Below are 52,797 nucleotides of genomic sequence, written 5' to 3'. Positions count from 1 at the left end.
CCATCGATCAGCTCTTTCGGGATGGACGGCAGCGCCGCCGCAGTGCTCTTCTTGCTGGTCTTTCTTGGCATACATGCTCCTTGCTCACATGGTATGCCTCAAACACAAAATTTCTGACAGGCTCATCGTCGCCGACTCTGCCGAGCAGTTCTACAGCAGAAATTCGGCAGAATTTGGAGCGCTCCCTTCCTCTAGCGCTCCGAGCCACCATAGACGCGAGGGCCAAAAAACAGACATACGACGAGTTCGTGTATATGCGGTAAGGCAGACAGCGACGACGAAGCCGACAGCGCCGAACCGGAAGCCGATACAGCAACCCACCGCCCGAACGTCCCCGCCGGCCAACCCGGCCCCGAAGCCGACTGGTGGTTCACTCCGGCCCTGACCGGTAGCCGCCGCTGGTTCAAGGCGGGTGAGGTCATGCCCGCGCTCGGCGGTGACTATGGCAATACGTTCTGGCAGCGCTCGCCTGATCAATCGGAACCCTGACCCGGCCCTCCCCTCCCCTCCCGACAGCACATTCCTGCCCGGATCGACTATGCAGCCTCTGAGCACCTACACGCCGAGCGGCCGAGTCAATGCGTTTCGGCTTTGGCGGATCGCCGTTTTTGGCGTACCGCTGATCGCCTTTTTTTCCTGGGCATACGCCAATGTCCTGATTCTTGATCCGCCGGCCTTTTTCGCACCGCTGGCGACGCTGATCTTCACTGCTGCGTGTGCAGTGACCATCACCACACTTCTTGAGAAAACACACTCCCGCTCGCCGCGATTCAATATCGTCGTTGCCGTCGTATTGGTGCTCTTCGCCTACTGGGTCCGCTGGTTGGTCTTTTTTCGTGCGATGAGCGTTTCTACCGCCACCGAATTTGCGCTGTCCGATCCGCTGTCTGCGCTCAAATTCCTCTGGGACTACGGTGTTGCTCGGGCTGCGGCCGACCCAAGCGAGTTCTCGGCATTCGCCAGCAGCCTGATCTGGGCGCTTGAGCTTCTCGTTCTCGGCGGGCTGTCGATCCTCCTGGCTCGGGATCGGGCGCTGAAGCCCTTCAGCGAGACACGCAAGGCATGGGCCATCGACGAGGCCGGTGGTGAGGTTTTTCTAGGTGCCACGCCGCCCGAAGACATCCGGCGATTGATCGAAAACGACGGCGTCTCTTCGCTCATGACGATGCCGCGCGCAGATCGCTTGCAAGCCACACCGTTGGCCTCGACATGGTCTACGTTGAAAATCAAGGGACACAAGCTCGAAGGCGACGCTTCGGCGTTCTGGCTCACGCTGCAGCACGTCTCGTCCTTGCGCTCCAGCGAAGGAAAGGTCAAGTCGCATGATGAGGACATCTTCAAGTACTGGCAAATCTCACCGGAAGACTATGCCCGGTTGATGGCTTATCTGCACGACGCCGAGCGCACGGCGCCAGAAGAAGTAACCGACGATTCGGCGAAGTCGTCAATGGATCGACCAACCCCCGAGGCGCTGCAACCGGCGCTTGCCGCACTACAGGCCGGAAATTCCGCAACCGCACTTGCCTTGGCGGAAGGCTATCGAACACACCCGGACACCCATGTCAGCACGGATGCAGTGAATCTGTGCGCTCTTGCTCTGAGTGAGCTGAAACGCTGGTCTGAAGCCTACGACGCATTTCTTCAGCTCTATGAACGCCTGCCTACGGCCCAGAACGCCTTGCAACTGGCCACGACCTCTGTCATGGCCGGCCAGTTGGTGCGAGGCCAGGCCTGGTTCGATCGCGCCGAGACCATCAATGCGCAGGCACGCGAAATGCCGGCGCCGCGCTTGCGCACGGCATTTCTGTCAGCGCTGGAGCAAGCCGGAGAATTCGAGGCCTGCGAACCGCACCTTGCGTGGCTGCGTAGCTGCTACTCGACGGTCTCGTCCACAGATTCCCAGATCTTGTGGAATTACGGATTACCGTTCTTTCCCGAATTTCTGCGTAAATCGCTACCGCTACTGCGATCCCATCTGGACGATGCGCAACTGCACGCTTGGTACGGCGTCATCAGACCGCAGCTGGACGCGGACGGACAGCGCGCGATCGACGAACATCTGTCTTCGATTTGAAGCATCGTCGTATGTGCCTTTCCGTCAGGCCGTAAAGCCCAGCCGCCGGTCAGACATACCAATAGCGTCACAGCCCCGGCACATCCTCCACCGGAATCGCAAACCCGATCCCCTGCGTTCCCATCAGGATGGCGGTATTGACCCCCACCACATCGCCGGACTCGGTGATCAGCGGTCCGCCGCTGTTGCCCGGGTTGATGGGGGCGTCGGTTTGCAGATAGCGGCGATCGCCTTCCTGGCGGTAGCCGGAGAAGATGCCTGCGGTGACGGTATAGGTCAGCCCGGAGGGGCTGCCGACGGTGTATAGCCGCTCGCCTTGGCGCAGCTGTTCGCTTCGGCCGCGCTTGATGTAGGGGCAGTGGCTGGCCGGGAGGCGGAAGGTGGCCAGGTCGCGCTCTTCGACATAGCGGATCTGATTGACATCGAAGGTCGTGCCGTCGACCAGCGACACCTTGTAGGTGGCGGTACGGGCGTAGAGTTCGGTCTTGCTGATCTCGGCATTGATGTGCTCACGAACAGATTCGGGAAGCGTTCGGAGGTCTTCCTGCACCGCGTCGATCTTGAGTTTGAGCGTGAGTGCGGCGCCACTGCCCTTCCCGCTGCGGCGGGTTTCTTCTCGGTACTTTTCCAACAGATCCTTGAGATCCTGCTGCAGCTCGGCCTGCCGGCGCCGGAACTCCATGGCGATCGCAGGGGACTGCTGAGCGGCCCGCAAGGCCCCTGCGCTGTCGAAATGGAGGACGTGGCGATTGGTCACGACCAGGCAATCGGCGCTCATGATGAATCCTGACCCCAGGTTGCCCCACGGCGTCTGGATGAAGACCGTGGCGTTGCGGGCGGCTTCGATCGGGTTGCCGGGCGGATGGGATTTGCCGAGTTTGCCGGCGAGCCCTTCCTTCGGTTCGCTGGATGTGGCCGACGGCGTGGCGACCTGCGCCGCCTGCACAGGCGCCTCGGTGGCATCGGGCCGCAGAACGAGCACGGCACCGATGATCACGACCAGCGCCACCCCCGCGGCCTTGATCAGCGGAAAGCCGGCTTCGCTGGACGACGGGCGCACTGGACGGCTCCTGTACTCCGACGATGCCATGACCTCTTTCTCGGCCAGATACTGAGCGTATTTCTCGAAGAAAACGCCGCACGACTCACACTGTGCGGCAGCTGCCTGAGCATGGCCGCACTTGGGGCACTTGATCGTCACTGACTTGCTCCTTGGACGCCGGTTGCCATGGATTTCCGGCAAGGCTGAAGGCTAGACACCTCGTGGATCGAAGGCATCGCGCACCACGTCGGCCAGCAGGTTGGCGGCGAGCACCAGCACGAACATGAACACGAAGGCAGACACCAGCGACCACCACACCATCGGATCGCGCGCCAGCTCCATCCGCGCCGCGTTGATCAGCGTCCCGAAGCTGGCCATGGTCGGGTCGACCCCGATGCCGACATACGACAGCACGGCCTCGGCCAGCACCAGCCCCGAAAAATCCATGACCAGCGCGATGATCACGATGTGCATGAGGTTGGGCAGAACATGGCGCAGCAATATCCGCACGGTGGGCACACCGAAGGCTCGCGCCGCCTGCACGTACTCGAGTTCGCGCAGTTTGAGGGTTTCGCCGCGAAGCAGCCGGCACAGGCCGGTCCAGCTGGTCACGCCGAGGATGATGCACAAGGCGAGCAGCCGGGCATCCGAGCGCTCGGCGGCGGTCGCGAACCATTCGGGGTGGTTCTCGATGAACACCTGCATCATGAGCACGGCGGCAGCGATCAGCAGAACCCCCGGGATCGAGTTGAGCACGGTGTATAGATACTGGATGGCGTCGTCCACCCAGCCGCCGAAGTAGCCAGCGAGAATCCCCAGGGCAATGGCCAGCGGCAAGGTCACCAGGGTCGTGAGCGTGCCGATCATCAACGCGGTCCGCACGCTTTTCAGCGTGAGGTAGAACACGTCCTGGCCCACCTTGTCGGTGCCGAAGATGTGATAGCCCTGTGCCAGCGACACCAGCATGCCCGCGCAGAGGGCAATGATCGATGCCGTGACCCAGGCGGCGCGCCAGGCCAGTGGCGTCTGCCCGCGAATCAACTGCTTGAGCCCCCCGGTCAAGACACCGAGCAGCAGCCCCATCGCAACCGACACCACGACACCTGCCGCTGCGCCGCGAACGAGCCGCGCGACGATATCGGAAGCATGGTCGTCGACGGGATCGTCGAGATGTGCACCGCCATGCTTGAGTCGGGGGAAGTCCCGGCGTTGCTCCCCGCCGGGGAGTTCGACCGTCTCCTTGACATAGGCGTGCGTGGCCAGCGGGGCGGAGTAGGTGCGCTCGACATTGCTGCGCTGACGCTGCATGAGCATGTCCAGCACACTGTTCACCTCGGTGGCGTAGATCGCCTCCGTCTGCCCCACCGCAGGCGGCAAAGCCGCGCGAAAGTGCAGGCTGTCGAGTACGCCGATGACCAGGAAGGCGACGAGAATCACCAGCGCCGCCATGCCGACCGGGCGCTCGCCGACCCGTCGCCATGATCGCCGCAAGTGGGGGCTCCGATAGGCATGGACCCCGCCGATGATGCCGGCCACGAAGAGCGCAAAAAAGCACGCGTCGGTCCACAAGACGACCGGTTGGAAGCCGTGCTCGATCATTCGAACCTCACCCGCGGATCGACCAGGGTGTAGGACAGGTCCGTCAGCATCAGGCCGATGATGTAGAGCACCGAGCCGATGAACACCATGGCCCGCACGACCGAGAAATCCTGCGACTGAATCGCATCGATGGTGTAGCTACCCAGCCCCGGAATACCAAAAAACGACTCGATGATCAGGCTCCCCATGAACAGCAGCGGGATGACCACCACCACGCCGGTGAGGATGGGAATCATGGCGTTCTTGAGCACATGCCGGAACAGCACCACCAGCTCGGAAACACCTTTGGCGCGCGCGGTGCGCACATAGTCGCGCGAGATTTCTTCCAGAAAAATGGTGCGATACCAGCGCGTGCTGCTTCCAACGCCGGCCAGCACCCCCAGGATGACCGGCAAGGCCAGAAAGCGCGGAGCATCCAGACCACCGTCGTAACCCGATATCGGCACCAGGTGCCACACTTTCGAAATCAGCCACTGCCCGCCGATGATGTAAAACAGGCTGGAGATCGACATCATCGCCACACACGCCACCACGCCCCAGAAATCCAGCGCGGTGGCGCGGAAGAACACCAGCATCAGCGCGAAGCTGACCGTGACGAAGAGGCCGAGTACGAAGGTAGGCACGGCAATCGCCAGCGACGGCCCCATGCGCTGGCGGATCTCCCGTGAGATGTTCCGCCCGTCGTCGGCCGCACCGAAGTCCAGCGCGAACATGCGTACCGACTTGTCGAAAAAGATGGTGTCGGTCAGCTTTTCACCGCCCTCGGCTTGCGCATTGAAGAACAGCGGCTTGTCGTAGCCGCGCTCGGCCTTCCAGCGTTCGATGGCGTCCGGCGTGACCCGTTTGACCCCCAGCTGCATGCGGGCGACGTCGTCCGGCGTGTTGACCACGAAAAAGAGGGCAAAGGTGATCAGGTTCACGCCGATCAGGATCGGCAGTGCATAGAGCAGGCGTCGTACCAGGTAGGCCCACATGCTTATCCCTCCCCCGCTTCGCTCACACGCACAGTCTGGCGCTCATGCAGGCGATAGCGCCGCACCATCGGCCACACCAGCATCACCAGCAGTCCCGCGATCAAGGCCAGCGGCCAGAGCACCGGCCGGTTCCACGCGGCGCGCTGGGCACTGCGCAGCGTGACATCGATGCGCTGATACTTGAGCGTGTTGCGCACGATGGCACCGGGCTTGCGGTTCTTCAACCAGCCATGCTGCAGGACGAAGGCCTTTTGGTGGAAGCCCCAGATCCACGGGGCATCATGCTGCAAAATCCGGTTCATCTTGCGGATCACCGCCAGTCGTTCGGGGCCGTTCGGCATCACCTTCATGGTCTCGAACAAGCGGTCGAACTCGGCGTTCGTATAGTTCGCGGCGTTCTCCCCCTGCGTGGCCACCCGCCCCTGCGGACCGTAGAGCAGGAAATAGAAATTCTCCGGGTCCGGATAGTCGGCGTTCCAGCCCATGAAGAACATCTGGGCGTTGCCCTTGCGCAGCTTGTCCTGCAAGCGGTTCCAGTCGGTGCCGCGCACCACCAGTTGCAAGTCGATCTTTTTCAGCTGCTTGGTCAGCCAGTCCACATAGGATTTCTGGCCTAGGCCCGACGAGGTGGTATCCAGATGGATCACCAGCGGCTCGCCCGTCTTGGCGTCGCGCCCGTCGGGATAGCCGGCTTCGGTCAGCAGGCGGCGCGCCTCCGACACCGGCTTGCGCACCGGTTCGCCATCGACCCAGTCGTAAACCATCGGGTTGATCCCGGCCTTGCCGGCTTCATGCCCGAAAATGCCGGGCGGTACCGGATGCATGGCCGGCGACCCCCGGCCATTGAGGAACACCGAGATGAACTCCTCCTGATCGATGGCGATCGACAAGGCCAGGCGCAGCTTGCGTGCACGCTCGCTGGCGCCACCGACCACCGGGTCGAGCATGTTGAAACCGAGGTACATCACCGTTGGCGACACCGAGGTCGACAAGCTGATGCCGCGCTCGCGCATGTCCTCGCTCAGGCTCACCTCGCCCTCGCCGCCCATCTGGACCGCTTGATCGAAGTTGTCGGACGACAGGCCGGAGGCGTCGTAGTAGCCCTGGAGGAACTTGTTCCAGTAGGGGATGCTCTCTTTCTCGCGCGAGAACACCGCGCGATCGATGAACGGAATTGTTTTTCCGCAATCGGCCGTCAGCCCCGCCGCCGCATCGTCGTCGGTCGCTTCGCACGGGTAGAGCTCACCGCGGAAATTGGGATTGCGCTCCAGCACCATGCGCGCGTTCGGATCGTTCTCGACCAGCATGTAGGGCCCGGTGCCGACAGGCCACCAATCCAGGCTCAGGTTCTTTTCCGCCATGCCGGGCTGCGCGTAAAAGCGATCCACCTCGCGCGGCACTGGTGCGAAGAACGGCATCGTCATCCAGTAAGAGAGCTGGGGATAGGCACCTTCGATACGGATCCGGTAGGTATAGCGATCGACGACCTCGACGCCCTCGAGGGGGAACGCGTCGAGATCGATCCAGGCATCGGGCCCCACCGCCTTCGCAGCGGCATCAAGCGCCTGATGCAAGGGCTTGAGCCCCCGGATGTAGCCACTCATCAACTCGAAAATCGGCGAATGCAGGCGAGGATGCGCCAGTCGCTTGAGCTGATAGACGAAATCGGCGGCGACCAGCTCGCGGGTGCCGGTCTTCGGAAAATCCGGGATCGTGGCAACGCGGTCGATCAAGCCGTCCGGCAAGGGTGCGTAGGCCGGCCGACCCTGCGCATCCGTCGCAAACGCGGGATGCGGCTGATAGAGGATGCCCGGCCGAATGTGGACCTCATACACCGAATACGCAACATCGGTGGCTGGCGCATCGTCCGCCAGCCGGTTGCCGTCACGGCCGTAGCGCAACAGCGTCGGCATCTTCGCCGCAGCCCCCGGAATCACCTCGTAGGGCCGCTTCAGATAGTGATACTGCAGAGGCGGCTCGTAGATCTGATACAGAAACGTCGCCTCGTCCTCGGAATACGACTGCACCGGATCAAGGTGTTTGGGGCGGTTGGTGAAGGCCGAATAGAGGATGTTCTTGCCAGACTCGGCGGCCGGATACGGGTCGTTCCAGGCGCTGCCACAGCCGGACAACAGCACACCCGCCAAACCGGTCAGGAGCGCTCGCCGCACGACCGTCGTGCGTGCCGCCAAGCACCTGGCCGGAAAGGCATGGCCTGCGGCAAAACCGGCACGGCGCAGCGTATTCAGGAAGGCAAGGCGCAACTTGCGCAAACGAGCGAGCATGGGCGGCAGTTTAGCCGAAGCGGCGTCCGACAGGCATCCACCTGCGGCGGCATGCCTCCGGCGTTGTCGCTTCGGCTATAATTCGGCGATTGGCTCAATGGAGATTTGGAAAAAATGGGGCTTCTCGCAGGTAAACGGATTCTGGTCACGGGCTTGCTCAGCAATCGGTCGATTGCCTATGGCGTCGCCCGTGCGATGCACCGCGAAGGCGCAGAATTGGCATTCGCCTATCAGAACGACCGTTTCCAGGAACGCGTCAGCAAACTCGCCGCCGACTTCGGTAGCCAACTCATTCTGCCTTGCGATGTTCAGGAAGACTCGCAGGTTGACGACTTGTTCTCGCAGATCGGCGATGCCTGGGGCGGCATCGACAGCGTCGTGCATTCGATCGCCTACGCGCCCAGCGATGCATTGGAAGGCGACTTCCTCGAAGGTCTCTCGCGCGAAGCCTTCCGCATCTCCCAGGAGATCAGCGCCTACAGCTTCCCGGCCATGGCCAAGGCGGCACGCCCCTTGATGGCCGGACGCAACGGCTCCCTGCTCACCTTGTCCTACCTCGGCGCGGTGCGCACCATGCCGAACTACAACATCATGGGCCTGGCCAAGGCCAGCCTGGAAGCCTCGGTCCGCTATCTGGCGGCCTGTCTGGGCCCCGAAGGCACGCGCGTCAACGCAGTTTCCGCCGGCCCGATCAAGACCCTGGCGGCCTCGGGCATCGGCAGCTTCGGCAAGCTGCTCTCGTTCAACGAACGCAACGCACCCCTGCGGCGCAACGTCACCATCGACGAGGTCGGCAACGCGGCAGCGTTCCTGTGTTCCGACCTGGCCAGTGGCATCACCGGGGAAATCATGTACGTGGATGGCGGCTTCAATACAACCGCCCTCGGCAACCCCGACCAGGGCTGAACACCGCCTGGACAGGCCGACAACCGCAGCCTAGCGCTGCGGTTTTTTTGCCCCGAAGCACCGTCTGACGACATGCAGCAAAGAAAAAGGCCCCCGACGAGGAGGCCTTTTTTTGACGATACGGGCAAGCGCCGGGGCGCTATCACTCAACCATTGGAGTCGGTAGCCAAGGCCGCTGCATTGATCTTGACCGGATATTGCTCACGCAGGGTCGTCAGGAACGCGCGCAGATCCTGCGCCCCCATCAGTTGCGCATACTGCCCCGACACCGTCGCGATCCGCGGATCGGTCTCCGACAGCTCGGTCTTTTTCACGGCATCGACACGGAACAAGGCATACCCTGCCCCCGGCACTGCCACTCCGGTGTAGCCCGGCACTTTCTCCGACGACACGGCAAACACTGCGGCCATGGCATTTGGCGGCAACATGGGCAGGCCGCGCTGGAGCTTGATGGGCTCGCCCCATTTCAGCGCCGGCTTGTCGCCCTTTTCGAGGGCGGCCAATTGCGCCGCCCCTGCCTGCGCCGCCGCCTCGGCCGCCAGTTTCTGGCGCAGCTGCGATTCGACCTCCGATTTCACTTCATCAAAGTCGCGCTGCCGCGCTGGTTCATGGGCCGTAACGCGTGCGGCGACAATCGTATTGTTGCCCACGTCGATCGCATCGGTGTTGTGCTTGTCCGTGATTGCTGCGGGCGAAAACACCGCCTCCACCAAAGCCGGCGACTCAAATCCTGCCAGCGTGGTAGCGCCTTGCTCGACCCAGTCGTCCGTGGTGCGGACCTTGAGACCAAACTGATTTGCCGCCGGCTCGAGCGAATCAGGCTGCTCATACACGAGGTTGGCAAACTGCTCGGCCGACTCGGCAAACCGACGACTGGCGGCGCGCTCCCGAACCGCGGCTTCGATACGCGGCCGGGCCTCTTCGAAGGTCGGGATGGTGGCCTTGCGGATTTCATCCACGCGGATGATATGGAAGCCGAAATCGGAGCGTACCAAACCGCTCACTTCGCCGACCTGCAGCGCAAAGGCCGCATCCTCGAAAGGCTTCAGCATGGCGCCACGGGCGAAGAAACCCAGATCGCCGCCGTTGGCCGCGGAGCCCGGATCGTCCGATGCCGACTTGGCCAGTTCGGCAAAGCGCGACGGATCGGCCTTGATCTGCGCCAGCAGGCCCTCCGCCTTCTGTTTGGCGGCAGCCACGTCCGCTTCCGAAGCATCTGCTGCCACCTGAACCAGAATGTGCCGAGCCTTGCGCTCTTCCGGCGAACCCAGGGTGGCCTTTGTCTGCTCATACTCGGCACGCAGCTCGTCGTCGGAGACCGTGACCTGGTCCTTGAGCGAATCGGCGCTCAACACGACGTAGGCCACTTTGACCCGTGCAGGCACGGCATACGAGGCCTTGTTGGCTTCATAGTGCGCCTTGAGCGCATCGGCAGACACCTCGACCGAGGACAGATAGGCCGCCGGCTCGAAGCGAACCATGTGCACGGTCCGCTCTTCGAGTTGGGCCGACAGCACGCGCATCACGGCGGATCGGGGCACCAGCGAGGCCTCGCCCATCGCGCTGAGCACCTGCTGATAGGCCAGCTCGCCCCGGAGACGCTCCTGGAAGCCCAGCTCGTTCATCCCCTGGCTACGCAGCACGGCCTGATAGCGGGCATTGGAGAACTGCCCGTCATCCTGAAACGCCGGAATGTTCGCGATCGTTTCGCGCAGCTGCGCATCCGATACCGACATCCGATGCTCGCTCGCAAACAAGGAAAGCAAACGCTGATTGACCAGGTTGTCGAGCACGGCGCGCCGGAACAGCGGATCTTCGAAGGTCGCCGAATCGACCGGCGTTTCGCTGCTGGCCCGGATTCTGTCCTGCTGTTCCCTCAGGGCCTGCTCGAACTCGTAGGTCGAGATCGGCGAGCCGCCGACGGTCGCGACCTCGCCGGCCGCGCCTCGATCGCTGAGATAGGACTCGATGCCGAAGAACCCGAAAGTGACCGAAATCAGGACCAGGATGACTTGCGCGACGCGCTTGTTGTTTCGAACTGCCTCAAACATGTGGATAGCCAAGTAGAGCGTTGAAAGGCGGATGATATCGCGCCAGCGAACAGATCAAAAAAAAGGCGAACACAATGCTCGCCTTTTGGTCGGTCTGGCGGAGTGGACGGGGCTCGAACCCGCGACCCCCGGCGTGACAGGCCGGTATTCTAACCAACTGAACTACCACTCCGCTGCGCGCTGGTGGGTGCTGACGGGCTCGAACCGCCGACATTCGCCTTGTAAGGGCGACGCTCTACCAACTGAGCTAAGCACCCGCGCCCGGGCGCTGACGCCCGAAAACGCGCTAGTTTACTGTATCTTTCAGGGCTTTGCCAGCGCGGAACTTCGGCACCTTGGCCGACTTGATCTTGATCGCTGCGCCGGTGCGCGGATTGCGCCCGGTGCGGGCCGCGCGTTTGCCCACATAGAACGTGCCGAATCCAACGAGTGTTACCGTACCGCCCTTTTTCAACGCTTTAGAAACGGCCCCGATCGTAGCGTCCAGCGCCCGACCCGCTGCCGCTTTGGACAGATCTGCCTCATCGGCAATTTGATCGATCAGTTCGGATTTATTCACGGATGTCCCCTTTCGTTCTTCGGTGTGAGCAACGACCGTATCTTCGCCCATGGCGGCGCGGTTTGGCGGAAGTGCAAGCGGGTAACGCAGGGGTTTTATAGCGTGGGCTTTTTGCGACTGTCAAGCCGCGGTGCAGCGTGATCGTGCACGACAAAACGGCCGCAAAGCGGCCGTTTTGTCTGCATCGGACGTTCAGTGCGCCCGGAGGTTCTTGGCGTCGGCAGGCTTTTCAGCCTCCGGCACGCTGGAACTTCCGTCGGCCGAGGCCGGCGGCAGGGGCTCCGGCCGGCGCTCCAGCGCATGCTCGAGCACCTGATCGATCCAGCGTACCGGCACGATCTCCAGCGCATTCTTGATGTTGTCCGGCATCTCGGACAGATCCTTGACGTTCTCTTCAGGGATCAGCGCCTTCTTGATGCCACCGCGGACCGCAGCCAGCAGCTTTTCCTTGAGACCGCCGATCGGCAGCACTTCGCCGCGCAGCGTGATCTCGCCGGTCATGGCCACATCGCAACGCACTGGAATCCCGGTCAGCGCGGACACCATGGCGGTGGTGATCGCCCCGCCGGCGGACGGACCGTCTTTCGGAATCGCACCTTCCGGCAAGTGGATGTGCAGATCGCTCTTCTGATAGAAGTCCTCGGCAATGCCCAAGGAACGCGCCCGGCGGCGAACCACCGACAAGGCCGCCTGGATCGACTCCTGCATCACCTCGCCCAGCTTGCCGGTATTGACCACCTTGCCCTTGCCCGGCAGCACCACGGCTTCGACGGTCAGCAACTCGCCGCCGACTTCGGTCCACGCCAGCCCCGTCACCTGGCCGATCTGGTTTTCCTTCTCGGCCACGCCGAAGTTGTAACGGCGAACGCCCAGATACTTGTCGAGATTCTTGTTGTTGACGACGATTTTCGTCGACCGCTTGCGCAGCACCAAGGCGCGCACCACCTTGCGGCAAATCTTGGAGACTTCCCGCTCGAGGCTGCGCACACCCGCCTCGCGGGTGTAGTAGCGAATGGTGTCACGCAGGGCATCTTCGGTGATCGACACTTCAGTCTTCTTCAGGCCGTTGGCGCTCAACTGCTTCGGCACCAGATAACGCTGCGCGATATTGACCTTCTCGTCTTCCGTGTACCCGGACAGGCGGATCACTTCCATCCGGTCGAGCAGCGCGGCCGGGATGTTCAGCGTGTTGGCAGTGGCCACGAACATGACGTCGGACAGATCGTATTCGACCTCGACGTAGTGATCGACAAAGGTCGAATTCTGCTCGGGATCGAGCACTTCGAGCAGCGCCGATGACGGGTCGCCGCGGAAGTCCTGCCCCATCTTGTCGACTTCGTCGAGGAGGAACAAGGGATTGCGCACGGCCACCTTGGTCATGTTCTGCAGGATCTTGCCCGGCATGGAACCGATGTAGGTGCGGCGATGGCCCCGGATCTCGGCCTCATCGCGCACACCGCCGAGCGACATGCGCACGAACTTCCGGTTGGTCGCCCGCGCGATCGACTGCCCCAGAGAGGTCTTGCCAACGCCCGGAGGGCCGACCAGGCAGAGGATCGGCGCCTTGAGCTTGTCGACACGCTGCTGGACCGCCAGATACTCGACGATGCGTTCTTTGACCTTTTCAAGACCGTAGTGCTCCTTGTCGAGCACCTTCTCAGCATCTTGCAGATCCTTGTGGATGCGCGAACGCTTCTTCCACGGCAGGCCGATGAGCGTCTCGATGTAGTTGCGCACTACCGTCGCCTCGGCCGACATGGGCGACATCAGGCGCAGCTTCTTCAATTCGCTGTTCGCTTTGGTGACCGCCTCTTTGCTCATCCCGGCGGACTTGATCTTGCGATCGAGCTCTTCGAGATCGGCGCCGTCTTCGCCCTCGCCCAACTCCTTCTGGATCGCCTTGACCTGCTCGTTCAGGTAGTACTCGCGCTGGGATTTCTCCATCTGGCGCTTGACGCGCCCGCGGATGCGCTTTTCCACCTGCAGGATATCGAGCTCAGACTCAAGCTGGGTCAGCAGGCGCTCAAGGCGCTCTGCAGCATCGAACATCTCGAGTACTTCCTGCTTCTGCTCGAGCTTGAGCGGCAGGTGCGCGGCGATGGTATCGGCAAGCCGCCCGGGCTCCTCGATGCCGCCCAGCGAGGTGAGGATCTCCGGCGGGATCTTCTTGTTCAGTTTCACGTACTGATCGAACTGGGCGATGATCGCGCGGCGCATGGCCTCGACTTCGTGCGAAGCCACTTCACGCACGGGAATCGGTGTCGCCTTGGCGGTGAACACACCGTCGAGATCCATCACCGAATCCAGATGGGCGCGCTGAACGCCCTCGACCAGCACCTTGATGGTGCCGTCGGGCAGCTTGAGCATCTGCAGGATATTGGCGACACAACCCGTGTCGTAAAGATCCTCCGCCCCCGGCTCATCCTGGGCCGCGGATTTCTGGGCGACAAGCAGAATGCTCTTGGCGCCTTCCATGGCCATTTCGAGCGCTTTGATTGACTTTGGGCGTCCCACGAACAACGGGATCACCATGTGGGGGAAGACCACCACATCACGCAGAGGCAGGAGCGGAAGCTCCATCTGCGCCTGCGGCAACTCCTGGGTGCCAGACATGATTTTTCCTTCAGAAAGGGATCACGGGCCCAGATGGGGGCCCGTAATTCAAATTCAAGACAGCAACCCCGAAATCAGTTGGAGCCTGCGACCTTCTGCTGATCCGCAAAAATCAGAATCGGTTGGGCACTGCCTTCGATGGCACCTTCGTCGATCACGATCTTTTCGACATTTTCCATCGTCGGCAAGTCGTACATCACGTCAAGCAGTGTTGCTTCGAGAATGGAGCGCAATCCCCGGGCACCGGTCTTCCGCTTCAGGGCACGACGTGCAATGGCACGCAGCGCGGCTTCGCGGAACTCCAGATCGACGCCTTCCATGGAGAACAGCTTGGCGTACTGCTTGACCAGGGCGTTCTTCGGCTCGGTGAGGATCTTGACCAATGCTTCCTCGTCGAGTTCCTGCAGGCTTGCCACCACCGGCAGTCGACCGACGAACTCGGGAATCAGGCCGAACTTGACCAGATCTTCCGGCTCGACCTGCAGCAGCGTCTCGGACGCCGGCTTGCCTTCGCGGCTACGCACTTCGGCACCGAAGCCGATGCCGGCCTGCTCGGTGCGATCGCGAATCACCCGCTCCAGCCCATCGAACGCCCCACCGCAAATGAACAGGATATTGGTGGTGTCGATCTGGACGAAGTCCTGGTTGGGATGCTTGCGTCCGCCCTGCGGCGGCACGGCGGCCACCGTGCCTTCGATCAGCTTGAGCAAGGCCTGCTGCACGCCCTCACCCGACACGTCGCGGGTGATCGAGGGGTTGTCGGACTTGCGCGAGATCTTGTCGATTTCGTCAATGTAAACAATGCCGCGCTGGGCCTTGTCGACATCGTAATCGCACTTTTGCAGCAGCTTCTGGATGATGTTTTCGACATCTTCGCCAACATAGCCTGCTTCGGTCAGCGTGGTGGCATCGGCCATCACGAAGGGCACGTTCAGCAAGCGGGCGAGGGTCTGGGCCAACAGCGTCTTGCCCGAACCGGTCGGGCCGACGAGCAGGATGTTGCTCTTGGCCAGCTCGACATCGTCCTTGGTGGCTTCGAGATGCTTCAGGCGCTTGTAGTGGTTGTAGACCGCCACGGCCAGAATCCGCTTGGCCTTCGACTGACCGACCACGTACTGGTTGAGGATCTCGAAGATCTCCAGCGGCGTGGGAAGATCGGTTCGGCTCTCGTCGCTGCCGTGGTCACCCGCCAGTTCATCGCGGATGATGTCGTTGCACAACTCGATGCACTCATCGCAGATGAAAACGGACGGGCCGGCAATGAGCTTGCGCACTTCATGCTGGCTCTTGCCGCAAAACGAGCAGTACAGGAGCTTTTCGCCGCCCGTTTTCTTCTCTGTCATAACACTCTCTCGTTGGCGCTCAGGCCGTATCGGCCCGGCTGGTCAGAACCTTGTCGACGATACCGTAGCGCGTCGCCTCTTCTGCCGACATGAAATTGTCGCGATCGGTGTCACGCTCGACCTGCTCGATGCTCTGACCGGTGTGATTGGCCAGCATGGCATTGAGGCGCCCGCGCAAGGTCAGGATTTCCCGTGCGTGGATCTCGATGTCCGATGCCTGCCCCTGGAAACCACCCAACGGCTGGTGGATCATGACGCGGGAGTTGGGCAGGCAGTACCGCTTGCCCTTGGCCCCCGCCGCCAGCAGAAAGGCGCCCATGCTGGCCGCCTGGCCGATGCACAGCGTGCTGACATTCGGCTTGACGAACTGCATGGTGTCATAGATCGCCATGCCGGCGGTCACCGACCCGCCCGGCGAATTGATGTAGAAATAGATGTCCTTGTCCGGATTCTCGGACTCAAGGAAGAGCATCTGCGCCACGATCAGGTTGGCGGTCACATCATTGACCGGCCCCACCAGAAACACCACACGCTCCTTGAGCAGGCGCGAGTAGATGTCGTAGGCGCGCTCGCCGCGACCGCTTTGCTCGATGACCATCGGCACCAAGCCGAGGCCGACGGGATTCCAATCACTGATCATTGTCGTGGCCGAATGTTGTGTTGTCGGGTGCCCGACGTTGATCATGCCGTAGCGCCCATGAGTTCGTCAAAGCCGACAGCCTTGTCTTCAGTCTTGGCGTTGCTGAGCACCCAGTCAACCGCATTCTCTTCGATCACCAGCGCTTCGGCCTGAGCCATGCGCTGCGGCTGGCTGTAGTACCAGTCGATGACTTCCTTCGGATCTTCGTAGCTCTGAGCGAAATCTTCGATCAGGCCGCGGATCTGCTCGGGCTTGGCGTGCAGATCCTTGGCGCTGACCAGCTCGGCGAGCACCAGACCCAGCTTGACGCGGCGCTCGGCCTGCTCGGTGAACCAGTCGGCAGACACCGGCAAGTCCTTGGTCTGCATGCCGCGCGCTTCCATGTCGCGGCGGGCGTTTTCGGCCAGCTGCTCGGCTTCGCGGGAGACCAGCGCCTTGGGCACGTCGATCGGGTTCGCCGCGAGCAGCGCGTCCATGGCCTGCTCCTTGATGCGCGACTTGATGCGGCGGCTGACTTCGCGCTCCAGGTTGGCTTTGACTTCGTCACGCATCTTGGCGACGTCGCCGTCGGCCACGCCGAGCGACTTGGCGAACTCGGCATCGATCTCGGGCAGCTTGGCCGCGCCGACTTCCTTGACCGTGATCTCGAACTCGACGGTCTGGCCGGCGAGATTCGCCGCGTGGTAGTCCTCGGGGAAGGTCATGTTGAAGGTCTTGGTCTCACCGGCCTTGAGGCCGTCGACCGCTTCTTCGAAATCCTTGAGCATGCTGCCGGCGCCGATCACGAACGGGAAGTCGGTGGCCTGACCGCCTTCGAACACCTCGCCATCCTTGCGGCCGGTGAAATCGATCACCACGCGGTCGTCGGCGGCCGCGGCACGCTCGACCGTTTCATACTCGGTGCGCTGCTTGCGCAGCACGTCGATGGTCTTGTCGATTTCCGCGTCGCCGACGCTCAGCACCGGGCGCTCGATGGCCTTGTCGCTCACATCGCCCAGGGTGATCTCCGGGTACACCTCGAACACGGCGGTAAAGGCCATCACGCCCTCGCCCGCGTCGACTTTCGGCTCGATGCGCGGCTGGCCGGCCACGCGCAGCTTCTCTTCCTGCACCTTCTGTGCAAAGGCCTTCTCAAGCGCCGTGCCGATGGCTTCGGAGCGCGCCTGACCGCCGTAGTTCTGCTCGATCATCTTGAGCGGCACCTTTCCAGGACGGAAGCCCGGCATTTTCACGGTGCGACCGAGGTGCTTGAGTCGTGCCTGAACTTCCTGCTCGACGGCCTCCTTGGCAACCGTGATGTCGATGCGGCGTTCGAGGGCGTTGGTGGTTTCCTGGTTGGTTTGCATGAACATTCCCGACTTAATGACCGGCGCGCTGCGGCCCTTTGGCCCTGCGCGCACGCTACGTTGAGTGAAGACAAACGGTAAGTTTATCACAGGGGTTCGCAAGATCTGTGCATCGTCGACAGACGCTCGCGGCCGGCCGCGGCAGCACCACGACACGGTCACAAGAAACCCTGAAAAAGCCGGAACAAACGGGGAACCCCGTGACTCATTTCCTCCTCAGAACCATGGAAACGCGGAAACTAAATGCCACGCTGATGGCATCAAGCTGCAAACGACGCTGCCGTTAGCCATACTGAGGGCAGCCCTGTCGCGATCGACCGGCACCCCACCGCACCGCAACAGTGGTACACAGCAGGAGACCTGAAATGAGCATCTTCAACGCCTATCAAGCCCGGTTTGAAGCGACACGCGAAGAAGAGATGTCGCTTCAGGACTACCTCGAACTGTGCCGCAGCGACCCCGGCGCCTATGCGACAGCGGCCGAGCGCCTGCTGATGGCAATCGGCGAGCCGGAGTTTGTCGACACCCGCGACGATCCCCGGCTGTCACGGATCTTTTCCAACAAGATGCTCAAGCGCTATCCGGCCTTCCCCGAGTTCTACGGGATGGAAGAGGCGATCGAGAACATCGTCTCCTACTTCCGCCACGCGGCGCAGGGGCTGGAGGAGAAGAAGCAGATCCTCTATCTGCTCGGGCCGGTCGGCGGCGGCAAATCGTCGCTGGCCGAGCGGCTCAAGGCGCTGATGGAGCATGTGCCGTTCTACGCGATCAAGGACTCGCCGGTGCACGAGTCGCCGCTCGGTCTGTTCAAGCCCGAGGAAGACGGCAAGCTGCTGGAAGACGACTTCGGCATCCCGACGCGCTACCTGAACTCCATCATGAGTCCGTGGGCGGTCAAGCGCCTGCACGAGTTCGGCGGCGACATCACCAAGTTTCGGGTGGTCAAGCTGCGCCCGTCGGTGCTGCGCCAGATCGCCGTTGCCAAGACCGAGCCCGGCGACGAGAACAACCAGGACATCTCCTCGCTGGTCGGCAAGGTCGACATCCGCAAGCTCGAAGCGCACTCGCAGGACGATCCGGATGCCTACAGCTATTCCGGCGGCCTGTGCCTGGCCAACCGTGGCCTGCTCGAGTTCGTCGAGATGTTCAAGGCGCCGATCAAGGTGCTGCACCCGCTGCTGACCGCCACCCAGGAAGGCAACTACAAGGGCACCGAAGGCTTCGGCGCGATTCCCTTCGACGGCATCATCATGGCCCACTCGAACGAGTCGGAATGGGCCGCCTTCAAGAACAACAAGAACAACGAAGCCTTCCTCGACCGTATCTACACCGTCAAGGTGCCCTATTGCCTGCGGGTATCGGACGAGATCCGCATCTACGAGAAGCTGCTGCGCGAGAGCTCGCTGTCGCAGGCGCCCTGCGCGCCGGACACGCTGCGCATGATGGCGCAGTTCGCCATCCTGTCGCGCCTCAAGGATCCGGAGAATTCCAGCATCTATTCGAAGATGCGCATCTACGACGGCGAAAGCCTCAAGGACACCGACCCCAAGGCCAAGTCCTACCAGGAGTATCGCGACTACGCCGGCGTCAATGAAGGCATGAGCGGGCTGTCGACGCGCTTTGCCTTCAAGGTGTTGTCGCGCGTCTTCAACTTCGACCACCGTGAAGTCGCCGCCAACCCGGTGCACCTCATGTATGTGCTCGAACAGCAGATCGAACAGGAGCAGTTTCCGCAGGAGGTCGAAGATCGCTACCGCGCCTTCATCAAGGAGTTCCTGGCGGCGCACTACGCGGAGTTCATCGGCAAGGAAATCCAGACCGCCTACCTCGAGAGCTACTCCGAGTACGGTCAGAACATCTTCGACCGCTATGTCACCTATGCCGACTTCTGGATCCAGGACCAGGAATTCCGCGATCCGAACACCGGTGAGATCCTCGATCGCAATGCCCTGAACGACGAACTCGAGAAGATCGAGAAGCCGGCCGGCATCAGCAACCCGAAAGACTTCCGCAACGAGGTGGTCAACTTCGTGCTGCGTGCCCGCGCCCAGAACGCCGGCAAGAATCCGAGCTGGACCAGCTACGAGAAGCTGCGCGCGGTGATCGAGAAGAAGATGTTCTCCAACACCGAGGACCTGCTGCCGGTCATCAGCTTCAACGCCAAGGCCAGCGCCGACGAACAGCGCAAGCACCAGGATTTCGTCAACCGCATGATCGAAAAGGGCTACACCGAGAAGCAGGTGCGTCTGCTGTGCGAGTGGTATCTGCGCGTCCGCAAATCCTCGTAATCCGATGAGCCGCCGTCCTCCGACGGCGGGCCATCTGCTGCGTTCAAAAGGGGAGGACGATGGTCCGGATCATCGACCGACGTTTCGACAGCAAGAAGAAGAGCACCGCCAACCGGCAGCGCTTCATGCGCCGCTTCAAGCGGCAGATTCGCCGTGCCGTCGCCGACGCCATCGACGGGCGCTCGATTCGCGATCTCGAAAGTGGCGAGGAAATCTCGATCCCTGCCAAAGATCTGTCCGAGCCGAGCTTTCAGCATGGGCGTGAAGGCGTGTGGGAGCAGGTATTCACCGGCAATGATCGATTCGCCTCCGGCGATGCCATCGACCGCCCGCTCGGCGGCGGGGGTGGCGGCGGAAGCGGTGGTGGCGCCTCGAACGAGGGCGAGAGCGAAGACGATTTCGTCTTCCAGCTCTCTCGCGACGAGTTCCTCGATGTCTTCTTCGACGACCTCGCCCTGCCCAACCTGGTGCGTACTGAGCTGGCCAAGCTGACCGAGTTCAAGACCCAGCGCGCCGGCTTCACTTCCGACGGGGTGCCAACCAACATCAACGTGGTGCGCTCGCTGCGCGGCGCCCTCGGCCGCCGCAAGGCGCTGGGCGCGCCGCTGGCCGCGCGGGTCCGCGAGATCGACGAACAGATCGCGGCGTTCGAGGAAGACGCCTCGAACCATGTCGATGAGTTGCGTGAATTGCGCGAAGAGCGCTCGCGCTTGTTGATCCGCATCGAAGCCATCCCCTTCATCGACAGCTTCGATCTGCGCTACAACAACCGCATCCGCATCCCCAAGCCCATCACCCAGGCGGTCATGTTCTGCGTGATGGACGTCTCCGGCTCGATGGACGAGCAAAAAAAGGCCACCGCCAAGCGCTTTTTCATGCTGCTCTACCTGTTCCTGCGCCGGAACTACGAACACATCGACGTGGTGTTCATCCGCCACCACACCATCGCCAAGGAAGTGAACGAAGACGAGTTCTTCCACTCCCGGGAATCCGGCGGCACCGTCGTCTCCAGCGCGCTGCGCCTGATGACCGACATCGTGCGCGACCGCTATCCGCCCGGCGCCTGGAACGTCTATGGCGCCCAGGCCTCGGACGGCGACAACTGGGACAACGACTCGCCCATCTGCTACCAGATCCTCGACGAAGAGCTGCTCGGCCTGTGCCGCTACTTTGCTTACATCGAGATCACCACGGGCGAAGCACAAAATCTGTGGCGTCAGTACGAAGGCCTGACCGCGAGCCATCCGAATTTCGCCCTGCAGCGCATCGAATCGCATGAGGACATCTACCCGGTCTTCCGCGAGCTGTTCAAGAAGGAGTCGGTATGAGCGAGACCGTCACCGAGCGCCAGACACTGCCCAGCGGCGCCGAATGGACCTTCGAAGCGATCGGCCTGTACCACACGGAAATCGCCCGGGTGGCGGCCGACTACAAGCTCGACACCTATCCGGTGCAGATCGAGATGATCACCTCCGAGCAGATGATGGACGCCTATGCCGCGGTGGGCATGCCCGTCAACTACCATCACTGGAGTTTCGGCAAGCAGTTCCTGGCCACCGAAAAGCGCTACAAGCGCGGCCAGATGGGCCTGGCCTACGAGATCGTGATCAACTCCGATCCGTGCATCGCCTATCTCATGGAAGAGAACACCATGACCATGCAGGCGCTGGTCATCGCCCATGCCGCCTACGGCCACAACGCCTTCTTCAAGGGCAACTACCTGTTCCGCACCTGGACCAGCCCGGACGCGATCATCGACTACCTGATCTTCGCCCGTAACTACATCGCGCAGTGCGAAGAGCGCCATGGGGTCGATGCCGTCGAAGAGCTGCTCGACTCCTGCCATGCCCTGATGAATGTCGGCGTCGACCGCTACAAGCGCCCGCCCAAGCTCTCGCTGGCCAAGGAGCAGGCCCGCCAGAGCGAACGCGAAAGCTATCTGCAAAGCCAGGTGAACGAACTGTGGCGCACGCTGCCGATACGCGAGACCGAAGAGACACAGAAGAAGCCCACCCGTTTCCCGCCCGAGCCACAGGAAAACATCCTCTATTTCATCGAAAAGCATGCCCCGCTGCTCGAACCCTGGCAGCGCGAGATCGTGCGCATCGTGCGCAAGGTGGCACAGTATTTCTTCCCGCAGCGCCAGACCCAGGTCATGAACGAAGGCTGGGCCAGTTTCTGGCACTACACCCTGCTCAATACGCTCTACGACGAGGGGCTGCTGGCCGACAGCTTCATGATGGAGTTCCTGCACAGCCACTCCAGCGTGATGTACCAGCCCAACTACAACGACCCCTGGTACAACGGCATCAACCCGTACGCGCTCGGCTTCGCCATGTGGCAGGACATCAAGCGCATCTGCGAACACCCCACCGACGAAGATCGCGCGTGGTTCCCCGACATCGCCGGCTCGCCCTGGCTCGAAACCTTCGATTTCGCCATGCGCAACTTCAAGGACGAGAGCTTCATCGCCCAGTTCCTCTCGCCACGCCTGATGCGGTCCTTCAAGCTGTTCGCGGTCCAGGACGATGACGAAAAGAACAAGCTCTTCGTCTCCGCCATCCATGAAGAACGCGGCTACCGCGAGCTGCGCGAGCGCCTCTCCAACCAGTACAACCTCGGCTGCCGCGAACCCAACATCCAGGTGTGGAACGTCGATTTTCGCGGCGACCGCTCGCTCACCCTGCGCTATCAACCCTACAACCGTCGCCCCCTGGGCAAGAACGTCGAAGAGGTCATGAAGCACCTGGCCCGCCTGTGGGGCTTCACGGTCCGCGTGGAAACCGTCCAGCCCGACGGCAGCGCCAAGCTGACCTACGAATGCCGCAAGGAAAAGCGGCGCAGCGATCACAAGAACCACAACGACGAGCACGCGTAGTCCGGCGCCGCCCTAGTCGCCGACGCAGGGCTAAAGCCCGGTTGGCGACAGACGTTAATTCGGCCATGATGCATCCCTGTGCCGCAGGTACCATCAGCCGTCACCGAATAGGGGTTCGCCATGTCCACGTCGCTTGAAATCCAGTCCGAAGATCCGTTTGAAAACGCGCTCGAGGCCTTCTCCCGCACGGTCGAGCACGACCTGGCCAGCCGACAGCTCACGTTTCCCACCTTTCTGGATCTGACCATCCGCATCAAGCGGGTGTGCGACGACGCCCAAGCCTCGCTCGACGACATCATCCGCGTCATCCGGGCCGACCCGCTGCTCAGCGCGCGCATCATCCGGCTGGCCAACTCGGTCGCCCTCAACCCCTACAGCCGCTCCTTCACGTCCATCGCCGAGGCGGTTCGCCGGGTCGGTCTGGTCAACGTCCGCTCGCTGGCCTATGCCGTTGCCACCGAACAACTGGCCGCCGAAGCGCGCAGCGCCGATGCCCGCCTGGTGGCCTCCGGCCTGTGGATGCACACCATCGACGTGGCCGCCTGGTCGTATGCCATCACGCGCCACCTGCGCACCGGCGACCCCGACACCGCCCTGTTCGCCGGCATGCTCTCCAGCATCGGCCAGTTCTACCTGCTGGCCCGCTCGACAGCCCACCCCGAGCTGGAAAAAGATCTGAACCGACTGGGCGAATTCATCGGACTGTGGCACGAGCCGGTCAGCCGAGCGCTGCTGACCGCCCTCGACATGCCGCCGGCGGTCACCGCCATTTTCGACGAAGGCGACCCCTATGGCGGGCAATGGCCGCCGGCCGAATTGCGCGACATCTTCTTTCTCGCCAGCCTGTCCGCCGAAACCCCCAACCCCTTCCTGCGCTACAGCGCATCGTCCAAGCAGGCCCTGCTCGAAGCGTCCACCCGCAACGTCCCGACCGATCAGCTGTCCTTGCTGCGCAGCGAAGCCTGCGACACCCGCAACGGCCTGCTCGCCGCGCTGCGCGGTTGAACGTTCGCCGAAGCACGCCGCGTGTATAATCCGCGGCGCGCCGGCAACGGCGCACCACCTCGCGAGGGTGGCGGAATTGGTAGACGCACTGGATTTAGGTTCCAGCGCCTAACGGCGTGAGGGTTCGAGTCCCTCCTCTCGCACCAGCTTTTCCTCACTGCGTGCAGGCATGCCGGTCGATCACTACGAGAATTTTCCCGTCGCATCGTTCCTGCTGCCTGCCCGACTGCGCGAACCGGTCGAGGCCATCTATGCCTTCGCCCGCAGCGCCGACGACATCGCCGACGAAGGCGACGCCGCGCCGGCCGAACGCCTGGCCCAGCTGGACGACTACCGGCGCGCGCTGCACACCATCGAACAAGGCGAACCGACCGACGACCCGATATTCACCCGGCTCGCCGCCAACATCGCGGCCCACGATCTGCCGCTCCAGCCCTTCCGCGACCTGCTCGACGCCTTCAGCCAGGATGTGGTCAAGACGCGCTACGCCGACTACACCGAACTGCTCGACTACTGCCGCCGCTCCGCCAACCCGGTCGGCCGCCTGCTGCTGAGGCTGTACCGGGCCGACAGCGAAGCGCACTTGGCTATGTCCGACGCCATCTGCTCCAGCCTGCAGCTGATCAACTTCTGGCAGGACGTAGCCATCGACTGGCAAAAATCCCGCATCTACCTGCCGGCCGACGACATGCGCCGCCACGGCGTCACCGACACTCACCTGGCCGAGCAGCGGGTCGACGACGCCTGGCGGGCGCTGATGCGCTTTCAGGTCGACCGCGCCCGCGCGCTGATGCACCGCGGCGCACCGCTGGCGCAAGCCCTGCCCGGGCGCATCGGCTGGGAGTTGCGGTTGATCGTCCTCGGCGGCCTGCGTATCCTCCAGCGCATCGAAGCGGTCGGCTACGATGTCTTCCGCCACCGCCCCACCCTCGGCAAGCGCGATGCCGCCGGGCTGGCCCTCGCTGCGCTCAACTTCTCCGCGAACACACGATGACCCCCCACGAGTACTGCCAGCAAAAGGCCGCGGCCAGCGGTTCGAGTTTCTACTACAGCTTCCTTTTCCTGCCGCTCGAACGCCGGCAGGCCATCATGGCGCTGTACGCCTTTTGCCGCGAAGTGGACGATGTCGTCGACGAATGCCACGACCCCTCCATCGCCCACAGCAAGCTCGACTGGTGGCGCGCCGAAGTGCAGCGCATCGACCGCGGCGAAGCCACCCACCCGGTCGGCCTCGCGCTGGCCGACGTGCGCCAGCGGGTCAGCCTGCCCGACGAACAGCTGCTCGAAATCATCGACGGCATGCAGATGGACCTCACCCAGACGCGCTACCTCGACTTCAAGAACCTGCGCCTCTACTGCTACCGCGTCGCCAGCGTGGTCGGCCTGCTCGCTGCCGAGATCTTCGGCTACCAGGACCGCCAGACGCTCAAGTACGCCCACGACCTGGGCCTCGCCTTCCAGCTCACCAACATCATCCGCGATGTCGGCGAAGACGCCCGGCGCGGGCGCATCTATCTGCCCATCGAAGACCTGCAGCGCTTCAACGTACCCGCCGCCGACATCCTCGAAGGCCGCCACTCCGACAACTTCCGCGCCCTCATGCAGTTCCAGACCGAGCGCGCCATCGGCTACTACGAGCAGGCCATGGCCCAGTTGCCGGCCATCGACCGCAAGGCCCAGCGCCCTGGCCTGATCATGGCCGCCATCTACCGCACCCTGCTCGACGAAATCGCCCGCGACGGCTTCCTGGTGCTCGACCGGCGCACGGCGCTCACCCCGCTGCGCAAGCTGTGGATCGCCACCCGCACTTGGCTCAAATACTGAATGGTCCGACCCGCCCGCCCCGACGCCCCGCAGGTCGCCATCATCGGCGGCGGCTATGCCGGCATGGCCTGCGCGGTCGAACTCGTGCGCAAGGGCGCGCGAGTCGCCGTCTTCGAGCGCGCCGCGGTGCTCGGTGGGCGCGCCCGGCTGGTCCAGAAGGACGACTTGGCGGTCGACAACGGCCAGCACCTGCTGATCGGCGCCTACACCGAGACCCTGCGCCTGCTGCGCCATGTCGGTGTACGCCCCTCGGCCTTGTACAGCGCCCCGCTCGATCTCTACTACCCCGGCAAGTTCCGCCTCACGGCGGCCGCACTGCCCGCCCCGCTGCACCTGGCCGTCGGCCTGCTGCGCGCCCAAGGCATGGACTGGTCCGAACGGCGCGCCTGCCTGCGCTTCATCCAGCACCTCAAGGCCCAGCGCTTCCGCCTGCCGGTACATCTCACCGTCAGCCAGTTGCTCGACAATGCCACCCAGCCCGAACGCCTGCGCCGCTTCCTGTGGGAGCCGCTGTGCGTCGCCGCGCTCAACACCCCGGTGGCCGAAGCCTCGGCGCGCGTCTTCGCCAACGTCCTGCGCGACACCCTGGCCGCCGGCGCCTCGGCCTGCGAACTGCTCATTTCGAAAGTCGACCTGTCGGAGCTGTTCCCGGTACCCGCCGCGCGCTGGCTCGGTCGCAACGGCGGGCAGGTCTATGTGACAGAAGCGATCACCCGGATCGAGGCCGACGGCCCGCGCTATCGCCTTGATGGCGATCCGGTGTCGGCGCGCCGTTTCGACCATGTCGTGATCGCCACCGCGCCCTACCACGCCCCCGATCTGCTCGCCCCCTTCGCCGCACTCGCCCCGCTGGTCGACGCGATCAAGGCCCTGCCCTACGAGCCGATCCTCACCACCTACCTGCAATACGACGACAGCGTCCGCCTGCCCGCCGCCATGATCGGCGCCGAAGGCGGCCTCGCCCAATGGTTCTTCGACCGCGGCCAGACCGGCGGCCCGGCCGGCCTCATTGCCGCCGTCATCAGCGCCCGCGGCCCGCATCTGGACATCCCCAAGCACGAAGTCGAACTGGCGATTCACAACGAACTCGAAGCCCTGCTCGACCGCCGCCTGCCGCCCGCCGAGCACATCCTCACCATCACCGAAAAACGCGCCACCTTCGCCTGCCGCCCGCAACTGGCGCGCCCGGGCGTGCAGACCGCGCAGCGCGGTATCTGGTTGGCGGGGGACTATGTCGAGGGGCCGTATCCGGCGACGATCGAAGGCGCGGTGCGAGCGGGCGTCAGCTGTGCGCAGGCGATTCGACCCCGCCCGTGACATCGCAGCCGTCACAAGCCGAGTGAAGAGGCGGCTCGTCAACCTTCAGACGTCTATTCACGCACCGCCGACGAAACACCAATGCCAGGGCTCATACTGAAATCCGCAGGCATTGCCCACGGGATAGGACAGCCGGAAATCGAAATCAGCCGCGCACGCACGAAGCCAGACAAAGGCAGGCGTATGCTCGAACGTCACGTCCAGCGCCAGGCTGCCCGGCGTCGATATATCGACGGCGCATCCGGTATGGTGCTCACTGAAGCCAGGAGGAGCGCACACGGCGAGGACGTCTTCGATCGCTACGCCAGCCGCTAACTTTCGACGGATGATGTCGGCCTGGCGATCGACACTGCGGAAGGCAGAGACGATATGCAGCGAAACGCCCTCACCGAGCGCCGCGGCCTTGAGATCCCGCCACGCGCGTGCCGCGGCCGGAATCAACAGGTGATTCCGACCATCGGCGCCGACCTCGGCAACCACAAGACACGACGCCTCCTCGCACTCAAGCAAACCGCGCGACGCCAGCAGTTGGCCCGAAATCCCCAGCTCGGCATTCAGGGCTGCGTATCGATGGCGCATTTGGCTAAGCGGCGTCGGGTCAAAGAGACATCAACACGACACGACGAAGCTAGGTCGCGGCCGACACTTCAGCCTCACTCAACACCCCACCCTGCATATGCAGCACCCGATCGCAGCGCGAGGCCAGCGCGTCGTCATGGGTGACGAGGATCAGCGTAGTGCCGTGCGCGCGGTTGAGTTCGAAGATCAGCTCGATGATCGCCGCGCCGGTCTCGGCGTCGAGGTTGCCGGTCGGCTCGTCGGCCAGCAGCACGGCCGGTGACGGGGCGAAAGCGCGGGCCAGGGCGACGCGTTGCTGCTCGCCGCCGGACAGATGCTTGGGGTAGTGGCCGGTGCGCCCGTCGAGGCCGACGCGCTTGAGCCAGTCGCGGGCGGTGGCTTCGGCCTTGGGCTGGCCGGCCAGTTCCAGCGGCAGCATCACGTTGTCGAGCGCGGTGAGCGCCGGCAGCAGCTGGAAGGACTGGAACACGAAGCCCATCTGCGCGCCGCGCAACTGGGCGCGCTCGTCTTCGCTGAGCGAGAACAGCGACTGGCCGCAGAGTTGAACCGATCCATGGCTTGGCACGTCCAACCCCGCGACAAGCCCGAGCAGCGTGGACTTGCCCGAGCCGGAGGCGCCGACGATGGCGACCGATTCGCCCGCTTGCACGGAAAACGTGATGTCTTTGAGAATGGCAAGCTCGCCGCCCTGGCCATCGCGCACGGGGACGGATTTTGACAAGCCGGTCACTTCGACGACCGGCGCGGAGTTGGGACGCATGATTCGATCCATTGTCGTGTCGCTGTTGTTGTTCGGTTCAACGCTGGCCCAGGCGGCCACGGTGCTGGTGCTGGGCGACAGCCTGTCGGCCGGTTTCGGCCTGCGTGCCGAACAGGCCTGGCCGGCGCTGCTGCAACGCAAACTCGATGCGCTGCCGGGCAAGCATACCGTGATCAACGCCAGCGTGAGCGGCGAGACCACCGCCGGCGGCCGCGCGCGCTTGCCGCAGGCGCTGCAGGCGCATGCGCCGGATGTGGTGGTGATCGAGCTGGGCGCCAACGACGGGCTGCGCGGGCTGCCGGTCGGGCTGATGCGCGACAACCTGCTGGCCATGACCGACGCGGCCGAAGCAGCCGGTGCCAAGGTGGTGCTGGTGGGCATGCGCCTGCCGCCCAACTATGGCCCGCTGTACACTCGGCAGTTTCAGAAGACTTTTGCCGACGTGGCCGAGACGCGCGGTCTGGCCTACGTGCCCTTCCTGCTCGACGGCTTTGCCGAGGACCGCAGCCTGTTCCAGGAGGACGGCATGCATCCGACCGCGGCCGCCCAGCCGCGGATCGTGGACACGGTGTGGCCGGCGCTCAAACCCTTGCTGACGGCCGCCGCGGTGACACCTCAGCCGACACGCAGCGCCGGGGCACCGGCGGCCAAGCGGCCGATGACCGCCGACTGATCGAAACCCTCGGCGCGAAACGCCGCCTGCACCGCGTCGACCGCGGACGGGTCGCAAGCCACCAGCAGGCCGCCGCTGGTCTGCGGATCGGTGAGCAGCACGCGCTGCCAATCGGCGACGCCTTCACCCAGCACCACATCGCCGCCATAGCCGGCCCAGTTGCGGCGCGAGGCGCCGGTGGCCACGCCGTCACGGGCGAAGGCGGCAGCGGTGTCGATGATCGGCAGGTCGGCAAACACCACCTCGGCCGCCACCGAGGCACCACGGCACATCTCCAGCAGATGGCCGGCGAGGCCAAAGCCGGTGACGTCGGTCACCGCATGCACGCCGTCGATGCCGGCCAGCGTGGGCCCCGGCGTGTTGAGCCGGGTGGTGGTGGCGATCATCTGCGCGTAGCCGGCGGCGTCGAGCTGGCCTTTCTTGAGCGCGGCCGACAGCACGCCGACGCCCAGCGGCTTGCCCAGCATCAGCATGTCGCCGGCGCGGGCGGTGTCGTTGCGCAGAATGTGGTCAGGATGCACGATGCCCAGCGCAACCAGACCGTAGATCGGTTCGAGCACATCGATGGAGTGCCCGCCGGCGATCGGGATGCCGGCCTCGCGGCACACGCTGGCGCCGCCTTCGAGAATCTGGCCGATCACCTCGGGCGCCAGCTTGTCGAGCGGCATGCCGACGATCGCCAGCGCCATGATCGGCGTGGCGCCCATGGCGTAGATGTCGCTGATCGCGTTGGTCGCGGCGATGCGGCCGAAGTCGGTGGGGTCATCGACGATCGGCGTGAAGAAATCGGTGGTGGCGACGATCGCCTGCTGGTCGTTGAGCCGATACACTGCCGCATCGTCGGACGAGGCGTTGCCCACCAGCAGCTCGGGCGGCATCACGCCGATCGGCGAGCGCGCGAGGATGTCGGAGAGCACGGCGGGCGCGATTTTGCAGCCGCAACCGCCGCCGTGGGAAAATTCGGTCAGGCGAACAGCAGTCATGATGGGCACACGAAGGCGCACGAACGGCGCCGCAATAGGATGGTGATGAAAAAAGGCAGCGCGACCGTAGCACAGCTTTCCGGGTTTGACGAGATCATCGACGTGCGCTCGCCGGCCGAGTTCGCCGAGGACCACATCCCCGACGCGGTCAACATGCCGGTGCTCGACGACGAGCAACGGGCGCGGGTCGGCACCATCTACAAGCAGGTATCGCCCTTCGAGGCGCGGCGCATCGGCGGTGCGCTGGTGGCCGAGAACCTGGCGCGCCATCTGCACGCCCATTTCCAGGACAAGCCCAAGCACTGGCGCCCGCTGGTGTATTGCTGGCGCGGCGGCCAGCGCAGCGGTGCCTTCGTGACCTGGCTGCGCATGGTCGGCTGGGACGCCTGCCAGCTCGAGGGCGGCTACAAGACCTTTCGCCGGCAAGTCATCGAGGCGCTGGACGCCTTGCCGCCGACGCTCGACTTCCGCATCGTCAGCGGCCCCACCGGCAGCGCCAAGACACGCATTCTCGAAGCCCTGGCCGCCGCCGGCGCCCAGATCCTGGATCTGGAAGGGCTGGCCGCGCACAAGGGCTCGGTGCTCGGCGCCCTGCCCGGCATCGCCCAGCCCACGCAAAAGCATTTCGAAACCGCGCTGTACGAAGCGCTGGCCGGATTCACGCCGACGCAGCCGGTGTTCGTCGAGGCCGAAAGCCGCAAGATCGGCCGCGTACACGTGCCCACCGCACTGATCGAAGCCATGCGTGCCGCGCCGTGCATCACCATCGACGCCAGCCGCGAGGCGCGCATCGACTTTCTGCTGCGCGACTACGCCTACCTCGGCGACGACGTGGCCGACCTGCAGTTCAAGCTCGGCTGCCTGAACCGCATCGTGTCGAAAGAGACCCTGACCCGCTGGCAAGACTATGCCGCCGCGCATGACCTGCCGGCGCTGTTCACCGAACTGATCGACCAGCACTACGACCCGCTCTACAAGCGCTCGCAGAACGGCAACTACCAGCACTTTGCCGACGCCATCCGGATTCGCGCCGACGATCTCACCCCGGCCGGCATCACCGCCGTGGCCGGGGCCATCCTCGCTCACACCTCAGGCTGAGCCCTCGGGCAGGCGGCCGGTCTCATGCCCCTTGCGTGCGCAGATGCGCTGGACCATGGCCGGCGCCGGGCGCGCCACCTCGCCCTGCTCGAAGGCCATCACCGTGAAGGCCTCGCGCGTGCGCTCCAGCAACTCCCCTGGCGCCAGCAGAAAGACGGGATTGCTTGGTTTGCCGAAGGCTGCGTTGCCCTGCATGAAGGTTTCGTAGATCAACAGGCCGCCGGGCCGCAGCAACGCCCCGAGGCGATCGAACGCCGGCCGGAACAGGTAGTTGGTCACCACCACCGCATCGAAGGACGCCGGCGGCCACGGCCAGGGCGCACCGTCCTCCAGGTCGACGGCACATGGCGCCACCCCCGCCACCGAGTCCAGCGCGGCCAGGGCGGACGGATCGCGGTCCGCCGCCGTCACACGGCATCCCCGGGCAGCCAGCCAGCGCGCATGGCGGCCACGCCCGCAGGCCAGGTCGAGGACCTCGGCCCCGTCCGGCAGCATCATCGCGAAGCGACTGACCCAGGGCGACGGCGTATCGAGTGCGTGCCGGGCACGGGCGGGAGTGTCTCGGGCATCCACCATGGCCATTCCTTGTGGCGAAAGATCGGGCCGATCTTAACCCGGATGCTTCGCCAAGCCATGCCCCGCCGGCTGTGTCGACACGCCACGGTTCACGGTTTTTCTGGCCGGTCGGGTGAAACTGCCACCGCCGTGGCCCGCGCGGCATGCGGACAGCACAAGCGCGTATGATTGCCCCATCAATGCACGAGACTCCAGCCCAGCGCGCCGACTGCCGTGTCGGCGAGCGGCACACCGACCCGGACATGGACGCACACCAATCGCCCGCCGGCCAGCGCGCGGCCTCATCGACGGCAAACCGCTTGTTGCGCCGCTCCTTGGCGCTGGCAGCTCTCGCCCTCGCCATGCTGCTGGTGCTGGCCAGCCAGTGGTGGCAAAGCAGACCGGTCGGTTCGGCCGAAGCGGCCCCTGCGCCGGACAGCCCGTCGGTGCTCGTCGCCCTGAACACCCCCTCGGGCTGGATCGGCATCGCCCTCTTGGTGGCGCTGACCGCCGCGCTGCTGGTGATGGCCTTTCGCGCGATCCGCGCCTATCGCTTCGCCGTCAATTTTGCCCATCGGGCCACCGCGGTCACCGAATTCAATCAGCGCCGGCTGATGGATTTCGTCGAGCTGTCCAGCGACTGGCTGTGGGAAACCGACACCGATCATCGCTTTACCCTGATGAGCGAAGGGATCCGCAGCATGGCCAACATGGCCGGCGACGAATTCATCGGCGCGCCGCTGTGGGAGCTGCCCTGCGAGAACATCGACGCCGGCCGCTGGACGGACCACCGCCAGCGCCTGGCGCGCCACGAGCCCTTCACCCTGCTGGTGTCGCGGCGCGACCTGTCGGGCACGCTGCGCCACCTTGAATTTGTCGGCAAACCGCTGTTCCGGCACGGACGCTTCGAAGGCTATCGCGGCATCGGCCGCGACATCACGCAGCGGATCGATGCCGAACGCGAGCTGCGGGACAGCGAGCTGCGTTTTCGGACGCTGGTGGAGGGCTCCTTCGACTGGTTCTGGGAGCAGGACACCCGCTTCCGCTACACCCGTCTGGTCACCAATCCGCGCAACTGCGCGACGATCGATGTCGACAAGGTACTGGGCAAGACGCGCTGGGAATGGGCGGGCGCCGACACCAGCAAACCCCACTGGCAAGCGCATATACGGGCCTGCGAACAGCATCAGGCCTTCACCGATTTTGTTTACCCGCAAGCCCTGCCGAACGGCGAGATGCGCTGGGTCAGCGTCAGCGGCCGCCCCATCTTCGATGACGCCGGCCGCTTTGCCGGCTACCGCGGCGTGGCGCGGGACACCACCCAGGAACGCAGTATCCAGCAAGCCCTGGCGGACAGCGAAACACGTTATCGCAACACTTTCGAGCATGCGCCGGTGGGCATCGTCACGCTCGATGCCGACGGACGCAGGCAGAGCGTCAACGCCGCTTTCGCCCAGATGCTCGGGCACTCGCGCGCCGACATGCTGGGGCATGATTTTTCGACCTTTACCCATCCGGACGATCAGGCCGAAGACCGGCGTGCCTTCGAGGCCTTCCACAACGGCGAGATCGATGTCTTCCAGCGCGAAAAACGCTACATCCACAAGGACGGCCACACGGTGTGGGCCCATGTGACGGTGACGGGGCTGCGCGGTCGCGGGGGGCAGCTCAAGGGCTTCATCACCATCGTCTCTGACATCACCGCCCAGGTGATCGCCCAGCGCGAACGGCGCGCGGCCGAGCGGCGCTATCAGCGACTGGTCGATGTCTCGCCCGATGGCATCATCGTCCATCGCGACGACCGCATCCTGTTCGCCAACGCCGCCGCCCGGCGCATCTTCGGCGCAACGACGACCGAGGCCCTGCTCGACACGCCGCTGAGCCGCTTCTTCCCCAGCCATATGCTCGACGCCCCCCGCCGGCCGCTGGCGCTCGGTCAGGGCCTGTCGGCCGGACACACCCTGCCGCATGCACAGTTCCACGTCCAACGACTCGACGGGGCAATGGCCGAGATCGAATCGAGCGCCGTCATCACCGCCTTCGACGGCGGACCGGCCACCCTGCGCGTGATCCGCGACATCTCCGACCGGGTGCGGGCCGAGCATGCCCTGGAAGAGAGCCGGACCCGCTACCAGGAGGTGGTGGAGTCGGTGAACGAAATCATCTTTCAGAGCGATCTGGAGGGCGTGTTCACCTTCCTCAACCCGGCATGGACGGTCATCTCCGGGCATTCGGTCGAATCCAGCCTGGGGCGTCCGCTGATGGCGTTCTTGCATCCCGACGATCGCAGCCGCGCGCGCAAGCTGATCAGTCGCATCGGCCAAGGCGGCGCACGCGACGAGATCGGCACCGAGTTGCGCTTGCGCACCACCGTCGGCGAGGTGCGCTGGCTCGAAGCCCACACACGCCAGATGATCGGCGCCGACGGCAGCGCGATCGGCCTCATGGGCTCGCTGGACGACATCACCGCCCGCAAGGTCGCCGAGTTCACGCTCAAGAACGTCAACAAGGAACTCGAAGCCCGGGTGCGCGCCCGCACCGCCGAGCTGGAAGCGTCGAACCGCGAACTGGAGGCCTTCTCCTACTCCGTGTCGCACGACCTGCGCGCCCCCCTGCGCGCCATCGAGGGCTTCTCCAGCATCCTCGAAGAAGACCTGGCCGACCGCCTCGACCCGACCACACGCAACTACCTGCAGCGCATCCGCTCGGCCACGCTGCGCATGGCACGCCTGATCGACGACCTGATCGAACTAGCACGACTGACACGGCTCACCCTGCGCCGAGAGAACATCGACCTGAGCCAGACGGTGTCCGAACTGCTCACCGAACTGCAGCATGAATCGCCGACGCGTGTCGTCGAAACCGACATCGCACCGGGGCTGACCGCCCATGCCGACCGGGCGCTGATGCGCGTGGTGCTGGAAAACCTGCTGCGCAACGCCTGGAAGTTCAGCGCCGACCGCGAAGTGACCCGGATCGCCTTTTTCGCCACGCGAGAGAACGACGAAGTGATGTTCTGCGTGGCCGACAACGGCATCGGCTTCGACATGGCCTATGCCGACAAACTGTTTCTGCCCTTCAACCGCCTGCACCTGACCAGCGAATACGCCGGCTCCGGCATCGGCCTGGCCACGGTGGCGCGCATCGTCCAGCGTCATGGCGGGCGCATCAAGGCCGAATCGGCACCGGGCGAAGGCGCCCGCTTCAGCTTCTCCATCGGACACTGACGATCCGGCATGCCGCGAATGCCAAACTTGCCTCAATCAATCTTCAAACGGCCGTGTGATAAAACTGATCTGTGTCAGAATGCGCTTTGCTGCACCGCACTATATTGCCGCACATCGCTCGATGGCTGGCGCCCGGACACAGCCGATGCGACAGCCGACGCCCATGAGCACGGACCAAGATCATGAAAGAAAAGCACTACCTGACCCCGCTCTTCGAGCCCAAATCCGTCGGTGTCATCGGCGCCAGTGAGCGCGAAGCCGCCATTGGCGGCGTGCTGATCCGCAACATGCTCGACGCCGGCTTCAAGGGCAAGATCTTCGCCATCAACCCCAAGCACGACAAGGTGCATGGGTTGAAATGCTACAAGAGCGTCGAGGATGTGCCGCATCGCCTCGATCTGGTGGTCATCGCCACCGCGGCGCAGAAGGTGCCGGCGATCATCGATGGCTGTGGTCGGGCCGGGGTTCGCGCGGCGATCGTGCTGTCTGCCGGTTTTTCCGAAACCGGCCCGCGCGGCGCAGCGCTCGAGCGCTCGGTCATGGACACCGCACGCCGCCACAAGATCCGCCTGCTCGGGCCCAACTGCCTGGGCATCATGCGCCCCGACCTCGGGCTCAACGCCACCTTCGCCCACGGTCGCGCCCTGCCCGGCTCGATTGGCCTGATCTCGCAGTCCGGTGCGCTGTGCACCGCCATTCTCGACTGGGCCCGGCCGAACAACGTCGGCTTCTCCGCCGTGGTGTCGCTCGGCTCCTCGCGCGACGTGGATTTCGGCGAAGCGCTCGAATACATGATCTCCGACCCGCGCACCGAGAGCATCTTCCTGTATGTGGAAGGTCTGCGCGATGCGCGTCGCTTCATGAGCGCGCTGCGCGGCGCGGCGCGGGTCAAGCCGGTGCTGCTGATCAAGGTCGGCCGCCACCCCGAAGCCTCCAAGGCGGTGCTCAGCCACACCGGCGCGCTGGTCGGCGACGATGCGGTCTTCGACGCCGCCATCCGCCGCGCCGGCGTCATCCGCCTCTACAACATGGGCCAGCTGTTCGCCTCGGCCAATGCGCTGTTCTCCCACTTCCGCCCGCGCGGCAACCGCCTGGCCATCATCACCAACGGCGGCGGGCCGGGCGTGATGGCCGCCGACCGGGCGCTCGACCTGGGCATTCCGATGGCACCGCTGTCCGAGCAGACCCTGGCCAAGCTCAACGCCTGTCTGCCGGCCACCTGGTCGCACGGCAACCCGATCGACATCCTCGGCGATGCCGATGTCGATCGCTATCGCGGCGCCATCAAGGCCGTGCTCGAAGGGCCGAACGTGGACGGCGTGCTGGTCATGCTCACCCCGCAGGCCATGACCCGCCCCACCGATGTGGCCAAGGCCCTGATCGAGGAAGAGCGCAGCGCCGACAAGCCGGTGGTGACCTGTTTCATGGGCGAAGAGCAGGTCGGCGAAGCGCGCAAGCTCTTCGAAGGCGCGGGCATCCCGACCTTCCGCACGCCCGAGCCGGCGGTCGAGCTGTTCAGCCATATCTCCGCCTACTACCGCAACCAGAAGCTGCTGGCCCAGACGCCGGCCTCGCTGTCCGAGAACAACCCGCCGTCCATCGAAAGCGCGCGCCTGGTCATCGAAACCGCGCTCAACGAACGCCGCAAGGTGCTCAACGAGATGGAGTCGAAAGCCATCCTGGCTGCCTTCCGCATCCCCATCGCGCAGACCGTGGTGGCGCGCTCGGCCACCGAGGCCATGGTGCTGGCCGAAGAGATCGGCCTGCCGGTGGTGATGAAGATCGACTCGCTCGACATCACCCACAAGTCCGACGTCGGCGGCGTGCGCCTCAACCTCACCAGCCTGGCCGCGGTGCGCACCGCCTACCAGGAAATCCTCGAAGGCGTGCGCCGCACCCATCCGAACGCCAGCATCAACGGCATCGCCATCGAGCCGATGATCATCAAGCGCAACGGCCGTGAGCTGATGGTGGGCGTGCGCCGCGACCCGGTGTTCGGCCCGATCATCACCTTCGGCGAAGGCGGCACCCGGGTCGAAGTGCAAAAAGACCGCGCCATCGCCCTGCCGCCGCTGAACACCTATCTGGCGCGCGACCTGATCCGCTCGACGCGGGTGTCGGCCTACCTGGACGAGTTCCGCAACATGCCGCCGGTCAACATGGAGGCGCTGGAGATGGTGCTGCTGCGCGTCTCCGAGATGGTGTGCGAGCTGCCCTGGCTCAAGGAACTCGACATCAACCCGCTGATCGTCGACGAAGACGGTGCCGTGGCGGTCGATGCGCGCATCGTCGCCGACAATGTCTCGCCGACCGCCGATCGCTACGATCACATGGCGATCCACCCCTACCCGCAGCACCTCACGACGCGCTGGACGCTGCCCGACGGCACCGACGTCACGATCCGCGCCATCAAGCCCGAGGATGCAGACCTCGAAGTCAATTTCGTGCGCAAGCTGTCGGCCGAGACCAAGTACTTCCGCTTCATGAACACCATGCGCGAGCTGCCGCCGGCGATGGTCGTGCGCCTGACGCAGATCGACTACGACCGCGAGATGGCCTTCGTCGCCACCGTCACCGAAGACGGGCAGGAAACCGAGATCGGCGTGTGCCGCTACGCGGTCAACCCGGACGGCGAATCCTGCGAGTTCGCCATCGTGGTGGCCGACAACTGGCAGCATCGCGGCCTGGCGCGGCGCTTGATGGGCGTGCTCATCGAAACCGCCCGCAACCGCGGCCTGGATTACATGAACGGCGTTTTCCTGGCCAACAACGACCGCATGCTGCGCTTCGTCCAAAGCCTCGGCTTCGTCTTGTCGAGCGATCCGGACGACAGCACGGTCAAGCTGGGTGTCCTGTCGTTGCAGGACTGACGCCGCGCGCGGGTACAATGACGCCATCATTTTTGGAGGCGCCCTTGTGTCCGACACCGCAATGAACACCGAACGCTGCCCCTGGTGCGGCGACGAGCCGCGCTACGTGGCCTATCACGACGAAGAATGGGGCGTGCCGCAACATGACGACCGGATGCTCTTCGAAATGCTGAACCTCGAAGGCGCCCAGGCCGGGTTGTCGTGGCGCACCGTGCTGTACAAACGCGAAGGCTACCGCCGCGCGTTCGACAATTTCGACGCCGAGCGCATCGCCCGTTATGACGACACCGATGTGGCGCGTCTGGTCGCCGACCCCGGCATCGTCCGCCACGCCGGCAAGATCCGCGCGACCATCGGCAACGCCCGCGCCTTCCTCGATCTGCAAGCGGCCGAGGGCAGCTTCGACCGCTGGCTGTGGCAGTTCGTCGATGGGCGGCCGCAGATCAACCACTGGCGAACCCTGGCCGAAGTGCCTGCGAAAACCCCGCTGTCGGACACCCTCAGCCGCGAACTCAAGCGCCGCGGCTTCAAGTTCGTCGGCTCCACCATCTGCTACGCCTTCGCCCAAGCGGTCGGCCTGGTCAACGACCATCTGGTCGGCTGCCACCGCCATGCGCCGCTCGCGCGCACGCCCGACTGACATCCCGAACCATGAAATCGCTCATTACCCAAACCACCTTCCACGGCCTGCCGGCCATCCAGGTTCGCACCGCCGACGGTGCCGAAGCCACGGTCAGCCTGTTCGGCGGCCAAGTGCTGCACTGGCAACCGGCGGGTGGGCGCCCCTGGTTGTATCTGAGCGAGCAGTCGGCATTCGACGGCAAACACGCGATCCGTGGCGGCGTGCCGGTGTGCTTTCCGCAGTTCGCCGCCCAGGGCGACCTGCCGCGTCACGGCCTGGTCCGCACCCGCCCCTGGCGGCTGATTGACCAGCGCGAGGTCGACAAGCAGGTGATGCTCACGCTCGGCATCGACAGCGACGACGACACCCTGGCCCTGTGGCCGCATCTGTTTGCCCTGGAGCTGACGATCAACATCGGCGGCGCGCGGCTCGACATGGAGCTCGAAATCACCAACACCGGGCCGGATGCGTTCGGCTTCAGCGCCGCGCTGCATACCTACCTGCGGGTCGGCGAGGTCGAAATGGCCGAGCTGCATGGGCTCAAGGGCCTGCGCTACGCCGACGCCTGCGACGGCGGCACGATCAAGACCGATCCGATGGACATGCTGCGGGTCGACGATCCGGTCGACCGCATCTACGCCGACGCGCGCCGCCCGCTGCTGCTCGACGACAGCGGCCGGCATCTGCAGATCGAAAAGGAAAACTTCCCCGACGTGGTGGTGTGGAACCCGTGGGAAGCCGGCGCGGCCGCCTTGGCCGACCTGCCGGATCGCGACTTTCGCCGCATGCTGTGTGTCGAGGCGGCGGCCACCGCCCCGATCATGCTGGCCGCCGACGCCCAGTGGTGGGGGCGCCAGAGCCTGATCGTCGGCGACTGATTGCGCCGGGGCGCCTGCGCGGCGAAGACGCCTAGTTGATCGGCGGGAGGCTCAGCGGCTCGCCGTTGATGCGCACCAGAGCGCGTTCCGAACCATCGCGCTTTTCGCCCAGCGGCTGCACGGTCAGCTCGCCGCCGTCGAGGATTTCCTGCAGGCGCTGGCGGGCCAGATCGCCGCGCTCGTCGGCCACCGGCCCATCGATGATGTACTGCTGGCCACCGTAGTAGAAGCGGCAGCCGTCGATGGCATAGGCGCGCACCGGCGGCGTCGGCGCCGCACTCTCGTCCGCCTCCGGCATCCGCACCGCGCCGAGGCGCGACGGATCAATCGCCACGGCCGCCGCCGGGCTGGCCGCGTTGGCACTGGTGTGCCATGTGGCCATCGTCACGGCCACCAGCAAGATCGAACGCAACATACGCATCATCGAACGTCACATGGGGTCAGAAACAGCCATGAATTGTAGCCCGACTGTCCAGCAGATGCTTGCCGCCCGGCGGCTCATTCTGCACACTTGCCGGTTTTTCCAGACGCCGACGTGCCCATGACCCCCTCCATCGAACACCGCCTGGCGGACGAACTCAAGGCCACCCAACGTCAGGTGGTGGCCGCCATTGCCCTGCTCGACGAAGGCGCCACCGTGCCCTTCATCGCCCGTTACCGCAAGGAAGTCACCGGCGGGCTCGACGATACCCAGCTGCGCACGCTCGAAGACCGCCTCGGCTACCTGCGCGAGCTCGAATCGCGCCGCGCCGCCATCGTCGAATCCATCGAATCGCAAGGCGCGATGACCGACTCCCTGCGTGTGCAGATCGCCGAGGCCGACACCAAGCAGCGCCTCGAAGACCTCTACCTGCCCTACAAGCCCAAGCGCCGCACCAAGGCCCAGATCGCCCGCGAGGCCGGCCTGGCCCCGCTGGCCGAAGCGCTGCTGGCCGACCCGACGCTGACGCCGGAGGTCGAGGCGGCCCGCTATCTCAACGCCGAAGCCGGCATCGCCGACACCAAGGCCGCGCTCGACGGCGCACGCCAGATCCTGATCGAGCAATTCAGCGAAGACGCCGCCCTGCTCGACGCCCTGCGCAGCTTGCTGGGCGAGCGCGGGCGCATCGTGTCGGCCGTGGTCGAGGGCAAGGAGACCGAAGGCGCCAAGTTCCGCGACTGGTTCGACTTCTCCGAGCCGGTCAGCAGCATTCCCTCGCACCGCCTGCTGGCGCTGCTGCGCGGGCGCAACGAAGGGGTGCTGCGCCTGTCCATCGAGTTGCCCGACCCGCCGCCGGCCGGCGAGCTGGGGCCGTGCGAGTCGCTGGTGGCCCGCCACGCCGGCATCCGCGACAACGGCCGCGCCGCCGACCGCTGGCTGATGGAGACCGCGCGCTGGGCGTGGTCGGTCAAGATCGCCGTGCACCTCGAACTCGAACTGATGAACACCCTGCGCGAGCGCGCCGAGGAAGAAGCCATCCGCGTTTTCGCCGGCAACCTCAAGGACCTGCTGCTCGCCGCGCCCGCCGGCCCGCGTGTGACCATCGGGCTCGACCCGGGCCTGCGCACCGGCGTCAAGGTGGCCGTGGTCGACGGCACCGGCAAGCTGGTCGACACCGCCACCATCTACCCGCACGAGCCGCGCCGCGACTGGGACGGCGCCATGGCCGAGATCGCCCGCCTGGCCAAAAAGCACGGCGCCGACCTGATCGCCATTGGCAACGGCACCGCCTCGCGCGAAACCGACCGCCTCGCCGCCGACCTGATCAAGCGCCATCCGGAGCTGAAGCTCACCAAGGTGATGGTGTCCGAAGCCGGCGCCTCGGTGTATTCCGCCTCGGCGCTGGCCGCGGCGGAGTTCCCCGATCTCGACGTGAGCCTGCGCGGCGCAGCTTCGATCGGCCGCCGCCTGCAGGACCCGCTCGCCGAACTGGTCAAGATCGACCCCAAGTCCATCGGCGTCGGCCAGTACCAGCACGACATCAACCAGACCCGCCTGGCGCGCATGCTCGACGCGGTGGTCGAAGACTGCGTGAACGCCGTCGGCGTGGACGTGAACACCGCCTCGGCCGCCCTGCTCAGCCGCATCTCGGGCCTCAACAGCACGCTGGCGAGCAACATCGTCGCCCATCGCGATGCGCACGGCCCCTTCCCCGACCGGCGCGCGCTCAAGGCCGTGCCGCGCCTGGGCGACAAGACCTTCGAACAAGCCGCCGGCTTCTTGCGCATCAACGGCGGCAGCAACCCGCTCGACGCCTCGGCGGTGCATCCGGAGGCCTACCCGCTGGTCGAGAAGATCCTTGCCGACATCCAGCGCGACGTGGGCAGCATCATCGGCGACAGCCGCACGCTCAAGGCGCTGGAGGCCAAACGCTATGCCGACGAGCGCTTCGGCGAGCCGACGGTGAACGACATCCTCGCCGAACTCGACAAGCCCGGCCGCGACCCGCGCCCGGCCTTCCGCACCGCCGCCTTCCGCGACGGCGTCGAGAAGCTCAGCGACCTGGCCGAGGGCATGGTGCTCGAAGGCGTGGTGACCAATGTCACCAACTTCGGCGCCTTCGTCGATATCGGCGTGCACCAGGACGGTCTGGTGCACATCTCGGCGCTGTCCAACACCTTCGTGAAAGACCCACGCAGCGTCGTCAAGGCCGGCGACGTGGTGCCGGTCAAGGTGCTCGAAGTCGACCTGCAGCGCAAACGCATCGCGCTCACCATGCGCCTGTCCGACGCGCCGGCCGACGGCCGCAAAACGGCACCGCGGCCCGACGCCCAGCGTGACAAGCCCGCCCCGCGCGGCGCCCGTCCGCCGCGCAAGGACGCGCCGCAGCCCCAGGGCAACATGGCCGCCGCCCTGGCCCGCGCGCTGAAGAAATAAGGCGCTGATTTTCTGAGACAATGCCAAACACCTCACTCGACACGACCATGATCCGCATCTACGGCATCCGCAACTGCGACACCATGAAGAAGGCCTTTACGTGGCTCGACAGCCAGGCCATCGCCTACGCCTTTCACGACTACAAGCGCGAGGGCATCGACGAAACCACGCTGGCCGACTGGATCGCCCGCGTCGGCCGCACGCCGCTGGTCAACACCCGCGGCACCACCTGGCGCAAGCTGCCCGAGGCGGACCGCCGGATCGATACCGACGCCGACGCCATCGCGCTGATGGCGGCCAACCCCAGCCTGATCAAGCGCCCGGTGCTCGATACCGGCGACGGTCGCCTGCTGGTCGGCTTCGATGCCGACACCTACGCCACCGCACTCACGGAGCCACGCTGATGCTGCGCGAAGACAGCCTCGTCCAGCCCTTTTTGTTCGACGACCTCGACATCCGCGGCAGCATCGTCCAGATCAACGACGCTTGGCGGTCCATGATCGCCAAGCGTGGCTACAGCCCCGCGGTGCAAAGCATTCTCGGCGAGCTCACGGCCGTGACGGCACTGATGTCGGCCAACCTCAAGCAGCCCGGCCGGCTCACCTTCCAGATGCAAGGCCACGGACCGCTCTCGCTGATGGTTGTCGACTGCACCGAAACACTCAACCTGCGTGGCTACGCCAAGACCGACGCCCCGCTGCCCAGCGGCAATCTCGGCGATCTGGTGGGTGACGGCCGCCTGCAGCTGACCCTCGACATCGCCGGTCTCGACCAGCCCTACCAGAGCCTGGTGCCGATCGAGGGCGACACCGTGGCGGCCGTCTTCGAACACTATCTGGCGCAGTCCGAACAACAACCGGCCGCCCTGTGGCTGGTCGCCAACGGCGACACCGCCGCCGGCCTGTTCTTGCAGAAGCTGCCCGGCGCCGACCTGCGCGATGCCGACGGCTGGTCGCGCGTCACCCAGCTGGCCGCCACCGTCAAGGCCGACGAGTTGCGCGCCCTGGCGCCGGAAGATGTCCTGGCGCGGCTGTTCCATGAAGAGATCGTGCGCGTCTTCCCGCCCCGCCCCGTGCTTCACCGCTGGCCGGCCGACCCCGAAAAGATCAAGGCGCTGCTGCGCAGCCTGGGGCGCGAAGAGGTCGAATCGGTGCTGGCCGCCGAGGGGGTGGTCGAGATCCATGACGATCTGTCCAACCACACTTATCGCTTCGACGCCGACGCGGTGCACGAGCTTTTCAGCGCACCGGACGCCCCGCCGACACAACACTGAGCCGGCCGGGGGCAAGATACCGTCGGAATCTTGCCCCCAACCCCAACGGCCAGTAGACTCGCAGGATTTGACAGCACATCGGCCCCGAATGAACCCCGCCACCACCGCATCCAAACCCATCGAGTTCCGAGGCGCGACCCTGGGCGTGATGACCGCCCGCCTGCGCGACACCGATCCCATGCGGCTGGCCGACGCCATGCACACCCTGCTCGGCGGCATGCCGGACTTCTTCAACCGCGAAGCCACGATTCTCGACTTCGCCGAACTGGCGCAACTGCCCGAGCGCATCGACTGGCCCTCGCTGGCCAGCCTGTTGCGCCGCTACCGCCTGCAGCCGGTGGCCGTCAGCAACCTGCCCGACGCCTTCATCGAAGGCGCGCGCAAGATCGGCCTGGCCGTGCTCGACGGCGACAATGCCAGTGTCGCCGCCCCCGAGGCGCCCGCCGCCGCAGTCGCCCCCGCGCCCGCACCGGCGCCCGTGGTCGAAACGCCTGCGCCGGCCGCCATCGCCGGCGCCGAGCCCACCCTGATCATCGACCGCCCGCTGCGCTCCGGCCAGCAGGCCTATGCCCGCGGCGGCGATCTGGTGCTGCTCGCCGGCGTCAGCCACGGCGCCGAAGTCATTGCCGACGGCAACATCCACTGCTATGGCCCGCTGCGCGGTCGCGCGCTGGCCGGCGCCCAAGGCAACGCCCGGGCACGCGTGTTCAGCACCAATTTCGGCCCCGAACTGGTCTCCATCGCCGGGGTGTATCGCACCTTTGAAAAAGGCATCCCCGAGTCGGTCGCCGGCAAGGCGGCCCAGGCCTGGCTCAAGGGCGACGACGACCAGCAGATCCTGACCATCGCGCCGCTGCAAACCCAATAAGCAAGCATCCACAAGAAGGAACCATCGTGACCCGAATCATCGTAGTAACGTCCGGCAAGGGCGGCGTCGGCAAGACGACCACCAGCGCAGCCTTCGCATCGGGCCTGGCCCTGCGCGGATTCAAGACCGCCGTGATCGACTTCGACGTCGGCCTGCGCAACCTCGACCTGATCATGGGCTGCGAGCGCCGCGTGGTGTACGACCTGATCAACGTCGTCAACGGCGAGGCCAAGCTCAACCAGGCGCTGATCAAGGACAAGCACTGCGAGAACCTGTTCATCCTGCCGGCCTCGCAGACCCGCGACAAAGACGCGCTGACCGAAGAAGGCGTCAAGACCGTGCTCAAGGAACTCGAGCACATGGCCTTCGACTATGTGGTGTGCGACTCCCCCGCTGGCATCGAGCGCGGCGCCGTGATGGCGCTCACCTTCGCCGACGAGGCGATCATCGTCACCAACCCCGAAGTGTCCTCGGTGCGCGACTCCGATCGCATCCTCGGCATCCTGCAGTCCAAGTCGCAGCGCGCCAAGGACGGGCAGGAGCCGGTCAAGGAGCACCTGCTGATCACCCGCTATTCGGCCAAGCGCGTCGAAGACGGCGAGATGCTCTCCTACAAGGACGTGCAGGAGCTGCTGCGTGTCGAGCTGATCGGCGTGATCCCCGAATCCGAAGCCGTCCTGCACGCCTCCAACCAGGGCTCGCCAGCGGTGCACCTCAAGGGCACCGACGTGTCCGAAGCCTATCTGGACGTGGTCGCCCGCTTCCTCGGCGAAGAGCGCCCGATGCGCTATGTCGCCTATGAAAAGCCGGGCTTGATGAAGCGCCTGTTCGGAGGCAAGTGACATGTCCCTGCTCAGCATGCTGTTCGGCAGCAAGCCGAAGACCGCCTCCCTGGCCAAGGAACGCCTGCAACTGATCATCGCCCGCGAACACGGCACCCGTGACGGCTCGCCGGACTTCCTGCCCGATCTGCAGAAAGACCTGATCGCGGTGATCTCGAAGTACGTCAAGGTCAATCCGGACGACATCAAGGTGCAACTGGAGCGCCAGGACAACTACGAAGTGCTCGAGGTCAATATCGTCCTGCCCGAGCAGGAGCACTGAGCGCGCAGCGTCGTCGATGCCCGGATGGTGAAATTGGTAGACACAAGGGACTTAAAATCCCTCGGCCTTTGGCTGTACGGGTTCGACCCCCGTTCCGGGCACCATTGCTTCCCTTCAGGAACGCCTTCCGCGTGATCGTCCTCAACCTGTGCTGCGAAAACGGCCATGCCTTCGAAGGCTGGTTTGCCTCGTCCGACGCATTCGACGCCCAGCACAGCGCTGGGCAAGTCGATTGTCCGGTCTGTGGCAGCGCGTCGATCAGCCGCCTGCCGAGTGCGCCCTACGTTCGGACGGGTGCGCCGGCCCGGCCTCCGGCTACCGCGCCTTTCCCTTCGGGCCCGAGCACGGCCGCCGCACTCGTCGCCAAGGTGCGCGAGCTGGCGCGGCAGGCCGAAGATGTCGGCAAGGCCTTTCCCGCCGAAGTGCGCCGCATCCATCAGGGCGACGCGCCGGAGCGCGCCATCCGCGGCCAAGCGACGCTGGACGATGTCGTCGAATTGCTCGACGAGGGAATCGCCGTGCTGCCGGTGCCTCCCGCCAAGGAAGATCTGCACTGAGCGAGTCGTGATCGCTCAGCAGGGTATCGCCACCAACGGAATCAGCATCTCGTCTTCAGACACACCGGCATGGACGCCGAGCATCGGAAACCGCTTCTCGTTGGGCAGCCAATCGTAGAGCGTCCAGTCCTCACGCCCGATCAGGGCAAAATCGCCAACCCGCTCGGCCAGGCGGCGTGACGGCTTGCCGGCCGGCCCGAAGACCCCCGCATCGATCAGGCGTGCGCTTGGCACCACATGGAAGCGCCCGTCCAGCCGGGCTGTCGCTTCCGCCTCGAACCGCGCCTGATGGCCCGCCTTGACGCGGCAATAGGCCACCCGCCGCTCGCCCCACAGCGGACCATCCAGATAGCCCTGGAGCGCCCCTTCGGCGGCGATATCGCACTGGCGCTCCGGCGGAGAGTCGATGAAGCCATGGTCGGCCGTCACCAGCAACAGTGCATCGCTGCCGGCCAGGCGCGCGCGCAGCCGGTCGATGAGCGCATCGAGCGCAGCAAACTGCGCATCGCACTCGGGCGAGGCAATCCCGAACCGATGGGCCAGCGCGTCGTAGTCGGCATGGTAGGCATAGACGAAACCCTCCAGGCTGCCCAGATCGCCGACCGCCTGCACCAGTTGCGCCTCCAGGCCGGCAAGATCCTGATAGGCATAGCGACGCGCCACGCCGCGCGAATGGCGCATGTTGAACGGCGAGCCGAGGATGGATTCGGGCGCTACCATCACGCTTCGCACGTCAAGGCGCTGGAACAGGCTGGGATAGGGAAACAGCCGTGGCATGCGCCACCAGCCGGTCAGCGGCTGGCGGTCACGGCGCACCATCGGCAACGGTGCCAGCACGCCACCGAAGCGGTCGTCGCGGATATACCAGCCGGTCAAGCCATGCTCCGCCGGCGACAGGCCAGTCAGAGTCGTGGTGACGGCACTGGCAGTCGTGGCGGGGAAAACGGTGGTGAGCGTACGCGCCAGGTGACGGGCGAGAAAGCCGCCCTGCCCGCGCGCTGCCAGATCCCGGGCGCCAAGGCCGTCGATCACCAGCAGCACCACGACGCGGGCATCGGCCAGCGGCAGCGCCGCCTCGTCACGCAATCGCACGGCCACGGCATGCCGATCTCCGAAGCGGGCGCGCAAGGACGCCATCAGGTTGAGCAGACTGCCGCCTTGGTAGTCGGGGGCAACCGTGTCCGGCAGATCGAGGAAGCGGGGCAATGTCATGATGGCCATGCCCCTGATGATAGCGGCGTGCGTGTGCTGCGCAAAAAAACAGAAGGGGAAGCCAGATGGCTTCCCCTTCGTGTTTTGGAGCGGGAAACGAGGCTCGAACTCGCGACCTCAACCTTGGCAAGGTTGCGCTCTACCAACTGAGCTATTCCCGCAATACTTTCCTGGAGGCGCGGGGCGGAGTCGAACCGCCCTGGAGGGATTTGCAGTCCCCTGCATAACCGCTTTGCTACCGCGCCACTGACCGACTGCCAGGTCGGTCATTCACCCACCGATTTTCCGGGAGTGAAAAGGGGAAAGCGGTGCTTTCCCCAGAATACTGGAGCGGGAAACGAGGCTCGAACTCGCGACCTCAACCTTGGCAAGGTTGCGCTCTACCAACTGAGCTATTCCCGCAAAACAGACCGCCATTATAGGCAGCTTTTTTATAGTGTCAAGGCGTTTTCAGCGTTTTTCACTGTCCTGCAACATGGGCATCGCCCGGTGCAGATAATAGCCCATCGACCATAGCGTCAGTGCCGCCGCAATGTAGATCAGGACGGTGCCAACCGCCTGCGAATGCACTGAAAGCAGGGGCGCATTATACAGAAGCAAGGGGATGGCGACCATCTGTGCGGCGGTTTTCAGCTTGCCCACGAAAGCCACCGCCACGCTGGCCGAGCGCCCGACGCGGGCCATCCATTCGCGCAGTGCGGAAATGGTGATTTCACGCCCGATGATGATCACGGCGATCATGGCGTCCGCACGCCCGAGCTGGACCAGCATGATCAGCGCCGCCGCGACCATCAGCTTGTCGGCCACGGGGTCGAGAAAGGCGCCAAAGGCCGAGGTCTGCCCCAGCGTGCGCGCCAAATAGCCGTCGAACCAGTCGGTCACCGCCGCGACAACGAACACCGCCGTGGCGATCAGATTGCGCTCGGCGAGCGTCATCATGCCCTCTGGCAGGTAGTACACGCCGACAAAGACCGGAATCATCACGATCCGGCCCCAGGTCAGCAAATTGGGAATGTTCAATGGCATGCGTCAGGTGGTATCAAAGCCCGGGCCCTCAGGATCGACGGCAGGCGGGTGCTGGCGAAGTGTAGCCCTTGGCGAAGCGCCTTGTCACGATTCGCCGCCGGACAGTTCGGCATGGATCAGTTCGGCCAGCGTCCGGCTGATCCCCTCGACGCGGCATAGGTCGTCCACCGTGGCGGCACGTACGCCATCGAGCCCGCCGAAGGTGGCCAGCAAGGCGCGCCGGCGCGTCGGGCCGACGCCAGCGATGCGCTCCAGCTTCGAGCCAACCCGCGCCTTGCCGCGCCGCGCGCGATGACCGCTGATGGCGAAGCGATGCGCTTCGTCGCGAATCTCCTGCACCAGGTGCAGGGCGGCGGATTCGGGCGACAGGTGCAGCGGTGGCCGGCCATCGCCGAAGATCAGCGATTCGAGCCCCGGCTTGCGCCCCTCGCCCTTGGCCACGCCCACCGCCGGCAGCGCTGCCAACCCCAGTTCGGCGAAGACTTCCAGCGCCATCGACAGCTGCCCACGGCCGCCGTCGATCAGCACCAGATCGGGCCGCACGCCCTCCCCGGCCGCCACCTTTTCGTAGCGCCGGGCCAGCACCTGGCGCATGGCGGCATAGTCGTCGCCCGGCGTGATGCCGGTGATGTTGTAGCGCCGGTATTCGCTGCGCTTCATGGCACCGGCTTCGCACACCACGCAGGAGGCCACGGTGGCCTCGCCCATGGTGTGGCTGATGTCGAAGCATTCGATGCGCGCCGGCGCCTCGGCCAGGCCCAGCGCCTGTTGCAGGGCCTGAAGGCGCGAGGCGCTACGGTCGGAGGTGGCCAGCCGGGCCTGGATGGCGAGCATCGCGTTGCGCTCGGCCATCTCCATCCAGCCCTTCTCGACGGGCCGGCGCGGGCTCACCACCGTGGCCCGTTTGCCGAGCGCTTCGAGTACGGCTCTGACCGCGGTCGCGTCGATGGCGGTGACGATGCGCCCCGGCAGCGGCAGCATGGCGTAGTGCTGCTCGATGAAGGCCAGCAGCACATCCTGCGTCGAGCATTCGCCGGCGACCACCGGGAACAGCGGCCGGTCGCCCAGATGACGCCCACCGCGGATCATGGCCAGATTGACGCACACCAGGCCCGCCGACTGGACCGCGCACAGCACGTCCACGTCCTCTTCCTTGCCGCTGTCGACATACTGGCGATGCAATACCTGCTGCAACGCACGGATCTGGTCGCGCAGGGCCGCGGCCTCCTCGAAGGCCATGCGCTCGGCGGCTGCCGCCATGGCGTCGGTCAGGCCGTTGATGACTTCGGAGGTGCGCCCTTCCAGGAACATCGTCGCCAGGCGCACGTCGGCCGCGTAGTCGGCCTCGGAGATCAGGCCGACACAGGGCGCCGTACAGCGCTGGATCTGATGCAGCAGACACGGCCGCGAGCGATGTTCGAACACCCCGTTCTCACAGGTGCGCAGCTTGAACACCTTCTGCAGCAGATGGATGCTGTCGCGCACCGACACACTGCCGGGGAATGGCCCGAAGTAGCGCGCCCCCTTGGTGAAACCACCGCGGTGGAAGGCCAGGCGCGGGAAGTCGTGCGCGGTCAGCGTGATGTAGGGGTAGGACTTGTCGTCGCGAAACAGGATGTTGTAGCGCGGCGCCAGCGACTTGATGAGGTTGTTCTCGAGGATCAGCGCCTCGGCCTCGGAGCGCGTGGCGGTCACTTCGACGCGCACGATCTGCGCCACCATCATGGCGATGCGCGGGCTGGCGAGCTGGCCGCGGAAATACGAGGACAAGCGCTTCTTGAGATTCTTGGCCTTGCCGACATAGAGCACCTGATCGCCCTCGCCGATCATCCGGTACACCCCGGGATCGTCCGGTGCGCTGCGCAGGAAGGTCTTGTGGTCGAAGCCCGTCACAACCGAATCGCTCAGGCGAACCGAACGCTTCCGGCCAGCGCGGCCAGTTGCTGCCGGGCGTGTTCATAGGCCGCACTGCCGACACGAACGGCATCGTCAGCGCAACGTGCATGCAGCGCGCACAGGCGCTCTGTCAGCTCGGCCGGCACCGGCGGCTGCCAGCGCGCGAGCAGCATCTCGGCCAGATCGGGCCGGTTGCACACCAGCACCATGTCACAGCCGGCAGCGCGTGCGTCCTCGGCCCGCGCCACGATGTCGCCGGCCTCGGTGGCCGCCTCCATGGTCAGGTCGTCGCTGAAGATCACGCCGGTAAAACCCAGCTGGCCGCGCAGCACGGTCTGCAGCCAGAACGACGAAAAGCCGGCCGGCCGGGCGTCCACCGCCGGGTAGATGACATGCGCCGGCATGATGCCGGCGAGCCGACCGGCCAGTTGCCGAAACGGCTTCATGTCCTGCGCCTCGATGGCGGCCAGATCGCGCGCGTCGCGCGGCATGTCGACATGGGAGTCGGCCTCGACGAAGCCATGCCCCGGAAAGTGCTTGCCGACACAGCCCATGCCCGCATCCGCCATGCCGTCGATGAGTGCAGAGGCCAGTGCCACCGTCACCTCGGGGTCGGCATGGAAGGCGCGATCACCGATCACGCGGCTGACGCCGTAGTCCAGATCGAGCACGGGTGCGTAGCTCAGGTCCACCCCGTGGGCAACCAACTCGCTGGCCAGCACCCGCCCCGCATCGCGAGCCAGGGCGCGGGCGGTGTCGGGGTCGGCATCCCAGGCGCGGCCCAGGACGCCCATCGCCGGCACCGCCGAAAAGCCCGTGCGAAAACGCTGCACGCGACCGCCTTCGTGATCGACGGTGATCAACAGCGCGGGCGAACGCAGGGCACGAATCTCTGCGGTCAGCGCACTCAGTTGCGCCGGGTCGGCGTAATTGCGCGCGAAGAGGATCACGCCGCCGACCAGCGGATGACACAGCCGCGCCCGCTCCTCGTCGGTGAGACGGTGCCCGGCAACATCGAGCATCACCGGGCCAAGCGGCATCGCGACGGACATCAGGGGTGCTCCTTTTCGATCACGGCGAAAGCCAGCACGTTGTCCAGCTCGTCGCTCAGGCTCAGGTGGGCGCGCAGGCGGTCGGCCGTCATGATCTCGGCCATCCGGCCATGGAAGACGAAGAACGGCTTGCCGAGGCGATCGCGGTCGACCGCCACCGAATGCAGGGTCGCGGGCACGGCCACTCCGGTACCGTAGGCTTTGCCGAATGCCTCCTTGGCCGCGAAGCGCTTGGCCAGCAGGCGCTCGGGCACGGGCGCCTCATGAAAGGCGGCGCGCTCCGACGGCGCCAGGATGCGATAGGCGAAGCGCTCGCCGTGGCGCGCCAGCGCCAGCCGGATGCGCTCGACGCTGACCAGGTCGGTGCCGATGCCGTGGATCATGCGCCTGCCCTACTCGCCCAGCCGGGCGGCTTCGCGCATCAGGCGCTTCATCTCGCGTACCGCTTCGCGCAAGCCGGAAAACACGGCGCGCGAGACGATGGCATGGCCGATATGCAGCTCGCGAATGCCTGGCAGGCGGGCGATCGGCTGGACGTTGTAGTAGTTGAGCGCGTGGCCGGCGTTGAAACGCATGCCGGCGGCGCGGATCATCACCCCGGCGCGGCGGATCTTGTCGATCTCGGCGACCACCGCCGCACTTTCGGCATCGCGTCCGGCGCGGTGAAACGCAGCCGCATAGGGGCCGGTATGGATTTCGCATACCCGCGCACCGATACGCGCCGCCGCGTCGACCTGGGCCGGGTCGGCGTCGATGAACACGCTGACCGAAATCCCGGCGTCGCTCAGACGACTGACCGCATCGCGCAGCGCCGCTTCTTGCGAGACGATGTCGAGACCGCCTTCGGTGGTGACCTCTTGCCGCCCCTCGGGGACGAACATGGCCATCTCGGGCTTGAGCGCGGCGGCGATTCCGACCATCTCGTCGGTGGCGGCCATTTCGAGATTGAGCTTGATCTGGGTGAGGTCGCGCAGCTTGCGCACGTCCTCGTCGTTGATATGCCTGCGGTCTTCACGCAGATGCACGGTGATGCCGTCCGCCCCGCCCAGGTGCGCCTCCACCGCCGCCCACACCGGGTCCGGCTCCCAGGTCCGCCGCGCCTGACGCAGCGTGGCCACATGATCGATATTCACGCCCAATTCAATCACAGTGCTTGCAACTCCTTGAACATCCGGCGCGAATGCAGGGGCTGGGCGCCGAGGTGGTGCTGGATGAGATGGCGCAGCAAGGCCTTGCTCTGCACCAGGGTTTTCGGGTCGTCGAAGCGGCCGGCGGCCATGTCGATCAGCGTCTGCCCGGCCACCACGGGCAAGTCGGCATCGCCCGCTGCGTTGTGGACCGGACCGCGGTCGATTATATATCCGTACAGCGCATCGGCTTCGATGGGGGCGTCGGTCTCGGCGTCATGGTCAAGCGGAACGCCATAGCCGAGTTCCGACAGCAACATGAGCTCGAAGGCACGCAGCAACGGCTCGAAGCGCGACGCCTCCGGCAGTTGCTGGATCAGCGCTGCATAGCCGTCGTACAGCGCCGCATGGGCATCCTCGCGCGGCAGCAGCTTGACCAGCAGCTCGTTGAGGTAGTAGCCGCACAGCAAGGCCTTGCCGCTCAACAGCGGCTGGCCACCGATCCACTCGGCGCGGATCAGCGTCTTGACCTCACCCCCACCCGACCAGTCGAGCAGCAGCGGCTGGTAGGCCATCAGCACCCCACGCAACGCCGACATCGGCCGGCGCGCGCCCTTGGCCACCAGGGCCATGCGGCCATGGTCGCGGCTGAACACTTCGACGATCAGGCTGGTTTCCCGGTACGGGTGGGTGTGAAGCACGAACCCGGGCTGTTGGTCGACACGCTGCTTCTGACCCACGGCGCACTCGCTCAGTCGTAGCCGAGACTCTTCAAGGCGCGCTCATCGTCGGCCCAGCCGGATTTGACCTTGACCCACACTTCCAGGTAGATCTTT

45 protein-coding genes and 7 tRNA genes (1 of these 52 cut by a window edge) are annotated in these 52,797 nt (G+C 65.1%); 24 read left to right on the top strand and 28 right to left on the bottom strand.

Features of this window, described 5'->3' with window-relative positions:
* The first annotated feature begins 538 nt into the window (after window positions 1-538).
* A complete protein-coding gene (locus I8J34_RS09700) occupies window positions 539-2,074 on the top strand; it encodes a hypothetical protein (protein WP_214361192.1) in 1,536 nt (511 codons plus the stop codon).
* A gap of 67 nt (window positions 2,075-2,141) precedes the next feature.
* Here I8J34_RS09700 and I8J34_RS09695 read toward each other — a convergent pair whose 3' ends face one another.
* The 4 genes from I8J34_RS09695 to I8J34_RS09680 form a co-directional block, all read right to left on the bottom strand.
* A complete protein-coding gene (locus tag I8J34_RS09695) occupies window positions 2,142-3,134 on the bottom strand; it encodes a trypsin-like peptidase domain-containing protein (RefSeq protein ID WP_214361191.1) in 993 nt (330 codons plus the stop codon).
* A 192-nt stretch (window positions 3,135-3,326) separates the two neighbouring features.
* On the bottom strand, window positions 3,327-4,715 hold the full coding sequence (locus I8J34_RS09690) for an ABC transporter permease (RefSeq protein ID WP_214361190.1): 1,389 nt from the start codon (window positions 4,713-4,715) through the stop codon (window positions 3,327-3,329).
* Window positions 4,712-5,689: an ABC transporter permease gene (locus tag I8J34_RS09685; protein WP_214361189.1), complete on the bottom strand. Its 978-nt coding sequence runs from the start codon at window positions 5,687-5,689 to the stop codon at window positions 4,712-4,714. Before I8J34_RS09685 ends, I8J34_RS09690 begins: the two co-directional genes overlap by 4 nt.
* Before the next feature lie 2 nt (window positions 5,690-5,691).
* Window positions 5,692-7,974, bottom strand: coding sequence for an ABC transporter substrate-binding protein (locus I8J34_RS09680; protein WP_214361188.1), 2,283 nt, complete (start codon window positions 7,972-7,974; stop codon window positions 5,692-5,694).
* Window positions 7,975-8,088: 114 nt separating this feature from the next.
* Between I8J34_RS09680 and I8J34_RS09675 the strand changes: the two genes are divergently transcribed.
* Entirely contained in the window at window positions 8,089-8,880 is a 792-nt protein-coding gene (locus tag I8J34_RS09675) for an enoyl-ACP reductase FabI (protein WP_214361187.1), read from the top strand.
* 146 nt (window positions 8,881-9,026) lie between these two features.
* Here the strand turns inward: I8J34_RS09675 and I8J34_RS09670 are convergent, their stop codons facing one another.
* From I8J34_RS09670 to tig, 8 genes are all read right to left on the bottom strand, one after another.
* Window positions 9,027-10,931: a SurA N-terminal domain-containing protein gene (locus I8J34_RS09670; protein ID WP_214361186.1), complete on the bottom strand. Its 1,905-nt coding sequence runs from the start codon at window positions 10,929-10,931 to the stop codon at window positions 9,027-9,029.
* A gap of 95 nt (window positions 10,932-11,026) precedes the next feature.
* Window positions 11,027-11,103: transfer RNA gene (locus I8J34_RS09665), tRNA-Asp, on the bottom strand.
* A 9-nt stretch (window positions 11,104-11,112) separates the two neighbouring features.
* Window positions 11,113-11,188, bottom strand: a tRNA-Val gene (locus tag I8J34_RS09660).
* Between the two features lie 29 nt (window positions 11,189-11,217).
* Window positions 11,218-11,580, bottom strand: a complete 363-nt coding sequence (locus I8J34_RS09655; RefSeq protein ID WP_255553124.1) for an HU family DNA-binding protein — start codon at window positions 11,578-11,580, stop codon at window positions 11,218-11,220.
* Between the two features lie 102 nt (window positions 11,581-11,682).
* On the bottom strand, window positions 11,683-14,103 hold the full coding sequence (lon, locus tag I8J34_RS09650; RefSeq protein ID WP_214361184.1) for an endopeptidase La: 2,421 nt from the start codon (window positions 14,101-14,103) through the stop codon (window positions 11,683-11,685).
* A gap of 74 nt (window positions 14,104-14,177) precedes the next feature.
* A complete protein-coding gene (gene clpX, locus I8J34_RS09645) occupies window positions 14,178-15,446 on the bottom strand; it encodes an ATP-dependent Clp protease ATP-binding subunit ClpX (protein ID WP_214361183.1) in 1,269 nt (422 codons plus the stop codon).
* A gap of 19 nt (window positions 15,447-15,465) precedes the next feature.
* Complete coding sequence (clpP, locus tag I8J34_RS09640; RefSeq protein WP_214361182.1) at window positions 15,466-16,086, bottom strand: ATP-dependent Clp endopeptidase proteolytic subunit ClpP; 621 nt, start codon at window positions 16,084-16,086, stop codon at window positions 15,466-15,468.
* Window positions 16,087-16,127: 41 nt separating this feature from the next.
* Window positions 16,128-17,432, bottom strand: coding sequence for a trigger factor (tig, locus tag I8J34_RS09635; RefSeq protein ID WP_214361181.1), 1,305 nt, complete (start codon window positions 17,430-17,432; stop codon window positions 16,128-16,130).
* Between the two features lie 365 nt (window positions 17,433-17,797).
* Here tig and I8J34_RS09630 point away from each other — a divergent pair, with 365 nt between their 5' ends.
* From I8J34_RS09630 to hpnE, 8 genes are all read left to right on the top strand, one after another.
* A complete protein-coding gene (locus I8J34_RS09630; RefSeq protein ID WP_214361180.1) occupies window positions 17,798-19,720 on the top strand; it encodes a PrkA family serine protein kinase in 1,923 nt (640 codons plus the stop codon).
* 59 nt (window positions 19,721-19,779) lie between these two features.
* A complete protein-coding gene (locus tag I8J34_RS09625) occupies window positions 19,780-21,048 on the top strand; it encodes a YeaH/YhbH family protein (RefSeq protein ID WP_214361179.1) in 1,269 nt (422 codons plus the stop codon).
* Window positions 21,045-22,598 (top strand): SpoVR family protein, encoded by a 1,554-nt coding sequence (locus tag I8J34_RS09620; protein ID WP_214361178.1) that lies wholly within the window; start codon window positions 21,045-21,047, stop codon window positions 22,596-22,598. Before I8J34_RS09625 ends, I8J34_RS09620 begins: the two co-directional genes overlap by 4 nt.
* Before the next feature lie 120 nt (window positions 22,599-22,718).
* Window positions 22,719-23,603: an HDOD domain-containing protein gene (locus I8J34_RS09615; protein WP_214361177.1), complete on the top strand. Its 885-nt coding sequence runs from the start codon at window positions 22,719-22,721 to the stop codon at window positions 23,601-23,603.
* A gap of 61 nt (window positions 23,604-23,664) precedes the next feature.
* Window positions 23,665-23,749, top strand: a tRNA-Leu gene (locus I8J34_RS09610).
* Window positions 23,750-23,772: 23 nt separating this feature from the next.
* Window positions 23,773-24,597, top strand: coding sequence for a squalene synthase HpnC (gene hpnC, locus I8J34_RS09605; protein WP_214361176.1), 825 nt, complete (start codon window positions 23,773-23,775; stop codon window positions 24,595-24,597).
* Window positions 24,594-25,427, top strand: coding sequence for a presqualene diphosphate synthase HpnD (gene hpnD / locus I8J34_RS09600; RefSeq protein ID WP_214361175.1), 834 nt, complete (start codon window positions 24,594-24,596; stop codon window positions 25,425-25,427). The genes hpnC and hpnD overlap by 4 nt, the downstream gene beginning before the upstream one ends.
* Window positions 25,428-26,744: a hydroxysqualene dehydroxylase HpnE gene (hpnE, locus tag I8J34_RS09595; RefSeq protein ID WP_214361174.1), complete on the top strand. Its 1,317-nt coding sequence runs from the start codon at window positions 25,428-25,430 to the stop codon at window positions 26,742-26,744.
* Window positions 26,745-26,801: 57 nt separating this feature from the next.
* Here hpnE and I8J34_RS09590 read toward each other — a convergent pair whose 3' ends face one another.
* Together I8J34_RS09590 and I8J34_RS09585 are read right to left on the bottom strand one after the other, a co-directional pair.
* Window positions 26,802-27,323: a M15 family metallopeptidase gene (locus tag I8J34_RS09590; RefSeq protein ID WP_214361173.1), complete on the bottom strand. Its 522-nt coding sequence runs from the start codon at window positions 27,321-27,323 to the stop codon at window positions 26,802-26,804.
* Between the two features lie 49 nt (window positions 27,324-27,372).
* Window positions 27,373-28,095, bottom strand: a complete 723-nt coding sequence (locus I8J34_RS09585; RefSeq protein WP_370661884.1) for an ABC transporter ATP-binding protein — start codon at window positions 28,093-28,095, stop codon at window positions 27,373-27,375.
* On the opposite strand from I8J34_RS09585, the gene I8J34_RS09580 reads away from it, so the two are divergent.
* Window positions 28,082-28,756, top strand: coding sequence for an arylesterase (locus I8J34_RS09580; RefSeq protein WP_214361171.1), 675 nt, complete (start codon window positions 28,082-28,084; stop codon window positions 28,754-28,756). The two genes, I8J34_RS09585 and I8J34_RS09580, sit on opposite strands and share 14 nt — an antisense overlap.
* On the opposite strand, the gene selD is transcribed toward I8J34_RS09580, so the two are convergent.
* Entirely contained in the window at window positions 28,699-29,739 is a 1,041-nt protein-coding gene (gene selD, locus I8J34_RS09575) for a selenide, water dikinase SelD (protein ID WP_214361170.1), read from the bottom strand. The two genes, I8J34_RS09580 and selD, sit on opposite strands and share 58 nt — an antisense overlap.
* 45 nt (window positions 29,740-29,784) lie before the next feature.
* On the opposite strand from selD, the gene mnmH reads away from it, so the two are divergent.
* Complete coding sequence (gene mnmH / locus I8J34_RS09570; RefSeq protein WP_214361169.1) at window positions 29,785-30,837, top strand: tRNA 2-selenouridine(34) synthase MnmH; 1,053 nt, start codon at window positions 29,785-29,787, stop codon at window positions 30,835-30,837.
* Here the strand turns inward: mnmH and I8J34_RS09565 are convergent.
* Complete coding sequence (locus I8J34_RS09565) at window positions 30,829-31,413, bottom strand: class I SAM-dependent methyltransferase (protein ID WP_214361168.1); 585 nt, start codon at window positions 31,411-31,413, stop codon at window positions 30,829-30,831. The genes mnmH and I8J34_RS09565 overlap by 9 nt on opposite strands.
* 179 nt (window positions 31,414-31,592) lie before the next feature.
* Between I8J34_RS09565 and I8J34_RS09560 the strand changes: the two genes are divergently transcribed.
* The 4 genes from I8J34_RS09560 to I8J34_RS09545 all read left to right on the top strand — a co-directional run bounded on the left by I8J34_RS09560 (window position 31,593) and on the right by I8J34_RS09545 (window position 38,989).
* Window positions 31,593-34,619 carry a PAS domain S-box protein gene (locus tag I8J34_RS09560; RefSeq protein WP_214361167.1) on the top strand — a complete coding sequence of 1,009 codons (3,027 nt, stop codon included), beginning with the start codon at window positions 31,593-31,595 and terminating at the stop codon, window positions 34,617-34,619.
* 182 nt (window positions 34,620-34,801) lie between these two features.
* Window positions 34,802-37,489 (top strand): bifunctional acetate--CoA ligase family protein/GNAT family N-acetyltransferase, encoded by a 2,688-nt coding sequence (locus I8J34_RS09555; RefSeq protein ID WP_214361166.1) that lies wholly within the window; start codon window positions 34,802-34,804, stop codon window positions 37,487-37,489.
* Between the two features lie 61 nt (window positions 37,490-37,550).
* Window positions 37,551-38,129, top strand: coding sequence for a DNA-3-methyladenine glycosylase I (locus tag I8J34_RS09550; protein WP_214361165.1), 579 nt, complete (start codon window positions 37,551-37,553; stop codon window positions 38,127-38,129).
* An 11-nt stretch (window positions 38,130-38,140) separates the two neighbouring features.
* Entirely contained in the window at window positions 38,141-38,989 is an 849-nt protein-coding gene (locus I8J34_RS09545) for a D-hexose-6-phosphate mutarotase (RefSeq protein ID WP_214361164.1), read from the top strand.
* Window positions 38,990-39,020: 31 nt separating this feature from the next.
* On the opposite strand, the gene I8J34_RS09540 is transcribed toward I8J34_RS09545, so the two are convergent.
* Window positions 39,021-39,404, bottom strand: coding sequence for a hypothetical protein (locus I8J34_RS09540; RefSeq protein WP_214361163.1), 384 nt, complete (start codon window positions 39,402-39,404; stop codon window positions 39,021-39,023).
* Between the two features lie 126 nt (window positions 39,405-39,530).
* Here I8J34_RS09540 and I8J34_RS09535 point away from each other — a divergent pair, with 126 nt between their 5' ends.
* The 8 genes from I8J34_RS09535 (at window position 39,531) to I8J34_RS09500 (ending at window position 45,648) form a co-directional block, all read left to right on the top strand.
* Entirely contained in the window at window positions 39,531-41,846 is a 2,316-nt protein-coding gene (locus I8J34_RS09535) for a Tex family protein (protein WP_214361162.1), read from the top strand.
* A gap of 20 nt (window positions 41,847-41,866) precedes the next feature.
* Window positions 41,867-42,250, top strand: a complete 384-nt coding sequence (locus I8J34_RS09530) for an ArsC family reductase (RefSeq protein ID WP_230411778.1) — start codon at window positions 41,867-41,869, stop codon at window positions 42,248-42,250.
* Complete coding sequence (hslO, locus tag I8J34_RS09525) at window positions 42,250-43,119, top strand: Hsp33 family molecular chaperone HslO (protein ID WP_214361161.1); 870 nt, start codon at window positions 42,250-42,252, stop codon at window positions 43,117-43,119. Before I8J34_RS09530 ends, hslO begins: the two co-directional genes overlap by 1 nt.
* A gap of 88 nt (window positions 43,120-43,207) precedes the next feature.
* Window positions 43,208-43,987, top strand: coding sequence for a septum site-determining protein MinC (minC, locus tag I8J34_RS09520; RefSeq protein ID WP_214361160.1), 780 nt, complete (start codon window positions 43,208-43,210; stop codon window positions 43,985-43,987).
* A gap of 26 nt (window positions 43,988-44,013) precedes the next feature.
* Window positions 44,014-44,829: a septum site-determining protein MinD gene (minD, locus tag I8J34_RS09515; protein ID WP_214361159.1), complete on the top strand. Its 816-nt coding sequence runs from the start codon at window positions 44,014-44,016 to the stop codon at window positions 44,827-44,829.
* A gap of 1 nt (window position 44,830) precedes the next feature.
* Complete coding sequence (gene minE, locus I8J34_RS09510) at window positions 44,831-45,091, top strand: cell division topological specificity factor MinE (protein WP_214361158.1); 261 nt, start codon at window positions 44,831-44,833, stop codon at window positions 45,089-45,091.
* Window positions 45,092-45,109: 18 nt separating this feature from the next.
* A tRNA-Leu gene (locus I8J34_RS09505) sits at window positions 45,110-45,195 on the top strand.
* 27 nt (window positions 45,196-45,222) lie between these two features.
* A complete protein-coding gene (locus I8J34_RS09500; RefSeq protein ID WP_214361157.1) occupies window positions 45,223-45,648 on the top strand; it encodes a DUF1178 family protein in 426 nt (141 codons plus the stop codon).
* Window positions 45,649-45,663: 15 nt separating this feature from the next.
* On the opposite strand, the gene I8J34_RS09495 is transcribed toward I8J34_RS09500, so the two are convergent.
* The 11 genes from I8J34_RS09495 to era form a co-directional block, all read right to left on the bottom strand.
* The gene (locus tag I8J34_RS09495) at window positions 45,664-46,860 is read right to left on the bottom strand and encodes an alkaline phosphatase family protein (protein ID WP_214361156.1); all 1,197 of its coding nucleotides are present in this window, start codon (window positions 46,858-46,860) and stop codon (window positions 45,664-45,666) included.
* 85 nt (window positions 46,861-46,945) lie between these two features.
* Window positions 46,946-47,021: transfer RNA gene (locus I8J34_RS09490), tRNA-Gly, on the bottom strand.
* A 10-nt stretch (window positions 47,022-47,031) separates the two neighbouring features.
* Window positions 47,032-47,105 (bottom strand) — tRNA-Cys (locus I8J34_RS09485).
* Between the two features lie 81 nt (window positions 47,106-47,186).
* Window positions 47,187-47,262, bottom strand: a tRNA-Gly gene (locus tag I8J34_RS09480).
* Between the two features lie 48 nt (window positions 47,263-47,310).
* Window positions 47,311-47,886: a CDP-diacylglycerol--glycerol-3-phosphate 3-phosphatidyltransferase gene (gene pgsA / locus I8J34_RS09475; RefSeq protein ID WP_214361155.1), complete on the bottom strand. Its 576-nt coding sequence runs from the start codon at window positions 47,884-47,886 to the stop codon at window positions 47,311-47,313.
* Window positions 47,887-47,970: 84 nt separating this feature from the next.
* Window positions 47,971-49,779, bottom strand: coding sequence for an excinuclease ABC subunit UvrC (gene uvrC / locus I8J34_RS09470; protein WP_230411777.1), 1,809 nt, complete (start codon window positions 49,777-49,779; stop codon window positions 47,971-47,973).
* Between the two features lie 11 nt (window positions 49,780-49,790).
* On the bottom strand, window positions 49,791-50,834 hold the full coding sequence (gene nagZ, locus I8J34_RS09465) for a beta-N-acetylhexosaminidase (protein WP_214361154.1): 1,044 nt from the start codon (window positions 50,832-50,834) through the stop codon (window positions 49,791-49,793).
* Window positions 50,834-51,217, bottom strand: a complete 384-nt coding sequence (gene acpS / locus I8J34_RS09460; protein ID WP_214361153.1) for a holo-ACP synthase — start codon at window positions 51,215-51,217, stop codon at window positions 50,834-50,836. The genes nagZ and acpS overlap by 1 nt, the downstream gene beginning before the upstream one ends.
* A 9-nt stretch (window positions 51,218-51,226) precedes the next feature.
* Window positions 51,227-51,982 (bottom strand): pyridoxine 5'-phosphate synthase, encoded by a 756-nt coding sequence (locus tag I8J34_RS09455; RefSeq protein WP_214361152.1) that lies wholly within the window; start codon window positions 51,980-51,982, stop codon window positions 51,227-51,229.
* Entirely contained in the window at window positions 51,979-52,701 is a 723-nt protein-coding gene (gene recO / locus I8J34_RS09450; RefSeq protein ID WP_214361151.1) for a DNA repair protein RecO, read from the bottom strand. Before recO ends, I8J34_RS09455 begins: the two co-directional genes overlap by 4 nt.
* 11 nt (window positions 52,702-52,712) lie before the next feature.
* Window positions 52,713-52,797 carry the end of a GTPase Era gene (gene era / locus I8J34_RS09445; protein ID WP_214361150.1) on the bottom strand. 824 nt of this gene lie beyond the right edge of the window, so the window shows 85 of its 909 coding nt (coding positions 825-909); the start codon falls outside the window, past its right edge — the gene reads right to left on this strand; the stop codon is at window positions 52,713-52,715.

The organism is Denitromonas iodatirespirans (assembly GCF_018524365.1).
Classification (GTDB): Bacteria; Pseudomonadota; Gammaproteobacteria; order Burkholderiales; family Rhodocyclaceae; genus Nitrogeniibacter; species Nitrogeniibacter iodatirespirans.
Note: the sequence above shows the minus strand (reverse complement) of the source record. Positions and strands in the feature narration are given on the sequence as shown.

Coding starts and splice junctions, on each gene's coding strand:
- I8J34_RS09625 (WP_214361179.1), top strand. CDS start 19,780: ATGGTCCGGATCATCGACCGACGTTTCGACAGCAAGAAGAAGAGCACC.
- hpnC (WP_214361176.1), top strand. CDS start 23,773: ATGCCGGTCGATCACTACGAGAATTTTCCCGTCGCATCGTTCCTGCTG.
- nagZ (WP_214361154.1), bottom strand. CDS start 50,834: ATGTCCGTCGCGATGCCGCTTGGCCCGGTGATGCTCGATGTTGCCGGG.
- I8J34_RS09580 (WP_214361171.1), top strand. CDS start 28,082: ATGATTCGATCCATTGTCGTGTCGCTGTTGTTGTTCGGTTCAACGCTG.
- I8J34_RS09620 (WP_214361178.1), top strand. CDS start 21,045: ATGAGCGAGACCGTCACCGAGCGCCAGACACTGCCCAGCGGCGCCGAA.
- I8J34_RS09680 (WP_214361188.1), bottom strand. CDS start 7,974: ATGCTCGCTCGTTTGCGCAAGTTGCGCCTTGCCTTCCTGAATACGCTG.
- I8J34_RS09590 (WP_214361173.1), bottom strand. CDS start 27,323: ATGCGCCATCGATACGCAGCCCTGAATGCCGAGCTGGGGATTTCGGGC.
- I8J34_RS09585 (WP_370661884.1), bottom strand. CDS start 28,095: ATGGATCGAATCATGCGTCCCAACTCCGCGCCGGTCGTCGAAGTGACC.
- I8J34_RS09540 (WP_214361163.1), bottom strand. CDS start 39,404: ATGTTGCGTTCGATCTTGCTGGTGGCCGTGACGATGGCCACATGGCAC.
- minE (WP_214361158.1), top strand. CDS start 44,831: ATGTCCCTGCTCAGCATGCTGTTCGGCAGCAAGCCGAAGACCGCCTCC.
- clpP (WP_214361182.1), bottom strand. CDS start 16,086: ATGATCAGTGATTGGAATCCCGTCGGCCTCGGCTTGGTGCCGATGGTC.
- I8J34_RS09675 (WP_214361187.1), top strand. CDS start 8,089: ATGGGGCTTCTCGCAGGTAAACGGATTCTGGTCACGGGCTTGCTCAGC.
- tig (WP_214361181.1), bottom strand. CDS start 17,432: ATGCAAACCAACCAGGAAACCACCAACGCCCTCGAACGCCGCATCGAC.
- I8J34_RS09700 (WP_214361192.1), top strand. CDS start 539: ATGCAGCCTCTGAGCACCTACACGCCGAGCGGCCGAGTCAATGCGTTT.
- I8J34_RS09560 (WP_214361167.1), top strand. CDS start 31,593: ATGCACGAGACTCCAGCCCAGCGCGCCGACTGCCGTGTCGGCGAGCGG.
- I8J34_RS09670 (WP_214361186.1), bottom strand. CDS start 10,931: ATGTTTGAGGCAGTTCGAAACAACAAGCGCGTCGCGCAAGTCATCCTG.
- hslO (WP_214361161.1), top strand. CDS start 42,250: ATGCTGCGCGAAGACAGCCTCGTCCAGCCCTTTTTGTTCGACGACCTC.
- selD (WP_214361170.1), bottom strand. CDS start 29,739: ATGACTGCTGTTCGCCTGACCGAATTTTCCCACGGCGGCGGTTGCGGC.
- lon (WP_214361184.1), bottom strand. CDS start 14,103: ATGTCTGGCACCCAGGAGTTGCCGCAGGCGCAGATGGAGCTTCCGCTC.
- pgsA (WP_214361155.1), bottom strand. CDS start 47,886: ATGCCATTGAACATTCCCAATTTGCTGACCTGGGGCCGGATCGTGATG.
- I8J34_RS09530 (WP_230411778.1), top strand. CDS start 41,867: ATGCCAAACACCTCACTCGACACGACCATGATCCGCATCTACGGCATC.
- I8J34_RS09685 (WP_214361189.1), bottom strand. CDS start 5,689: ATGTGGGCCTACCTGGTACGACGCCTGCTCTATGCACTGCCGATCCTG.
- acpS (WP_214361153.1), bottom strand. CDS start 51,217: ATGATCCACGGCATCGGCACCGACCTGGTCAGCGTCGAGCGCATCCGG.
- I8J34_RS09495 (WP_214361156.1), bottom strand. CDS start 46,860: ATGACATTGCCCCGCTTCCTCGATCTGCCGGACACGGTTGCCCCCGAC.
- I8J34_RS09690 (WP_214361190.1), bottom strand. CDS start 4,715: ATGATCGAGCACGGCTTCCAACCGGTCGTCTTGTGGACCGACGCGTGC.
- I8J34_RS09565 (WP_214361168.1), bottom strand. CDS start 31,413: ATGGTGGATGCCCGAGACACTCCCGCCCGTGCCCGGCACGCACTCGAT.
- hpnE (WP_214361174.1), top strand. CDS start 25,428: ATGGTCCGACCCGCCCGCCCCGACGCCCCGCAGGTCGCCATCATCGGC.
- I8J34_RS09550 (WP_214361165.1), top strand. CDS start 37,551: ATGAACACCGAACGCTGCCCCTGGTGCGGCGACGAGCCGCGCTACGTG.
- clpX (WP_214361183.1), bottom strand. CDS start 15,446: ATGACAGAGAAGAAAACGGGCGGCGAAAAGCTCCTGTACTGCTCGTTT.
- I8J34_RS09630 (WP_214361180.1), top strand. CDS start 17,798: ATGAGCATCTTCAACGCCTATCAAGCCCGGTTTGAAGCGACACGCGAA.
- I8J34_RS09615 (WP_214361177.1), top strand. CDS start 22,719: ATGTCCACGTCGCTTGAAATCCAGTCCGAAGATCCGTTTGAAAACGCG.
- I8J34_RS09555 (WP_214361166.1), top strand. CDS start 34,802: ATGAAAGAAAAGCACTACCTGACCCCGCTCTTCGAGCCCAAATCCGTC.
- I8J34_RS09545 (WP_214361164.1), top strand. CDS start 38,141: ATGAAATCGCTCATTACCCAAACCACCTTCCACGGCCTGCCGGCCATC.
- minC (WP_214361160.1), top strand. CDS start 43,208: ATGAACCCCGCCACCACCGCATCCAAACCCATCGAGTTCCGAGGCGCG.
- I8J34_RS09535 (WP_214361162.1), top strand. CDS start 39,531: ATGACCCCCTCCATCGAACACCGCCTGGCGGACGAACTCAAGGCCACC.
- mnmH (WP_214361169.1), top strand. CDS start 29,785: ATGAAAAAAGGCAGCGCGACCGTAGCACAGCTTTCCGGGTTTGACGAG.
- hpnD (WP_214361175.1), top strand. CDS start 24,594: ATGACCCCCCACGAGTACTGCCAGCAAAAGGCCGCGGCCAGCGGTTCG.